Origin of the sequence: Dysgonomonas hofstadii (assembly GCF_014196915.1) — a bacterium.
In the GTDB taxonomy this organism is placed as follows: Bacteria; Bacteroidota; Bacteroidia; order Bacteroidales; family Dysgonomonadaceae; genus Dysgonomonas; species Dysgonomonas hofstadii.
In genome coordinates, this window is sequence record NZ_JACIEP010000005.1 from 57,672 (window position 1) to 115,342 (window position 57,671).

Annotated in this window: 52 protein-coding genes and 1 riboswitch (2 of these 53 cut by a window edge); of the genes, 23 read left to right on the plus strand and 29 right to left on the minus strand. The window is 40.2% G+C overall.

Annotated elements, in window-relative coordinates; translation table 11 throughout:
- The 3 genes from GGR21_RS07700 to dgt all read left to right on the plus strand — a co-directional run.
- A protein-coding gene (locus GGR21_RS07700) for a hypothetical protein (RefSeq protein ID WP_183306632.1) crosses the window boundary here: on the plus strand, window positions 1-133 show its end. The gene continues 182 nt to the left of window position 1, outside the view; only the last 133 of its 315 coding nucleotides appear in the window; its start codon lies off the left edge, out of view; the stop codon is at window positions 131-133.
- 727 nt (window positions 134-860) lie between these two features.
- A complete protein-coding gene (locus GGR21_RS07705) occupies window positions 861-1,505 on the plus strand; it encodes a phBC6A51 family helix-turn-helix protein (protein ID WP_183306633.1) in 645 nt (214 codons plus the stop codon).
- A gap of 272 nt (window positions 1,506-1,777) precedes the next feature.
- Window positions 1,778-3,106: a dGTP triphosphohydrolase gene (dgt, locus tag GGR21_RS07710; protein ID WP_183306887.1), complete on the plus strand. Its 1,329-nt coding sequence runs from the start codon at window positions 1,778-1,780 to the stop codon at window positions 3,104-3,106.
- Window positions 3,107-3,169: 63 nt separating this feature from the next.
- On the opposite strand, the gene rpiB is transcribed toward dgt, so the two are convergent.
- From rpiB to GGR21_RS07725, 3 genes are all read right to left on the minus strand, one after another.
- Complete coding sequence (gene rpiB / locus GGR21_RS07715; protein WP_183306634.1) at window positions 3,170-3,622, minus strand: ribose 5-phosphate isomerase B; 453 nt, start codon at window positions 3,620-3,622, stop codon at window positions 3,170-3,172.
- Window positions 3,623-3,689: 67 nt separating this feature from the next.
- Window positions 3,690-5,717, minus strand: a complete 2,028-nt coding sequence (locus tag GGR21_RS07720; RefSeq protein ID WP_183306635.1) for a transketolase family protein — start codon at window positions 5,715-5,717, stop codon at window positions 3,690-3,692.
- A 238-nt stretch (window positions 5,718-5,955) separates the two neighbouring features.
- Entirely contained in the window at window positions 5,956-7,146 is a 1,191-nt protein-coding gene (locus tag GGR21_RS07725) for an L-serine ammonia-lyase (protein WP_183306636.1), read from the minus strand.
- A gap of 586 nt (window positions 7,147-7,732) precedes the next feature.
- Between GGR21_RS07725 and GGR21_RS07730 the strand changes: the two genes are divergently transcribed.
- The 5 genes from GGR21_RS07730 to GGR21_RS07750 all read left to right on the plus strand — a co-directional run bounded on the left by GGR21_RS07730 (window position 7,733) and on the right by GGR21_RS07750 (window position 14,191).
- Window positions 7,733-9,046, plus strand: coding sequence for an MFS transporter (locus tag GGR21_RS07730; RefSeq protein WP_183306637.1), 1,314 nt, complete (start codon window positions 7,733-7,735; stop codon window positions 9,044-9,046).
- A gap of 103 nt (window positions 9,047-9,149) precedes the next feature.
- The gene (locus GGR21_RS07735) at window positions 9,150-10,721 is read left to right on the plus strand and encodes an NAD(P)/FAD-dependent oxidoreductase (protein WP_183306638.1); all 1,572 of its coding nucleotides are present in this window, start codon (window positions 9,150-9,152) and stop codon (window positions 10,719-10,721) included.
- A gap of 75 nt (window positions 10,722-10,796) precedes the next feature.
- Complete coding sequence (locus GGR21_RS07740) at window positions 10,797-11,474, plus strand: RluA family pseudouridine synthase (RefSeq protein WP_183306639.1); 678 nt, start codon at window positions 10,797-10,799, stop codon at window positions 11,472-11,474.
- A 141-nt stretch (window positions 11,475-11,615) separates the two neighbouring features.
- A complete protein-coding gene (locus GGR21_RS07745) occupies window positions 11,616-11,993 on the plus strand; it encodes a GxxExxY protein (RefSeq protein ID WP_183306640.1) in 378 nt (125 codons plus the stop codon).
- Between the two features lie 74 nt (window positions 11,994-12,067).
- On the plus strand, window positions 12,068-14,191 hold the full coding sequence (locus GGR21_RS07750) for a Tex family protein (protein WP_183306641.1): 2,124 nt from the start codon (window positions 12,068-12,070) through the stop codon (window positions 14,189-14,191).
- A 44-nt stretch (window positions 14,192-14,235) separates the two neighbouring features.
- Here GGR21_RS07750 and GGR21_RS07755 read toward each other — a convergent pair whose 3' ends face one another.
- A complete protein-coding gene (locus GGR21_RS07755) occupies window positions 14,236-15,090 on the minus strand; it encodes an energy transducer TonB (RefSeq protein ID WP_183306642.1) in 855 nt (284 codons plus the stop codon).
- A gap of 226 nt (window positions 15,091-15,316) precedes the next feature.
- On the opposite strand from GGR21_RS07755, the gene GGR21_RS07760 reads away from it, so the two are divergent.
- From GGR21_RS07760 to mnmD, 5 genes are all read left to right on the plus strand, one after another.
- On the plus strand, window positions 15,317-16,051 hold the full coding sequence (locus GGR21_RS07760) for a polyprenol monophosphomannose synthase (protein WP_183306643.1): 735 nt from the start codon (window positions 15,317-15,319) through the stop codon (window positions 16,049-16,051).
- 86 nt (window positions 16,052-16,137) lie between these two features.
- The gene (locus tag GGR21_RS07765; RefSeq protein ID WP_183306644.1) at window positions 16,138-16,764 is read left to right on the plus strand and encodes a fumarylacetoacetate hydrolase family protein; all 627 of its coding nucleotides are present in this window, start codon (window positions 16,138-16,140) and stop codon (window positions 16,762-16,764) included.
- Window positions 16,765-16,895: 131 nt separating this feature from the next.
- Window positions 16,896-18,065 (plus strand): type IX secretion system outer membrane channel protein PorV, encoded by a 1,170-nt coding sequence (gene porV, locus GGR21_RS07770; protein ID WP_183306645.1) that lies wholly within the window; start codon window positions 16,896-16,898, stop codon window positions 18,063-18,065.
- 21 nt (window positions 18,066-18,086) lie between these two features.
- On the plus strand, window positions 18,087-18,566 hold the full coding sequence (gene ispF / locus GGR21_RS07775) for a 2-C-methyl-D-erythritol 2,4-cyclodiphosphate synthase (RefSeq protein ID WP_183306646.1): 480 nt from the start codon (window positions 18,087-18,089) through the stop codon (window positions 18,564-18,566).
- Between the two features lie 19 nt (window positions 18,567-18,585).
- Window positions 18,586-19,263, plus strand: a complete 678-nt coding sequence (gene mnmD / locus GGR21_RS07780) for a tRNA (5-methylaminomethyl-2-thiouridine)(34)-methyltransferase MnmD (RefSeq protein ID WP_183306647.1) — start codon at window positions 18,586-18,588, stop codon at window positions 19,261-19,263.
- Window positions 19,264-19,287: 24 nt separating this feature from the next.
- Here the strand turns inward: mnmD and GGR21_RS07785 are convergent, their stop codons facing one another.
- The gene (locus GGR21_RS07785) at window positions 19,288-20,655 is read right to left on the minus strand and encodes a DUF4932 domain-containing protein (RefSeq protein WP_183306648.1); all 1,368 of its coding nucleotides are present in this window, start codon (window positions 20,653-20,655) and stop codon (window positions 19,288-19,290) included.
- 152 nt (window positions 20,656-20,807) lie between these two features.
- Here GGR21_RS07785 and dusB point away from each other — a divergent pair, with 152 nt between their 5' ends.
- The 7 genes from dusB to GGR21_RS07820 all read left to right on the plus strand — a co-directional run bounded on the left by dusB (window position 20,808) and on the right by GGR21_RS07820 (window position 28,213).
- Window positions 20,808-21,791, plus strand: coding sequence for a tRNA dihydrouridine synthase DusB (dusB, locus tag GGR21_RS07790; protein WP_183306649.1), 984 nt, complete (start codon window positions 20,808-20,810; stop codon window positions 21,789-21,791).
- A 41-nt stretch (window positions 21,792-21,832) separates the two neighbouring features.
- Complete coding sequence (cysS, locus tag GGR21_RS07795; RefSeq protein WP_183306650.1) at window positions 21,833-23,311, plus strand: cysteine--tRNA ligase; 1,479 nt, start codon at window positions 21,833-21,835, stop codon at window positions 23,309-23,311.
- A 584-nt stretch (window positions 23,312-23,895) separates the two neighbouring features.
- Window positions 23,896-25,080, plus strand: a complete 1,185-nt coding sequence (locus GGR21_RS07800; protein ID WP_183306651.1) for a glycerophosphodiester phosphodiesterase — start codon at window positions 23,896-23,898, stop codon at window positions 25,078-25,080.
- Between the two features lie 31 nt (window positions 25,081-25,111).
- Window positions 25,112-25,810, plus strand: coding sequence for a DNA alkylation repair protein (locus tag GGR21_RS07805; RefSeq protein ID WP_183306652.1), 699 nt, complete (start codon window positions 25,112-25,114; stop codon window positions 25,808-25,810).
- A complete protein-coding gene (locus GGR21_RS07810) occupies window positions 25,811-27,028 on the plus strand; it encodes a M16 family metallopeptidase (RefSeq protein WP_183306653.1) in 1,218 nt (405 codons plus the stop codon).
- Window positions 27,029-27,060: 32 nt separating this feature from the next.
- The gene (locus GGR21_RS07815) at window positions 27,061-27,780 is read left to right on the plus strand and encodes a porin family protein (RefSeq protein WP_183306654.1); all 720 of its coding nucleotides are present in this window, start codon (window positions 27,061-27,063) and stop codon (window positions 27,778-27,780) included.
- Between the two features lie 127 nt (window positions 27,781-27,907).
- Window positions 27,908-28,213, plus strand: coding sequence for a hypothetical protein (locus tag GGR21_RS07820; RefSeq protein WP_183306655.1), 306 nt, complete (start codon window positions 27,908-27,910; stop codon window positions 28,211-28,213).
- Between the two features lie 6 nt (window positions 28,214-28,219).
- Here GGR21_RS07820 and GGR21_RS07825 read toward each other — a convergent pair whose 3' ends face one another.
- The 6 genes from GGR21_RS07825 to GGR21_RS07850 form a co-directional block, all read right to left on the minus strand.
- Window positions 28,220-30,007 (minus strand): L,D-transpeptidase family protein, encoded by a 1,788-nt coding sequence (locus GGR21_RS07825; protein WP_183306656.1) that lies wholly within the window; start codon window positions 30,005-30,007, stop codon window positions 28,220-28,222.
- Between the two features lie 348 nt (window positions 30,008-30,355).
- Entirely contained in the window at window positions 30,356-30,925 is a 570-nt protein-coding gene (locus tag GGR21_RS07830; RefSeq protein ID WP_183306657.1) for a bacteriophage terminase small subunit, read from the minus strand.
- A gap of 439 nt (window positions 30,926-31,364) precedes the next feature.
- On the minus strand, window positions 31,365-31,886 hold the full coding sequence (locus GGR21_RS07835) for a DUF3192 domain-containing protein (RefSeq protein ID WP_183306658.1): 522 nt from the start codon (window positions 31,884-31,886) through the stop codon (window positions 31,365-31,367).
- A gap of 193 nt (window positions 31,887-32,079) precedes the next feature.
- Window positions 32,080-32,508 (minus strand): RNA-binding S4 domain-containing protein, encoded by a 429-nt coding sequence (locus tag GGR21_RS07840; protein ID WP_183306659.1) that lies wholly within the window; start codon window positions 32,506-32,508, stop codon window positions 32,080-32,082.
- Window positions 32,509-32,627: 119 nt separating this feature from the next.
- A complete protein-coding gene (gene pth, locus GGR21_RS07845) occupies window positions 32,628-33,188 on the minus strand; it encodes an aminoacyl-tRNA hydrolase (protein WP_183306660.1) in 561 nt (186 codons plus the stop codon).
- 20 nt (window positions 33,189-33,208) lie between these two features.
- Window positions 33,209-33,787: a 50S ribosomal protein L25/general stress protein Ctc gene (locus GGR21_RS07850; protein WP_183306661.1), complete on the minus strand. Its 579-nt coding sequence runs from the start codon at window positions 33,785-33,787 to the stop codon at window positions 33,209-33,211.
- Window positions 33,788-34,145: 358 nt separating this feature from the next.
- Here GGR21_RS07850 and GGR21_RS20785 point away from each other — a divergent pair, with 358 nt between their 5' ends.
- Window positions 34,146-34,430 carry a hypothetical protein gene (locus GGR21_RS20785; protein ID WP_221232964.1) on the plus strand — a complete coding sequence of 95 codons (285 nt, stop codon included), beginning with the start codon at window positions 34,146-34,148 and terminating at the stop codon, window positions 34,428-34,430.
- 178 nt (window positions 34,431-34,608) lie between these two features.
- Here the strand turns inward: GGR21_RS20785 and GGR21_RS07860 are convergent, their stop codons facing one another.
- From GGR21_RS07860 to GGR21_RS07880, 5 genes are all read right to left on the minus strand, one after another.
- The gene (locus GGR21_RS07860; protein WP_183306663.1) at window positions 34,609-35,238 is read right to left on the minus strand and encodes a YiiX/YebB-like N1pC/P60 family cysteine hydrolase; all 630 of its coding nucleotides are present in this window, start codon (window positions 35,236-35,238) and stop codon (window positions 34,609-34,611) included.
- A 228-nt stretch (window positions 35,239-35,466) separates the two neighbouring features.
- Window positions 35,467-37,494, minus strand: a complete 2,028-nt coding sequence (locus GGR21_RS07865; protein WP_183306664.1) for a TonB-dependent receptor plug domain-containing protein — start codon at window positions 37,492-37,494, stop codon at window positions 35,467-35,469.
- 126 nt (window positions 37,495-37,620) lie between these two features.
- Complete coding sequence (locus tag GGR21_RS07870) at window positions 37,621-38,259, minus strand: hypothetical protein (RefSeq protein WP_183306665.1); 639 nt, start codon at window positions 38,257-38,259, stop codon at window positions 37,621-37,623.
- 91 nt (window positions 38,260-38,350) lie between these two features.
- The gene (locus tag GGR21_RS07875; protein ID WP_183306666.1) at window positions 38,351-40,801 is read right to left on the minus strand and encodes a TonB-dependent receptor; all 2,451 of its coding nucleotides are present in this window, start codon (window positions 40,799-40,801) and stop codon (window positions 38,351-38,353) included.
- A 35-nt stretch (window positions 40,802-40,836) separates the two neighbouring features.
- Window positions 40,837-41,238: a Fur family transcriptional regulator gene (locus GGR21_RS07880; RefSeq protein WP_183306667.1), complete on the minus strand. Its 402-nt coding sequence runs from the start codon at window positions 41,236-41,238 to the stop codon at window positions 40,837-40,839.
- Between the two features lie 259 nt (window positions 41,239-41,497).
- Between GGR21_RS07880 and mgtE the strand changes: the two genes are divergently transcribed.
- On the plus strand, window positions 41,498-42,886 hold the full coding sequence (gene mgtE, locus GGR21_RS07885; protein ID WP_183306668.1) for a magnesium transporter: 1,389 nt from the start codon (window positions 41,498-41,500) through the stop codon (window positions 42,884-42,886).
- A 164-nt stretch (window positions 42,887-43,050) separates the two neighbouring features.
- Window positions 43,051-43,255: riboswitch (cobalamin riboswitch) on the plus strand.
- A gap of 145 nt (window positions 43,256-43,400) precedes the next feature.
- Window positions 43,401-44,978, plus strand: coding sequence for a BACON domain-containing protein (locus tag GGR21_RS07890; protein WP_183306669.1), 1,578 nt, complete (start codon window positions 43,401-43,403; stop codon window positions 44,976-44,978).
- 73 nt (window positions 44,979-45,051) lie between these two features.
- Here the strand turns inward: GGR21_RS07890 and gpmA are convergent, their stop codons facing one another.
- From gpmA to GGR21_RS07955, 13 genes are all read right to left on the minus strand, one after another.
- Complete coding sequence (gene gpmA, locus GGR21_RS07895) at window positions 45,052-45,798, minus strand: 2,3-diphosphoglycerate-dependent phosphoglycerate mutase (protein WP_183306670.1); 747 nt, start codon at window positions 45,796-45,798, stop codon at window positions 45,052-45,054.
- A 134-nt stretch (window positions 45,799-45,932) separates the two neighbouring features.
- The gene (gene yaaA, locus GGR21_RS07900) at window positions 45,933-46,694 is read right to left on the minus strand and encodes a peroxide stress protein YaaA (RefSeq protein WP_183306671.1); all 762 of its coding nucleotides are present in this window, start codon (window positions 46,692-46,694) and stop codon (window positions 45,933-45,935) included.
- 18 nt (window positions 46,695-46,712) lie between these two features.
- Window positions 46,713-47,612: a DUF3592 domain-containing protein gene (locus tag GGR21_RS07905; RefSeq protein ID WP_183306672.1), complete on the minus strand. Its 900-nt coding sequence runs from the start codon at window positions 47,610-47,612 to the stop codon at window positions 46,713-46,715.
- A gap of 34 nt (window positions 47,613-47,646) precedes the next feature.
- A complete protein-coding gene (locus GGR21_RS07910) occupies window positions 47,647-48,423 on the minus strand; it encodes a DUF268 domain-containing protein (protein WP_183306673.1) in 777 nt (258 codons plus the stop codon).
- 7 nt (window positions 48,424-48,430) lie between these two features.
- Window positions 48,431-49,327 (minus strand): glycosyltransferase family 2 protein, encoded by an 897-nt coding sequence (locus tag GGR21_RS07915; protein WP_183306674.1) that lies wholly within the window; start codon window positions 49,325-49,327, stop codon window positions 48,431-48,433.
- The gene (locus GGR21_RS07920; protein WP_183306675.1) at window positions 49,324-50,775 is read right to left on the minus strand and encodes a lipopolysaccharide biosynthesis protein; all 1,452 of its coding nucleotides are present in this window, start codon (window positions 50,773-50,775) and stop codon (window positions 49,324-49,326) included. Before GGR21_RS07920 ends, GGR21_RS07915 begins: the two co-directional genes overlap by 4 nt.
- A 65-nt stretch (window positions 50,776-50,840) precedes the next feature.
- Window positions 50,841-51,623 (minus strand): hypothetical protein, encoded by a 783-nt coding sequence (locus GGR21_RS07925; protein ID WP_183306676.1) that lies wholly within the window; start codon window positions 51,621-51,623, stop codon window positions 50,841-50,843.
- An 88-nt stretch (window positions 51,624-51,711) separates the two neighbouring features.
- Complete coding sequence (locus GGR21_RS07930) at window positions 51,712-53,259, minus strand: ADP-ribosylglycohydrolase family protein (protein ID WP_183306677.1); 1,548 nt, start codon at window positions 53,257-53,259, stop codon at window positions 51,712-51,714.
- 136 nt (window positions 53,260-53,395) lie between these two features.
- Window positions 53,396-54,220: a translation elongation factor Ts gene (gene tsf, locus GGR21_RS07935; RefSeq protein WP_183306678.1), complete on the minus strand. Its 825-nt coding sequence runs from the start codon at window positions 54,218-54,220 to the stop codon at window positions 53,396-53,398.
- 214 nt (window positions 54,221-54,434) lie between these two features.
- Complete coding sequence (rpsB, locus tag GGR21_RS07940) at window positions 54,435-55,286, minus strand: 30S ribosomal protein S2 (RefSeq protein WP_183306679.1); 852 nt, start codon at window positions 55,284-55,286, stop codon at window positions 54,435-54,437.
- Between the two features lie 193 nt (window positions 55,287-55,479).
- On the minus strand, window positions 55,480-55,866 hold the full coding sequence (gene rpsI / locus GGR21_RS07945; protein WP_183306680.1) for a 30S ribosomal protein S9: 387 nt from the start codon (window positions 55,864-55,866) through the stop codon (window positions 55,480-55,482).
- 6 nt (window positions 55,867-55,872) lie between these two features.
- Complete coding sequence (gene rplM / locus GGR21_RS07950; RefSeq protein ID WP_183306681.1) at window positions 55,873-56,328, minus strand: 50S ribosomal protein L13; 456 nt, start codon at window positions 56,326-56,328, stop codon at window positions 55,873-55,875.
- 181 nt (window positions 56,329-56,509) lie between these two features.
- On the minus strand, window positions 56,510-57,671 hold the 3' portion of the coding sequence (locus GGR21_RS07955) for an LIC_10190 family membrane protein (RefSeq protein ID WP_183306682.1). 569 nt of this gene lie beyond the right edge of the window; only the last 1,162 of its 1,731 coding nucleotides appear in the window; its start codon lies beyond the right edge, outside the window; the stop codon is at window positions 56,510-56,512.

Here is a 57,671-nt window from a genome sequence, read left to right on the forward strand (position 1 = left end):
GGCATACAAACATGAAAATGATCAACTGGAAAATCAGAACGATGAGCTGGAAAAAGCCATAAACCGGTTAAAGGAAACCCCGGCCGGATACTACAAAAAGAACACAGTACATGAAAAAGAACACAGCACATAACAAAAAATATTTTACATATATCTAAAAGGCTTATTATATTGCCCTTACAGGGCGTAACCTCTTGGGTTATCAGTACCCGGGGCGTTGCCCCGGGCTAGAATATATCAGGCTTTCAGCCTATTTCCTTTCCGGATGGCCTGAAAGAGGCTGTCCCAAAAGTAATTTTTGATTTCTTTCTGTCATCCTGAACGGAGTGAAGGATCTCCTTTTGAGAGTTGAGATTCTTCGTTACACTCAGAATGACAAAGGAAAGTAACACTTTGATAGTGTAATCTTACTTTTGACACACCCTCAATGGCAACGCCTTGGGTCGGGAAACATAAACCTTAAAAGGACGCCCTGTAAGGGCAGTATAGGTTTATATTCTATTTTTTGTCATGTACTTATAAAAAGAACCCGGATAAGGATTTTTAACTTAAAAATATTATTGATCTGCTTTGCCGGTTATCTATAGCGGAGAACAGGCCTCCTAACCCCCTTGGGGTAGGGCTGTTAAGTTCTCTGCTTTGTTCTGTTATTTTCTGCTGTCATCCTGAGTGAAACGAAGGATCTCTTATCTTACAAGAGATGTTTGCCTCGCCTTCGCTTCGGCGATTTGCAATTCACTCCGTTCAACATGACAAAGAGGGTATAAACTTCAGAACTTAACAGCCCTGCCCCAAGGGGAGAAACAACGTTCGCCAAAGCGAAGGCGGAGGCAATGGAGGGGCCAAAAACTTAAACAATTATGTCAAAGTATAACGAAACATTAGCAAAGAAGATCACTGCGCTCATCGCAGACGAATTATGCAGCGTGTCGGATATCTGCAAAGCGATCGGTATCAGCAGGAACACGTTTTATAAATGGAAGCGTGAAAACCCCGCTTTCAACGAAGAGATAGAAGACGCGATGGAATATCGTGGCGAAGTATTGTTGTCGATGGCCTATTCTTCTATCAAAGAGCGGCTTAAGCGACATACGGTCACCGAAGAAAAAGACACATATGTTCCCGAAGAAACGGACCCGGGTAAACTGAAATTCAAATCGCGGGTGGTGTGCAGGAAAGAGCGCCTTCCCGACCTTAGAACCATAAAAATGATACTGGACAGGGCGGATCATAAATTAAAAATGAAGAATGAAAAATTAAAAATGAAGAATGACGGACAGGAGGAAAATCGTAAAATTGTCGAAGCCAAAACCGAAGCGCCGGAAATTCCTGAAAAAAGCATGAATGACACTGACCGGGAGCAAGCGGTAGCGGATAATAAGATTCCGGCCGATACGAAAAATACGTCAGTAAAGAATATTAAAAACAGTATAAAGATACTGAGTGATAAAGGATATTGTAAAAGTCACAGGAAGCGAAAATACAGCATAAAAGAAACAACGTGAAAAAAGGTGTAAAAGTGTAACTTTTGTAACTTTTTGTTTTATAACTCATCCTGTTTTTTACTTTCGTTTCATCGGATCTTCGTTTCATCGGATTACAAATCCGAAAGGACGAAGGAAGCAAAAAGATCGTTCGAGGAGGCACAGACAAGATGTCTGCGCCAGCGAGATGGTTGATAAAACAGGTCTTAACCTTTATATTAAATTGATAGCTAGAGATAAAGTCCGGAATTTATTAAAAAGCCTTATCTTTGATGTTCAAAATAAGAAATACAATGAACTGGCAACAACTTCTTTCGGCAAAGCGCTTCGGTATGGAAGAGTACCACGATGACAAGCATCATGACCGTACCGATTTTCAGCGCGATTATGACAGGCTTATCTTTTCATCACCATTCCGCCGCCTGCAAAACAAAACCCAGGTATTCCCGCTTCCGGGTAGTATCTTTGTGCATAACAGATTGACACATAGTATAGAAGTGTCGTCTGTGGGGCGGTCGATGGGTGTCGTTATAGGCAGGGAATTACGCGAAAAACATCCTGACTCTTTGGCCGACTTCGAAGAAATAAGCTCTATTGTCGCCGCCGGATGCCTTGCTCATGATCTGGGAAATCCTCCGTTCGGGCATTCGGGTGAAAGGGCTATCACCAGCTATTTTAAAGACGGGAAAGGGAGGCAACTGGAACAGCAGATTAGAGAAGAGGGCGGACGCTGGGAAGATTTTGTAAATTTCGAAGGGAACGCCAATTCTATCCGTATGCTTATCCATCAGTTTAATGGTCGCCGCAGAGGCGGTTTTGTAATGACCTATTCCATGCTGGCCTCTATTGCCAAATATCCTTATTCGTCTCTGGCCGATAAGGGGAAGGGTAAGTTTGGCTTCTTTCAGCCAGAGGAACAGGGTTTCAAAAAAATAGCCGATTCGCTGGGTATGCGTTGCGTAGAGGAATCCCCGTTAGAGTATAGCCGTCACCCATTAGTGTATCTTGTGGAAGCGGCCGACGATATCTGCTATAAAGTGATGGATATGGAGGATGCTCATAAGCTTGGCTTATTGTCTACCGAACAAACTATCAGCTTGTTTATGAACTTCTTCTCTGATGAACGTCAGGCTAAGATGCGCAAAACAATGCAGGTAGTCAGTGATACTAACGAACAGATCGCCTATTTGCGTTCTTCTGTTATCGGTTTGTTGGTTGATGAATGCGCAAAGGTTTTTATGGATAATGAAGATCTTATTTTACAGGGCGATTTCGAAGGGTCTCTTATAAAACATATATCGGAAATACCGAACAAGGCTAATAAGGAAGCTACCCAGGTGAGTGTTTGCAAAATATATAAATCGAAAGATGTAGTGGATATTGAACTGGCCGGACACCGTATTATCGGATTCCTGTTAGATACATTTATCACCGCTATGCAGACTCCCGGTTCCGAATATTCGAAACTTATATTGAGCCGCATACCCGAGCAGTTTCAGGCGGACTCGGATTTGATTTATGACAAACTTATGGCCATACTCGATTTTGTATCGGGGATGACCGATGTATTTGCGCTGGATCTTTACCGTAAGATAACGGGGATGAGTTTACCCACAGTATAAATAAGAAAAAGCTGCCCGTTTTTATTTTTCAGGCAGCCTCTTTCCTTTATATTATATCGTTCTTCAACAAGGTATCTTATCAATCCGTTTTTGATGCCTTCCTCCCTCAAAAGGAGTGTTGAAGAAGGTTTTCACCATGTCGTAAGCATCCCTTTGCGTGATCATCCTGCCGGGCATAGTTAGCACATTTGCATTGTTGTGCGCCCTTACCAGCCGTGCTATTTCGGTATTCCAACAGAGTGCGCTTCTTACACTTTTGTGTCTGTTCAAAGCCATATTGATGCCGTTTCCGGTACCGCATACAGCGATTCCAAAGTCGCATTCCCCGTTATCGATAGCTGTTCCCAGCTTGTGCCCAAAATCGGGATAATCGACACTTTCGGTTCCGTAAGTACCGAAGTCAATGTATCTGATGCCTTCGGATTCGAAAAGGTCTACAATATATTTTTTGATCTCGTACCCTGCATGGTCGCTTGCCAGCCCGATAGGTTTATCTCCTTGTTCAAATAAACTCATGTCTAAATTTATATTGTTAATTACAGGTTATTGTATTTACAACAACCTGTAATTGAGTTTTGTTTTATTATTTGATGAATTCCTTTACCTGATTATATACATTCTCGGCCGTGAATCCCAGTTTTTCGTCGAGGACTTTATATGGGGCAGAGAATCCGAATGATTCCATTCCCCAGACCTTACCATTGTCTCCGACCAGTCCTTGCAGCGTTACAGAAAGTCCGGCTGTAAGGCCGAATTTTTTCTTATCCTTAGGCAGGATATTTTCCTGATATGCTTGTGTCTGCGTGCGGAATAAGCCTTCGGATGGAACAGATACGATACGTGATTTAATACCATCTTCTTTCAACAACTTGGCTCCGTCAACCAGTGTGGATACTTCCGAACCAGAGGCTAACAGGATCACATCATAATCGTCTTCATCCTGTACGATGTATGCGCCTTTTTCCGCTTGCAGCGCTTCTGTATAGCGTGTCGTTTTAGCAGGCAGGTCATTGATGTTCTGCCTTGAAAAGATAAGTCCTGTAGGGCTGGAAGTATTTTCCATCGCCATCTTCCATGCTACAGTAGCTTCCGTTACGTCGGCAGGGCGCAGGACAAGCATCGAGTTGTGTCCGTGATGGTTCTGTAGCTTTTCCAATAAACGGATTTGGGCTTCCTGTTCCACCGGCTCGTGTGTAGGCCCGTCTTCACCTACACGGAACGCATCGTGTGTCCAGATGAATTTAACAGGTATTTCCATCAATGCAGCCAGACGGATTGCCGGCTTCATGTAATCGGAGAATACGAAGAATGTGCCACATGCTGAGATAACCCCTCCGTGAAGCATCATACCTATACATAAGGCTGCCATCGTAAGCTCTGATACTCCTGGTTGAAGAAATGCTCCCGAAAAGTCACCTTTCTTAAATATGGATGTTTTTTTGAGGAATCCGTCGGTTTTATCAGAGTTGGAAAGGTCGGCCGAGGTCACGATCATATTTTCCACCTGTTGCGCCAATATACCCAGTACGGTAGCCGATGCCGCACGTGTCGCCTGATTAGGTTTCTGTTCGATGCCTGCCCAGTCGATAGGAGGTATATATCCGCTAAACCATTTTTGCATTTTATCAGCCAGTTCTGGGTTTTGTTTTGCCCAGGCCTGTTTTTGTGCATATCTTTCGGCTACTATTTTTTTTAGTTCGGCTTTACGCTTGTTATACAATTCCTGTACTTCAGGGAAAATATGGAATGGATTATTGGGATCTCCGCCAAGATTCTCTATTGTCTTTTCGAAAGAAGCTCCTGCCGCGCTTAACGGTTGTCCGTGCGTTTCTGTTTCGTTTTCGAAAGAAGAACCGTCTTCTTTGACAGCGCCTTTTCCCATAATGGTATGTCCAATGATCAGGGTAGGGCGTTCTTTTTCGAGTTTGGCTTCGGTGAGTGCCGCGCGTATTTCCGTCGCATCATTTCCTTTTATAGAGATCACACGCCAGCCCCATGCCTGGTATTTGGCTGCTACATCTTCTTCTGTTACGTCTTTTGTTTTGGATGACAATTGTATGCCATTCGAATCGTAGAACATGATCAGATTATCCAGTCCCAAATGTCCGGCAGTACGACCTGCTCCTTGCGAAATCTCTTCCTGTACACCACCATCGGAGATAAACGCGTAGATCGTCTGATCCATACATTGGCCGAAACGCTGTTTCAGGAATTTAGCAGCGATAGCAGCTCCCACAGCAAAAGTATGCCCTTGTCCTAACGGACCGGAAGTATTCTCAACACCGCGGGCTATATCTCTTTCCGGATGTCCGGGTGTTACACTGCCCCATTGGCGGAATTGCTGAAGATCTTCCAGCGAATATTTCCCTGCAAGACAAAGAGTGCTGTAGAGCATCGGAGACATATGTCCGGGATCCATAAAAAAACGGTCGCGACCTTCCCATTGGGGATTTTCAGGATCGTAGACCATAAATTCAGTGAATAGTACATTTATAAAATCGGCCCCACCCATGGCTCCTCCGGGATGCCCGGATTTGGCTTTTTCTACCATTGATGCGGCAAGGATACGGATGTTGTCTGCGCTTCGATTCAGTAACTCTTTTGATTCCATTTTTTTATATTTATATTTTTAGAATTTATTAATAGAGATTGGCATGTGATATTAAGTAACTGGTTTACAAAATTAAGAAATAAGCTAATATCTTGAAAGTAAATATGAGATAAATATTTTATAATTATAAGTTTATCAGATATTTATAATTCGTATGCATACAATAAGATATAGTAGCTGCAGGTATGTGTAATTTATTGTAGATCAGTTTTTTATTTCTTTATTTCTTTTTCACGTTTTATTCGAGATTGACAGCAAGCCCCCCGGTAGAAGTCTCCTTGTAGAGGCTGGGCAGATCGTGCCCGGTCTGTTGCATTGTGCGAACGACTTTATCGAAGTTGATAAGATGTTTGCCATCCGATAACATAGCAAATGAACAGGAATCCAAAGCCCGTGCAGCAGCGAAGGCATTACGCTCGATACATGGTACCTGTACTAATCCGCATATAGGATCGCAAGTTAGCCCGAGATGATGTTCCAACCCCATTTCAGCCGCATATTCAATTTGCTGGGGCGATCCGCCGAATAGCTGGCAGGCTGCCGCAGCCGCCATGGAACAGGCCACGCCAACTTCTCCCTGGCATCCAACCTCCGCACCTGATACTGAAGCGTTGGCTTTTACCAGATTACCTATTAATCCGGCAGTGGCAAGCGCCCTTATTATTTTCTGTTCGCTAAAATCATGATTCATTTTCAGGTGATACAGTACCGATGGTAGTACACCACATGATCCGCATGTGGGAGCCGTTACAATTATATTTCCGCTCGCATTCTCTTCCGATACGGCCAATGCATACGAGTAGATGAGTGCGCGGCTTTTCATCGAACCCTGATAGCCTTTTGCTTTGATGCTGTACATGGAGGCTTTACGTTGTAATCCCAGTCCGCCGGGTAAGAGTCCTTCATTGTCAGCTCCCCGGTGTATGGCGGCTTCCATCGTATTCCATACCACTTGCAGATAATCATATATTTCTTTACCTTCGGTATCTTCCACATATTCCCAGAATGATTTACCTGTTTTCTGGCACCATTCCAGTATGTCTTTCATTGTAGTTTTATCGTATAGTGACTCTTTTTTCGTTTCAGCTGTCCCGTCCGAAAGATCACCGCCTCCAATGCTGTAGACAATCCATTCTTTTATTGGATTCCCGTCTCTAAGGGCTTCGAATTTCATCCCGTTGGTATGGAAAGGAAGGACTATTTCGGGTTTCCATACAATTTCTGTTGGAAAAGGAGATAAGGTGTTTATGATGGCAATATCGGTCATGTGCCCTTTGCCGGTAGCTGCCAGACTCCCGTATAACGTAACCCGGAATGCAGTAGCTTCGGAATTTTCTTTTTTAAACCTTTGTGCTGCTTTCTGAGGTGCCATAGTATGGCTGCTCGAGGGGCCATGTCCGATTTTATATAAATTGCGAATAGATTCCATACTTTTTTTAGTATAACGTTTCTGTTTTTAGTCTGGTTTAGCAGATCATAGTACAAATGTAATCATATTAAATATTGTTAAAGATAAAAATCGTGGTTTTGTGTAAAAATGGATTATTTTTGTCCATTTAGATATAGATTCAAAGAGTTAGCTTTTTGTCATATTTTATTGGATTTTGATAAAAAAATATTTGTGCGGTTTTGTAATCTGCTGATAATCTGCCAAAAGGTTTTTTGACGTTTTTCAGCGAAAAGCAAAACGTTATTCAAACAATTAATTTAAATGACATACTGTTATAAAAAGAAATGATAAAACAGTCTTTTGAAAATATGTTATACAACAGGTTTTTTTTAAATGAGAGCTGAAAATAGATCGTTATTTTTACGTTGTTTTTTGAGAAAACAATCTTCACTTAACCTAAAGACCATGAATTAAGATACAATGAACCGATTGTATCAGGAGAAAGTCAGGGGGTAATTAAGTCGGAATCCGGAATTTAGTTACTCCCTGAATTCTCTGGAAAGAGAAAAGAACATTAATGAATTAATATATAAATTATAAAACAATCTAATGTAAAACATTTATCATGAGTAGTACAGAAAAGAAAAATTATTTGTTGCCGATTATTGCAATGATCTTCCTGTTCGGTATGATCTCCTTTGTGACGAACCTGGCTTCTCCAATGGGGGATATATTGAAATTTCAATTTGGTGTTGCAAACTGGATGGGAACACTTGGTGTGTTCGCAAACTTCATTGCATATGCAGTTATGGGTTATCCTGCCGGTAATCTATTGCAAAAACTTGGTTACAAAAAGACTGCATTGATTGCCATCACCGTAGGTTTTGTAGGTGTTGGTATTCAGACTCTTTCCGGCGTAGTTGGAAGTTTTGGGGTTTATTTGTTGGGTGCCTTTGTAGCAGGTTTTTCCATGTGTTTGCTTAACACAGTTGTTAATCCGATGTTAAATCTGCTGGGAGGTGGAGGAAATAAAGGAAACCAATTGATCCAGTTGGGAGGTTCTTTTAATTCTCTTTGTGGTACAGCGGTTATTATTTTAACAGGTATTTTGATTCCGGAAGGAATTAAAAATGCACAGATCAGCAACGTATTTCCTTTGATGTATGCTGCGTTGGCAATCTTTGCTATTGCATTTGTTGTAATAGGATTGACCAATATCCCTGAAAAGAAAAAAGAAAATGTACAGGTTTCTCTTGAAAAAGATAAATACAGCGCTTTATCATTCCGTCATTTTGTATTGGGTGCTGTTGGTATCTTTGTATATGTAGGGGTTGAAGTAGGCGTTCCTAATGTATTGAACAAATGGCTACAAAATCCTGATCTGGATGTGCTGGGTGTAGGAAGCGGAAATGCCGAGGCTATCGCAGGTTCTGTAACGGCTACTTATTGGTTGCTGATGTTGGTTGGCCGTCTTATAGGTGCCGCTATTGGTAGTAAAGTTTCTGCAAAATCGATGTTAATGGTAGCTTCTGTTGTTGGTTTGGTTCTGACTTTAGCTGCAATGTTCGCTCCATCTGCATCTTTTGTCGATCTGCCTGTATTCAAAAACAGCTCCGATGGTCTGTTCGGGTTGGTACAAGTACCGATTAATGCTGCGTTCTTAGTACTTGTCGGATTGTGTACTTCCGTGATGTGGGGTGGAATATTTAACCTTGCAGTAGAAGGCTTAGGTAAATATACTGAGAAAGCTTCAGGTATCTTTATGGTGCTTGTTTGTGGTGGAGGTATCCTACCGTTACTGCAGAATGGAATAGTAGATATGACTGGCGGTACAGGTTACCTGACCAGTTACTGGGTGATCGTAGTAGGCCTTGCTTACCTGTTATTCTATGCATTGGTAGGTAGCAAAAATGTGAATAAAAACATTTCTGTAGAATAATATACAGAATCATAATATAGAAAGTCGCAATCGGTAAACTCCGGTTGCGATTTTTTTTATTTGAGGGTTCTGTATATCTTTGCCAACTCAAATAAATAATTTCATGCAGAAAGATATTGACTTGCGCATTACGCCAGAGCAGGCGTCTGATATTGAAAAAGTCAAACGTGTTTTTTCTTCCCAGTCAGGAATTCCGCTCAAAGATATTAATTCAGTCAGGATCGTTCGCCGTTCTATCGACGCGCGACAACGTAATATATATATCAACCTGAAAGTCAGGGCATATATAAACGAAGAAGAGAACGATCCGGCATTTACCAGTACTTATTATCCCAATGTAAAGGACTGTACGCAGGCTATAGTAGTAGGAGCAGGACCAGCCGGATTGTTTGCCGCACTACGACTGATAGAGTTGGGAATCCGCCCTATTGTTGTAGAGCGGGGAAAGAATGTGCGTGACCGTAAGCGTGATACAGCCCTGATGAACCGGGAGCATGTAGTAAATCCCGAATCGAATTATTGCTTTGGTGAAGGTGGAGCAGGGGCTTATTCCGATGGAAAGCTATATACCCGAAGCAAGAAACGGGGCAATGTGGAAAAAATACTGAACGTATTTTGCCAGCATGGTGCCGATGCTTCCATCCTTGTGGATGCTCATCCACATATAGGAACAGATAAATTGCCCGGTATAATCGAGAAAATGAGGGTGCAGATCATTCTTTCCGGAGGGGAAGTGCATTTCGAAACCCGGATGGAGAAGCTGATAATCGAGCAGGGCGAAGTCAAAGGAATAGAGACAACCACAGGCAAGGTGTTTAAAGGTCCTGTTATTTTGGCAACCGGCCATTCAGCCCGTGATGTATATTATATGCTGTACGACCAGAAAATAAAAATAGAGGCAAAAGGACTGGCCATTGGTTTCCGTATAGAACATCCGTCTCATCTTATCGATCAGATACAATATCATTGTAAAGAAGGCCGGGGCAAGTATCTCCCTGCAGCAGAATATAGCTTTGTTGTGCAGGCTGGGGGTAGAGGGGTATATTCATTTTGCATGTGTCCGGGAGGAACGATTGTTCCGTCGGCCAGTGGCCCTAAGCAAGTTGTTGTGAATGGTATGTCTCCATCGAACAGAGGTTCACGTTGGTCAAACTCAGGAGTGGTTGTGGAAATTCATCCTGAAGATTTTCCGGAATATGCTAAATATAATGAGCTGGCTTTGTTGAAATTTGTAGAGGATATTGAAGAACTGGCATGGCTACACGGAGGGAAATCGCAAGTAGCTCCGGCTCAGCGGATGTATGATTTTGTAAATGGGAAAAAGAGCGATTCTTTACCCGATACGTCCTATTCACCGGGAGTTATCTCTTCGCCTATGCACGAGTGGATGCCATCTTTTATCTCTACCCGTTTGCAGGAAGCATTCAGGAAAGTAGGGCAAAATTATAACGGGTATCTGACTAATGAAGCCATTCTGTTAGCTGTGGAAAGCCGTACTTCATCTCCGGTCAGGATATTGCGAGACAGGGAAACAATGGAACATATAGAAATTACAGGGCTTTATCCTTGTGGTGAGGGAGCCGGATATGCGGGGGGGATTGTATCTGCCGCTATGGATGGCGAACGCTGTGCAGAAGCCTTAGCGAAGATAATAAAGGAAAAGCCAAAGGAATAACGGTTGTTAAATCGCTTCAAATATAGTATATTTGTTCAAACTTGAAATGTAAATCTGGAATTAAAAATAGACAGAATGACCGTTCTTTATGAAGATAATCATATCATAATAGTCAATAAGACTGTATCTGAGATAGTGCAGGGCGATAAGACCGGAGATAAGCCTCTTTCCGAAATTGTTAAAGAATATCTGAAGGAAAAGTATAATAAACCCGGAAATGTTTTTATCGGTGTTGTCCATCGCCTGGACAGGCCGACAAGCGGAATTGTTGTTTTTGCCCGAACAAGTAAGGCTCTTCCACGCCTAAATGATATGTTTAAAAATAAAGAGGTAAAGAAAACTTATTGGGCTGTAGTTAAGAATTTGCCAAAACAAACAGAGGGGACATTACGGCATTACCTGATAAGGAATGAAAAGCAAAATAAGTCGTATGCTTATGACCGGGAAAAGCCGGATTCGAAACTGGCGATCCTTCATTACAGACTTATTGCGCATTCCGAGAAATATAATTTACTGGAAATAGATCTGGAAACAGGGCGTCATCACCAGATACGTTGCCAATTGGCTAAAATAGGTTGTCCGATAAAAGGTGACCTGAAATATGGAGCAGAAAGGTCTAATCCTGATGGCGGAATTAGTCTGCATGCACGTAAAGTATCGTTTATTCATCCGGTATCAAAGGAATTGATCGAAATAACAGCACCTGTACCTGAAGACAATTTGTGGAAGGCATTGGAGAAAAGTGTTGAATAGAAAAAATATTTCTCGCAAAGGCGCTAAGACACAAAGTTTTTATAAAGAACAGGATTACAAGTATTTTAATATCATATTCTAAATACTATTTCTAATAAACTTTGTGTCTTAGCGCCTTTGCGAGAAATTAAAAACATAACTATGACAGAAAATGAAATATCAAAACATATTGTAGATATTGCATACTGCATTCATTCGGAATTAGGGCCTGGGTTGTTGGAATCTGTATATGAAGAAATTATGTCTTATGAATTGGCAATACAAGGTCTTAAAGTAGAAAGACAAAAAGAGCTTCCTGTTATACGGGATGAATTAAGGATGGATATAGGTTTCCGGGCAGACTTAATAGTTGAAAATAAAGTAATAATAGAATTAAAGTCTGTGGAGAAAATAATGCCTGTTCATCCGAAGCAACTACTTACATATCTGAAAATTTCAGGATTGAAATTGGGCATGTTAGTAAATTTTAATGAGCCTTTAATTAAAAACGGAATAACGCGGATCGTAAATAATTTATAAAATAATTTAAGTAAAGATGAAAATGTTATTGATCTGTAACTTTGCGTCTTTGCACCTTAGCGAGAAATAATATAATGACAATAAAAGACCTCATTTCATCGGCTTTAAATATTAAAGCATCACAAATAGAAAAGACAATCGAACTGCTCGATTCAGGGGCAACCATTCCTTTTATCAGCCGCTACCGTAAAGAAGTAACCGGCGGATTGGATGAAGTTCAGATTGGTGCGATCAAAGAACAAAATGATAAGTTCAATGAATTGATCAAGCGTAAAGAAACCATTTTGAAATCGATTGAAGAACAGGAAAAACTTACACCTGAATTGAAAACCCGTATCGAAAACTGCTGGATATCTTCCGAACTCGAAGATATTTATCTTCCATATAAGCCAAAACGTCAGACTCGTGCCGAGATCGCCCGTAAAAAAGGGTTGGAAGGACTGGCTAAGCTGATTATGGGGCAGCAGAAGATGGACGTGGAGGAAAAGGCTTTTCCGTATGTAAAAGGAGAGGTGAAAGATGTAAAAGACGCTATTGCCGGAGCTTGTGACATTATAGCCGAATGGATCAACGAAGACGAATATGCCCGTAACTCTATCCGTAATCTGTTTGAGAGGGAAGCTGTAATAACAGCTAAAGTGGTAAAAGGAAAAGAGGAAGAAGGAGATAAATACCGCGATTATTTCGACTTCTCCGAGAAGTTGAGTAAAGCTTCATCACATCGTATTCTCGCACTGCGGAGAGGCGAATCCGAAGGATTTCTCAGGGTTAATATTGCTCCTGACGAAGACCATGCATTAGAGCGCCTCGATAAACGCTTTCTGAAAGGCGATAACGATAACGAAGCTACTAATTATGTAGCCGATGCTATCGAAGATTCTTATAAACGACTATTAAAACCTTCGATAGAAACGGAATTTGCGTCATTGTCCAAAGAAAAAGCCGATGAAGAAGCTATCCGCGTCTTTATTGAGAACCTGCGGCAATTATTGCTGGCGGCTCCATTAGGGCAGAAGCGTGTTTTAGGTATCGATCCGGGATATCGTACCGGGTGCAAGCTTGTGTGTCTCGATGCGGAAGGAAATCTGATTCATAATGAGACAATTTATCCGCATCCACCGCAAAATGAGACTTCGAAAGCAGGAAATAAGGTCGTGAAATTGGTTTCCACTTACAATATAGATGCTATCGCTATAGGTAATGGTACGGCGAGTCGCGAAACAGAACGGTTTATCACAAACCTGCGTTACGAAAAAGAAGTGAAAGTCTTTGTGGTAAGCGAAAACGGAGCGTCTATTTATTCTGCTTCGAAAATTGCCCGGGAAGAATTTCCCGATTATGATGTAACTGTCAGAGGGGCTGTATCTATCGGGCGCCGTTTGATGGACCCATTGGCTGAATTAGTAAAGATCGATCCTAAATCGATTGGAGTAGGGCAATATCAGCATGATGTAGATCAGGTTAAATTAAAGAAATCACTCGATCTTACCGTTGAAAGTTGTGTGAACCTTGTGGGAGTGAACGTAAATACGGCAAGTAAACATTTGCTGACATATGTTTCCGGTTTAGGGCCCGTACTTGCACAAAACATAGTAGACTACAGGGCAGAGCATGGTGCATTTAAAACCCGGAAAGAACTGATGAAAGTCGCCCGTATGGGGGAAAAAGCCTTTGAACAATGTGCCGGATTCCTTCGTATAGCGGGAGCTGAAAATCCGTTGGATAATTCGGCCGTGCATCCCGAAAGTTACTATATCGTTCAACAAATGGCTAAGGATTTGAAAACGACAGTGAAAGAACTGATCGAGAACAAAGAACTGAAAAAATCTTTAGATCTTAATAAATATACAACAGATACGGTCGGATTACCCACTTTGACTGATATCATCGAAGAATTGGACAAGCCGGGGCGCGATCCGCGCAAGGGTATCAAAATGTTCGAATTCGATCCGAATATACGTACAATAGATGACCTGCGAGAGGGGATGATTTTGCCGGGTATTGTCACCAATATAACCAATTTCGGCTGTTTCGTTGATGTAGGCATAAAAGAAAACGGGCTTGTTCATATATCGGAGATCGCCGACCGTTTTGTGTCCGATCCTACCGAAGTGGTTTCTTTGCATCAGCATGTGGAAGTTAAAGTATTATCCATCGATTCGGGGCGTAAAAGAGTACAGTTGTCGATGAAGAAATAAAAAAAGCCGTTTAAAACGGCTTTTTTTATTTCTCTTTATATCGTTTATCTATTATTTAGTTTGAATACTACAGGTAATGTAAAGTATACAGCTACCGGATTTCCGTTTTGCTTACCGGGTATCCATCTTGGCATGCTCTTTATTACCCGCATAGCTTCTTTATCGCAGGTCGGACTGATACCTTTCAATAATTTAAGATCGGTGACCTCACCTGTTTTTGAAACTACGAACCTTATAGTTACCCGGCCTTGTGTTCCCATTTCCTGATCGACGATAGGGTATTTCAGATTTTCAGCGATGAACCTGTACATTTCGTCGTTTCCACCAGGGAATTGAGGCGGGATTTCCGCAAATACAACTGGTTCGTCTTTCTTTGCTGCGCCAGAACCGGTACCATCGCCAACAACAGCCTCTTCAAATTCTTTACGTTTTGCAGTCTCGGATGTCGAACCCTCATCTACTTGGAATTTGCCGATTGCAGTGTTTGGGTCTTCCAGTAATTCTCCCATCCCTTTCATTACCTCGTCTTCATTAACTTTGTCATCAGTTGTAATTGTTGGAGGTACGAATTTATCCATTTTAATATATTCCTGCTTTGGAGGTTCTGGCATATCCGGTTTTTCTATATCTAAAGGAGGTTCTTCCGGTTTATTTATATCTACAACAATGTGAGTCTCATCATATCCTCCATTATATACATTTGCTGTGGCAGCATTGATCGTGCTGATTATCATTGGCAGGAATGAGATAAAAATAACACCCACTAATATAATACCAAAAGCTATAATGTGCCTTTTCCATGATGTCTGGCGTAGTTCAAATGCTCCGTATGATTTGTTCTTTCCTTCGAAGATAACATCACACCATTCTGTCGAGTTTAAGTTAACTGAATTTTTCATGACTTTAGTTTTTTAATTGTTATGTAATCTTCCCCTTTTTTACCTTATAGATATCATATTGGTGAAAATTCCATAAACAGATATTAAATTTTTTAAATGAAATATCAAAAAGCCAGATTGGGAGTTAGTCTAACAAATGCTTTTTTATATTTTTAGACATTATTTTTTAATAGTCATATCTTAAAATGCTACATTTGTTGCTTAAATATAAAACTAGTTAATATTTATGTCCGATTCGATAGTTATTATACCCACCTATAATGAAAAGGAGAATATCGAAGCTATAATCAGAACAGTATTCGATCTGCCTAAAGCATTTGATATCCTTGTTATCGATGATGGTTCTCCCGATGGAACAGCTTCTATTGTAAAGAATCTCCAGACGGAATATAACGGTCGCTTATTTCTGATTGAGCGTTCAGGTAAGTTGGGATTAGGAACAGCATATATCGCTGGATTTAAGTGGGTGCTGGAGCGTGATTACGGATTCATATTTGAGATGGATGCCGATTTTTCACATAATCCGAACGATTTACTAAGGCTTTATGCAGCCTGTCTTAGCGATGGGGCCGATCTGGCTGTCGGATCACGTTATCTGACGGGAGTAAATGTGGTGAACTGGCCGATGGGACGTGTGCTGATGTCTTATTTTGCGTCAAAATATGTTCGTATGATTACAGGTATGAAAGTAAAGGATGCCACAGCCGGATTTGTTTGTTATAAACGAAATGTACTGGAGACCATTGATCTCGATAACATCCGCTTCAAGGGATATGCCTTTCAGGTAGAGATGAAACACACTGCATTTTGTCTGGGTTTTAATATAAAAGAGATATCCATTGTCTTTGTAAACCGGATGCTGGGAACATCTAAAATGAATTCGGGTATATTTGCCGAAGGAGTTTTCGGGGTAATAACTATGCGATTCAGGCAACTATTCGGAAAAATTAAGAAAAAATAGTAAGACTTTATATTTTTCACTTTTCATTTTTCGTTCTTCATTTATTATGTATCTTTGCTACGTGAATTAATTTTTATGTACTACTTATGAAGATTATTTGCGTAGGTCTTAATTATCAATCACATAACAAGGAAATGAATAGGGCACCATCAAGTAAGGATGATGATCCTGTTTTGTTTATGAAACCTGATACAGCTTTACTTGTCGCTGATAAACATGACTTTTATATTCCCGATTTTTCATCCGATATACATTATGAGGCTGAAATTGTGGTACGTATCGATAAAATGGGGAAAAATATTGCGGAACGTTTCGCTCATCGCTATTATAATGAGATAACCATCGGGATCGATTTTACTGCCCGGGATATTCAGTCTGAATTAAAAAAGAAAAGCCTGCCTTGGGAGATATCAAAGGCTTTTGATAATTCGGCGGCGGTAGGAATATTTGTCTCAAAAGATCATTTTGGAAAAAACATAAATGAACTGGATTTTCATTTAGATATAGATGCGAAGACTGTACAAACAGGAAATACATCGGATATGATTCATCCGGTAGATAAGATCATCGCATACGCAAGCCGTTTTTTTACGTTGAAAACTGGTGATCTCATTTTTACAGGTACTCCGGCCGGAGTGGGAAAAGTTGTTATAGGAAATCATCTGACAGGATATATTGAGGGGAATAAACATTTAGACCTGAATATTTGTTAGAATTTAGATGTTAAATTTTGAATTAATATAATAAATACTTTAAAATATAGTTATCTATATGAATAGAGGTGTTTGTGCTATTAAGAGACCTTAACCAAATTGAATTAATTACGAAAATTAAACAGGAATAAATGAAGAATATTTTTAAGAAAGTCTTGTTAGTAAATATTTTTGCTCTGACTACATTTAGTGTTTTTGCGCAATCGGAAGATCTGAATCCGATTTCTACAGCCATGCCATCTTTATCTATCGCACCTGATGCGCGGGGTGGAGGTATGGGGGATGCCGGAGTGGCTACTGCTCCCGACGCATATTCACAGCACTGGAATCCTGCAAAATATGCTTTTGCGATAAGTAAAGCCGGTTTTGGGTTATCATATACCCCATGGTTGAGAAAGATCGTTAACGATGTAGCCCTTGTCTATGGAGTAGGATATTACAAGCTCGGTACCGAGAATAATCAGGCATTGAGTGCATCTATCCGTTATTTTTCTATTGGCGATATTAGTGTAACTAACCAGTATGGACATTTCCTGAATAGTGTAGCTCCATACGAAATGGCTTTTGATATAGGTTATTCCCGTAAGTTGACATCAACTTTTTCGGGTGCGATCACATTGCGTTATATCCGTACAGATTATTCAGGAGCTGACGAAGAAATTTCGGCAGGAAATGCTTTTGCCGCTGACGTTGCCGGCTATAATGAGTCTTATATAAATATCGGTAACTCTGAAAGTTTGTTGAGTTTCGGATTCAATATCTCCAATATTGGTACCAAGATGTCGACAACAGGTGGAACAAGGAAAGATTTTCTTCCTACAAACCTGCGTCTGGGTGCTTCCCTTATGTATCCATTGAATGATGTAAGTACAATTTCTGTAAGTGCCGATATCAATAAATTACTGGTGCCAACAAAGCCTTTGGCAGAAGAGGGAGAAAGCCAGCAGGATTATAATACCCGTCTGGAGGATGATTATTATAGCATGAGCCCTATCAAAGGGATATTTAAATCATTCGGCGATGCTCCGGGCGGATTTTCGGAAGAAATGAAGGAAATAGCATTGTCTATTGGTGCGGAGTACGATTATGATGATAAATTCCGTATCCGTGCAGGATATTTCCATGAGAACAAGATGAAAGGTAACCGTCGGTATGCTACATTCGGAGCAGGATTTAAGCTGACAGCTTTTCAACTGGATGTTGCATATCTGCTAGCTACGGCTAACCAGAACCCGCTAGACCAGACATTGCGTTTCTCACTGGCGTTCGATATAGACGGAATGAAGAACTTGTTCAAATAAGAATAGATAATAAATCAGGGGATGAAAATTCGTGTAGGCTTTGGTTATGATGTACACCGTCTGGCAGACAACCGTGAATTGTGGCTTGGCGGGGTAAAGATAGATCATACACAAGGGCTTTTAGGACACTCCGATGCTGATGTGCTAATCCATGCGGTTTGCGATGCCTTGCTAGGTGCGGCGAATCTTAGGGACATAGGCTTTCATTTTCCGGATACAGCAGGAGAATATAAGGATATAGACAGCAAAATCTTATTGAAAAGAACACTTGACGTGATTACTGAAAAGGGCTATAAGATAGGTAATATAGATGCCACTATATGCGCCGAACGCCCTAAGATTAATCCACATATCCCTAAAATGCAGGAAATAATGGCCGGCATATTGAATATTCCGGTTGACGATATTTCTATTAAAGCTACAACGTCTGAGAAGATGGGGTTTGTTGGGCGTGAGGAAGGTTTCGCCGCATATGCCGTAGCTTTGATAGGAAGAGAGTGATAATTAAACACAGTGCAGAATGAGTGTGAACCCTGAAATAGAATTAACTGCGGATGGGTCTCACACTCTTTTTATTCCCGAGCTGGATGAACATTATCATTCTGTGAACGGGGCTATACAGGAATCTACTCATGTGTTTATCCGGACAGGACTACATACTATATCCAAACAAAAAATAATTGTATTTGAAGTCGGGTTCGGGACCGGATTGAATGCATTCCTTACTTTGCTGGATGCTCAATCATCAGGAAAGGAAATACATTATATAACACTGGAAGCTTATCCTTTATCTGCAGCCATAACAAATAGGCTTAATTATGCCGATAATTATACGGAGGAAGAAAAATCTTTATTTATAGGATTACACAAGGCAGAATGGGGTAGAGAAACGGAAGTTACCCCGTCTTTTTACCTGACCAAGCTGGAAGTTGATTTTACAACTTTCGATTTTTCTTTGATAAAAGATCTGGTCGATCTTATTTATTTTGACGCCTTTGCACCGGATAAACAGCCCGATATGTGGTCACAACGCATATTTGACCAACTATATGCAATAACTGCCCCTAACGGTATTCTTGTAACCTATTGCGCCAAAGGTGCAGTCCGTCGTATGATGCAACAGGCAGGATATACCGTTGAACGACTACCCGGCCCTCCGGGGAAAAGAGAGATGCTAAGGGCTACAAGAACAATTTAAGGTATCTGTTCCGTCAAATTAAATTTATTCGCTGATGAATTCCAAAGGATAGTTTTCTATAACAGGTAAACCTTCAATATCAGCATATCTACGTAAGTATAATTGTATCGAATACATTTTTCCTGGTTCCAGATCCAATGTTAATTTTATTGTTTCGTCATCAATCCACTCCACCTTTTCAATCTTAGGGAAATTATCTTTGCCACCTTTGCCATAGTTAAATCCATATCCTCTTTTCGTATCCATTGGTTTGCTGAATGTAAAGATAAGCTCTTTGGTTGTATGGGGTACCTTGCTGTTGTTTTCTATGGAAGAGGATATTATTCTAGGAAAAAGTCCGGTGTCATAGAAAGATATTATCCGGGGCATAAAATCATCTAAAGTTGCATATTTATCTCTGTTCTCTTCATATTCTTGCATAAGCGTGTATAAATCAGCCATCCAGAAAAAGCCTCTGTGTATTTCGCCGTTTATTATATCTTTTACTTTCATATTTGTTATGGTATCCTGGTTTGCGTAGCATATTGTTGCTACTCTGACCAAAGACTCATACATTACAGTACTCCAATTGCCATAGGCCTGAGATTGCATTTTCTTTGAAATATGAGGAAATATTACTTTTTCCGACTTTGTGAATTTTTCTTTGTGTTTGTTAACCAGCGGATTGACATATGAATGGCTGATTTCATGCACAAGAAGATATACGGCATTTGCAGGTGCAAATTTGGGGTTGCTGTTGTTGTCCGAATCGACTCCTATTATAGGGCATATTTCTTCATTTTTGTCTTTATGTATTATTTTCATACCATAATTTGAAGAGCCATTTGTCAGACTTACAAATATATTATAATCACCACCTTTCACCCCATAGAATCTATCGAACCAACTGAAATTCATTTTTGATACGAGTATATCATTCATTGCCTCTTCGGCCCTTGAGTATATTTCAGAATGAGATTCGAAGAATTTACGAAAATTACTCTTTATATAAAAGTCGGAGATTTTTTCGGTAAAATTATCCAGCATCTCTTTATTCCATCTGCTATCCAGATTGTTGTAAATGTCATCATTCAGGCTAATAGATGAACCTTGTACATCGAGATGTATAGCCAATGACATTACAGCATCGTAGCCGATACCATTATTGCGGTATTCCTTTGCCAGAAGTACAGCTTCATGATTTTTGAAATCAGCGAAATATTTATCTGTATCATCGTTATATGATTTGATCGCTCCCTGTGAATATTCACGGGCTCCCGACAGGCGGTATATGATACCTAATAACTCAATTCTTTCGTCTACTTTTGATTTGAGTACTTCTTGCGGAAACAGGTTTGCAAAATGAAGCAAACCGAATAATACAGCTAGTTTGCAATAGGATAGTGTTCTCATGATAATGAAATATTAGAGTTTATAGGATATTTTCATAAAGATATACTATTATTCATATTTAATATTGATTGATTTGAAATTTATTAATACCGAAAATTCATTGACTCATACGATAAAAGATACTTATCTTTGCATCTCGAAACAGAATAGAAATGAAAATAAGCAATATAGAATTTGGTGAAAATCCTGTGTTCCTCGCTCCGATGGAGGATGTAACGGATATGGGTTTTCGCCTCGAATGTAAGCGTTTCGGTGCGGATATGGTTTATACCGAATTTGTGTCGAGTGATGCACTGATACGCCATGTGAATAAAACACAGGCAAAACTAACTATTAGCGAGGAAGAACGTCCTGTGGCTATACAAATATATGGGCGGGAAGTGGAAGCTATGGCCGAAGCTGCTAAGATAAGCGAAGAAGCGAATCCTGATGTACTGGATATAAACTTCGGTTGCCCGGTAAAGAAAGTGGCTGGCAAGGGTGCCGGTTCGGGTATGATGAAGACACCCGATCTGATGGTGGAAATAACAGAAGCGGTAGTGAAAGCCGTAAATATACCTGTAACAGTGAAAACCCGTCTGGGATGGGACAATGACTCGAAAATAATAGTAGAACTTGCTGAGCGTTTACAGGATGTGGGAATACAAGCTTTGACCATTCATGGTCGCACCCGTGCGCAAATGTATACAGGGGAAGCCGACTGGACACTGATCGGCGAAGTGAAAAATAATCCCCGTATGCATATACCGATTATAGGCAATGGTGATGTAACCACTCCTGAAATATGTAAGAAACGCTTTGATGAAACAGGAGTAGACGCCGTAATGATAGGGCGGGGTAGTATTGGTTGTCCATGGATATTTGAAGAAGTAAAACATTATTTGAAAACAGGAGAACTTTTACATAAAAAGGATTTTCTCTGGTATCTCGATATACTGAAAGATATGGTGAATAAAAATATAAGCCATTCGGGCGAGCGGGGAGGTATTCTTCATAGCCGTCGTCATCTGGCTGCCAGTCCTTTGTTTAAAGGAATCCCTGATTTTAAGAAAACCCGTGTGGCGATGCTGAGAGCTGAATCGGTTGAAGAACTGTTTTCAATAATGGATGCTATACCAGAACAATTTGATATATAAATTTTCGTACCTTTGTATTCCTAAAATTTTTATCCTCGATTATGGAACAAAAACTATCTGTTTATAACACTTTAACCCGGACAAAAGAAGTTTTCGAACCGCTGCATGCACCTCATGTGGGAATGTATGTCTGCGGGCCTACTGTATATAGCGATGCCCATCTGGGGCATGCCCGTCACGGGGTTACATTTGACTTGTTATTCCGTTATCTGCAACACATAGGATATAAGGTAAGATATGTAAGGAACATTACCGATGTCGGCCATCTGGAGAACGAAGAGGGGAGCGGGGAAGACCGTATTGCGAAAAAAGCACGCCTTGAGCAGTTGGAGCCGATGGAAGTGGTTCAGTATTACAGCAACAGGTATCACAAGGTGATGGACGACCTAAACACTTTACCTCCATCTATCGAACCTCATGCATCAGGGCATATTATCGAACAGATAGAATCGATAAAGGAGATATTGAAAAACGGATATGCTTATGAAAGCAATGGCTCAGTATATTTCGATGTGGAGAAATACAATAAAGACTATGATTATGGCATTCTTTCGCACCGTAATATAGAGGAAATGCTGAATACTACCCGCAGTCTTGACGGACAGGAAGAAAAACGCAGCAAAGTGGATTTTGCTCTTTGGAAAAAAGCTTCACCCGAACATATTATGCGCTGGCCATCGCCGTGGAGTGACGGTTTTCCGGGATGGCATCTCGAATGTTCCACTATGAGTATTAAGTATCTTGGAAAAGAATTCGATATACATGGCGGCGGGCTCGACCTGATGTTCCCGCACCACGAATGTGAAATAGCCCAGAATACAGCAATGGAAAAGCATCAGGTGGTAAAATACTGGATGCATAACAATATGATAACGATCGGCGGACAAAAGATGGCACGTTCGTTAGGTAATTTTATAACGTTGGAACAGCTTTTTGCAGGAGATCATCCGCTTTTGGAAAAAGCATACAGCCCGATGGTTGTCCGTTTCTTTATACTACAGGCGCATTATCGTAGTACGGTAGATTTTAGCAACGAGTCTTTACAGGCCGCTGAAAAATCATTAGAACGCCTGATCGATTCTTATAACCGTATTGAGAAAATTCAGGAATCGGATATTTCCTGCGATATAGATATAAAAGGTTTGCGTCAGAAATGTTATGACGCAATGAACGATGATATAAATTCTGCGGTTGTCATTGCGCATCTTTGCGAAGCCAGTACAGCCATAAACTCAGCTTGTGCAGGAAATATTACTTTGACAAAAGAGGATAAGGATGAATTGAAAGGCATATTCGATACATTCCTGTTTGGTGTATTGGGAATCCGTAACGATTCGGTAGTTGGGAATAATACCAATACCGAAGCCTTTGGCAAGGCTGTGGATATGCTGCTTGAAATCCGTCAGAAAGCGAAAGAGAATAAAGACTGGGCGACATCTGATCACATTCGTAACGAACTGGCAAAGGCCGGATTTGAAATTAAGGATGGCAAAGATGGTGCTGAGTGGAAACTGAAATAGAAGCATCTGTTATTAATTTCTGAAAGATTTATCTATACTTAAAGTTTCAGGGACGAAGCTTTAAGCATGAGCAATTTTGGAAATAAAAAATAAGAAATAAAAATCTGTCAGGTTTGCCTTGCCTTCGCTTCGGCGATTTTCAATTGTCAGATTTTGTTTTCTGTCATGCTAGAGCGAAGCGAAGCATCTAATGAAAGGAGATCCTTCGTTCCTCACGATGACAAAATGGAAGATGAAAAATCTGTCAGAAGTGTCAGGTTTTAGTTAGTGTACTAGAAAAAAGTATACTAGTTTACTATAAAAAATATTAATAAATAGAACTAGCAGGCTGGTAAACTTAAAACTGATAAACTAAGAACGTGTCAGGTTTTGGTTGAAAATGCTGCAAAAGTGTAACATTTGCCTCGCCTTCTCTTGGGTGATCGTTGATTGTAACTTTTTTGAAACACAGAATAAAATAAGTAACAGGAGTTCTTTGTTGGCTGTCATCATTGGCACATTGGCATATTTACTAATTAGCACATTGAACGGAGCGTAGCGAAGTGTCAGGTTTGTCAGGTTTTTATAATTAATTTGAATATATAATGAAAAAAATAATTTCCATTCTTCTACTTTCTTTGATTGCATTTTCCTGCTATTTTGAAAACAGGATGCCAATAGAGCCCAAAAAAGATTTACCCGATATTGTCATGCACCGGGGATTGCATCTGTTTGGCAAATTGGCTCCGGAAAATAGTTTGGATGCAATTTCTCTGACATCGAGAGTAGGGGCGAAATTTATCGAAATAGATTTGAACGTGACAAAAGATCACGAAATTATATTATTTCACGATTCCGAAATTAATAAGGCATTGAATAATGCTTCAGATTATTCTTCTGTGGAAGGTGAATATATTTATTGCAATACTCTCACATTAGCGGAACTTAGGCAGAACTATGTTCTGAAAGCAGAAGATCCGGCTATGCGGCGTCCAGTACCTACATTGGAAGAAGCATTGATCATCTGCAAAACAGAGGGATTGTATCCTTATATTGAAATAAAAGAAGGTTTTTTCACTAAACAGGATGTCAGGAAAACATATGACACCGCTATCCGTATCATGGGAAAGGGTAATTTTGCAATTACCAGTTTTAGCGCATGGATAATAGAGTTTCTGAGAAGTCTGGACCGTGAGTTGAGCTTATACAGGGATATGATTGAAGATGTGGAATATCTGAAAAAATACAGGATAAATTATTATCCTCATTACGAACCTTCCTGGTATGGTTATATTCCCGATTATGAGGAGAATATAAAATCTATGCATAGGGAGGGGCTTTTAGCTTCGGCGTGGACAGTACCCAAGGAAGCATATGATACGATTTTGGTGAAGGGATATGATGGCATTCTGTCGGACGATGTGGCTCCTATGTTTAATAAGGCGTTTGCGATATATAATGACCGGACAGACGGTATGTTTTCCTCATATATTACTTCCGGGACAATTGTGGATAATGTGTTGAACCTAAAGGCCGGGCAGGAATTAGAACTGAAAGAAACTGTAGCTGACAGCCTGTATCTGGGTGGATTATATTTTAATATAGAAGCTAAAGGAAAATTTGCTATAGAAGCAAATGGGTTCTATGTGGAGCGGGAAAATTCCCTGGATGATTATGTTACCTATAAGTTTCAGTATCTTTTCCATAAAGAACGTCCTTATTTCAAGATAAAAGCTCTGGATGATAAAGTCAGAATAAAATCGGTTTGGCTTGCTATATGTGACTTTTAATGATTATTACCGGGGAATTTTATATAATAATATGACGGCAAAAAATATTAAGGAAGAATTAGACGTTTTATCCACTCCCGAAAAGAAGGAATTCTTACCCTATTTCTTTAAAACAGGTAAAGGGCAATATGGAGAGGGTGATCTGTTTATTGGCGTTGTGGTTCCCGATACCCGGAAAGTGGCAAAAAAATATAAGGACATGTCATATGAAGAGGTGACGAAACTACTCGACAGTCCTTATCACGAGTGTCGTCTTTGCGGTTTACTTATTCTGGTAGAACGATTAAAAAAATCGAAGGAGTCTGAACGTAAGGAGATATATGAATTTTACCTGTCAAAAACTTCCCGGATAAACAACTGGGATCTGGTAGACCTCTCGGCCAGGGATATTGTTGGAGAATATCTTGTCGATAAAGATCGTTCGATACTTTACACGCTGGCTGACAGTAGCTTGTTATGGGATCAACGTATAGCCATTCTTGCAACATTTGCGTTTATACGGAAGAACGACCATAAAGATATACTGGCTTTATCGGAAAAGCTTCTTGATCATAAACACGACCTGATGCATAAGGCTATAGGGTGGATGCTCAGGGAGGCTGGTAAAAGGGATAAAGCAGTATTGACAGCCTTTCTTGATAAGCATTATAAGATGATGCCACGCACAATGTTACGCTATTCGATAGAAAAACTGACACAGGAAGAACGCGCTTATTATATGAAGAAATAAATGGAATATTATAGTCATACATTACCCAACGGGCTTCGTATCGTACATAAACCTGCAATGGGAAATGTATCTTATTGCGGCTTCTTTATCAATGCGGGAACGCGCGACGAAAATGAAGATGAGCATGGTATGGCTCATTTTGTAGAGCATATGTTGTTTAAAGGGACACATAAACGGCGTTCACATCATATTATTAACAGGATGGAGCTTGTCGGTGGAGAACTAAATGCTTATACCAATAAAGAAGAAACGGTTATTTATTCGATATTCCTCGAGCAACATTTCGAACGCTCTTTAGAGTTGCTTACAGACATAACTTTCCATTCGGTATTTCCTCGGCATGAGATAGAAAAGGAAATAGATGTCATTATAGACGAAATTCATTCTTATGAAGACAGTCCGTCTGAGTTAATCTTTGACGAGTTCGAGAATCTATTGTTTCGTAAGTCGGGCATTGGTCATAATATATTGGGTACCCCGGAGTCGATACAGGATTTTGATACAGTAAAAATATTATCCTTTTTCGGTAAACATTATGTCCCGTCTAACATGGTCTTTTTCTCATATGGGAAAACCGACTTTAAGAAGATAGTCCGTTTGGCAGAAAAGTATATAACCGCGGTCTCCTCCGATTGTGTTAATGTACGTATTATTCCTCCGATAATACCATCAGAGAGAGTAAAGGAAGAAAAGAGCACCTCTCAGGCACATGCGCTGATTGGTTGTAGAGCTTATTCTCTTTTCGATCCAAAGCGAAGAGTTCTTCAGCTATTGAGTAATCTGTTAGGTGGTCCGGGTATGAATAGTCGTCTGAATCTATCATTGCGGGAAAAACGGGGATTGGTTTATAATGTCGAGTCTTCTTATACGCCTTATACCGATACGGGATTATTGTCCATTTATTTTGGCTGCGATAAAAAACACACTGAAAAATGTATAGCTTTGGTTGATAAGGAAATACAACGGTTAAAGAACGAGAGGTTGTCAACTAGCCAATTATCAGCAGTAAAAAAGCAATTTTTCGGGCAAATCGGAGTTATGAGTGATAATAATGAAAATGTAGCTTTAGCCTTAGGTAAGAATTTTATGCATTACAACCATTTTAATTCATTAGAAGAAGTCTTTAATGATATAGAGGCAATTACATCAGATCAAATACAGGATATTGCAAATGAAATTTTTGAGGAAAACAGGCTCTTTAGTTTATTATATTATTAATTATTATAACTTTGCACTAACATATTAACTTTATGAGTACATTTCTTAAAATATTTCTTACAAGTTGTATACTGATTATTCTTTCGTCTGGAATAGAAGTTAAAGCTCAACGGAAATTTATTACATCAGATTTCTTTGTTGGGATGAACTTCGCCGAAATGGATATACAGAATGCCAACAGGAACAAAGAGCCAAAATTAGGTATGCTGATCGGTTTTAATCTAAATTTTAAACTGAAGAATAACTTCCAGATACAAACCGGTCTCTATGTTACCAAGAAAGGACTTCGTCAGAAAGTGCATGATGAAACGACTGATGAAGCTGCGAGCCTTATTACGATTTCTGATACATTGAGAAATTGGGTTGGGAATTATATTCAGGTGCCGCTATGTATCGGTTACGAATACTATATAACTAAGAGTTTAGCAGTGAACTTAAATATCGGTGTTTATGCAGCATATGGTTATAAAGGGGATTTCAATCAGGAATATTCATCTTCGTATATTTATAACGGAATAAGGCAAAACGGAGCTGTTACAGTAGATGGAGAACGTAATCTATATATGCAGAATGGCTGGAAAAGATTCGATTATGGGACAATAGCCCGGGTTGGCCTGATATACGATATATTTACTATCAACCTGTCCTATGAATATGGGTTGTATAATGTAAATAATAACGATGTTATTTTTAAAAATAATCCATCAATGAAGAACCGGAATATGGCATTGGCTTTAGGCTTTAGATTTTAATAAACTAAATTACTCATCGATATATATAAGAGAACTTCCCATAGGTTCTCTTTTTTATTCGTATAATAAACATAAACTTTTCTCATTTAATTTTGTTTTCTATATATAATCCCAATACATTACTACAATGGAAAATCTGATAAATAAACTTCAATCCGAGGCCGGTTTGACACAAGACCAGGCCATAAAAGCCATTGCTGTTGTAAAAGACTACATGGATAAAGAAGGCCTTGATATAGACTGGGAAAAATTCTTTAAAGGCAAGTCTGAAGACTTTATCGCAAAGGCCAAAGAATTATTCCAGAATGTATCTAAACAAACACAAAGCTATACAGATAAGATAGCCGATAAAGTAGATGACTTCGCTGACAAAGCCCGCAAAAGCGCTCACGATTTAAGCCAGAAAGCCGCCGACTTCTTCGATGATAAATGATAGGGACTATTTGCTAATCTTACCTAAGTCTTCTCCCTGATAAGGGGATAAGCCTTTTAATATGAGATCATCGTATCCATAGATATCATCAGCATAGTATACTATATCGTCATCGGGATACATATACGTCGTATAATAATCTATGAATAAGGAAATCTTATTCTCAGCTTTCAGATTGATTATATCAGGTAACTTTTTCAACTTGTCGTCTTTCAGGAGCTTCTTGCCGGCCATAGATACAGGATTCATTTGGGCGGTATAAAGAAGCTGGTCTTTATACACATCTGTAACCGGTGACAGACAGAAGAATGCCAGATCGAACGGCTTCTGTACCCTTACACAGCCATGGCTGACAGCCCTGTTCTTTCTGGTGAATGCCAGTTTACTGGGTGTGTCATGCAAGTAAACGGAATGATTATTATTGAACATGAACTTAATCAGCCCCAACGAATTGCCATGGCCCGGTTCTTGCCTCACTATATAATAGAAAGTGCCTGGGTTCACTTTTTTCCAATCGATGGAAGATGGATCCACTTCCTTACCTCCTTTATACAATTTCATATTCTTGCGACGGATATAACTGGAATCTCTTTTCTGCAATACTGCGACCTCACCTTGTGCAATACTTTTAGGCACGTTCCAGTAAGGATTTAGGTTCAGATAACCTATATCACTTTGCAGCAGGGGTGTTTTGTTCGATACGGTTCCTACACATACTCTCATGTATATGGGCAGGCTGTCGGTTTGGGTAGCGACGAGGGATGCCGCGGCCACATTCACTTCTATATGTTTGCTATGTGTTACTTTGGTGCGTCTCCAGCGATAACGCTCCATATTAGCCCTGATTTTGTCCTTATAATATGAAACCGGCCTGTTTAGCGCATCTATGGTGAGTTTTCCCACTTCATTCTCTTCGGGATAGGAGTTCTTCTTTCGGAACAGGTTGATAGCGGCGAGCAGGTTTTTGTCCAATTTGCTATAAGTGCTGTCTTCACTGATCGAATCGGGCTTGTATTCACCTGTGATGATAAGTCTTTCGGCTATTTCTGCTATATGCCTGTTCTTATCTCCCGCTTTAAAGGTCGCATTCCCTGAGTTTATTTTAGGAAAGGGAGACGATTCTTCTAATTCTGACAATGCTTTGTATTCGTCTTGCAACTTGATATACCTGCTATCGGTCGGATGTGAATTTAAGATGGCTGCAATTGGATCTTCTTTTAATTCTTTGTGTAACGTAACTTGATAAGCAGAATCGGATTTTGCGACAACAATATCATAATTCTTATTGCCATAGACAGACTGAGGGGTAATAAACCCGTATCTCATGCCTGTTATATATTTTATTGCAGATCTGGTCGCTTCTTGCTCCACAAGGCTGACTTTTGAGTATAATGTTTCCATATCGCCCGTAAACAGGCCCGAATCTATAGAGTCGATCAGTGTTCCTATTTCTGATATGGAAAATATTTCAGAGGACAAGCCATGAATTTCTACATTATTGACTATCTCAAGGAAACTGTATAAAGATTTTGTATCCAGAGTATCGTGCAACCAGATGGTTGTTTGCTCTTTATTGGTATAAAAAGGCTGCAATACAGAATCATTTTGTATCTCCTTGTATAAAAGATTTTTAAGGGAATCGGGATTAAACGCCGGATAATTCCTTGCAAATTTTGATACTACCACCTCTTTTTTACTGGAGTGACTCAGATCTGTCGATTGCCCTTTCTTTTTACACGATATAGCTAATAGGGAAATAATTAAAAAAAGAATAACTAAAAGGAAGTGTTTCATCGAGAATTGTTGTGTATTGTATTTTATTAGTTTGTTTAAGTTGGTTCCCTATCTATTCTGCCACAAAAATAGTAAAAGTTTATATATAACCAAGAGAGATAATCTGCGAAGTTTATATTTCCTTGAATAAAAATATTCGCCAGACTCTATTCTCTTTATTATCTTAGTTAAAACCTGACAAACCTGACACGTTCTTAGGTTATCAGTTTTAAGTTTACCAGCCTGCTAGTTCTATTTATATAATATTCTTTATAGTAAACTAGTATACTTTTTTCTAGTACACTAACTAAAACCTGACAAACCTGACAGATTCAGTAAATAGTAATCAGTTAACAACGACTTCATTTTTCATTTTTCATTTATTCTCATTCTTTCATCATTCTCAATTCTCTCCCTCTCCTCTTCGGTCGCCATCCTGATGACCTGGCTATCCTCCCCGTTCAGGTGCTTATCCAGTTTAATAAACAAGTCGGCCTCATGTTGGTTATTTACATAAATAATTTGCTGCCGTAGTTTCGGCTTTTCTGCCGCTTCTTTCTCTTTGCGTTTTTCTTCCTGTTCCAGCACATACTTGATTGCCGCTAAGTTCGGCGGATATTGTTTCTTCTTTACTACCCGTGATTTTTCGATCTGTACATGCGGATTGCTTTTGGCGGGTTCATATACCACTTTTTCTTCTTCCAGTGTATAACCTTCCAGTTTCTTGCGAAGCGAAGCACGGGCAATGGACACCAGCATCTCGTCCCGTTGGCGCATGGCTTCATCAACCGCTTTCTTAAATTCGGGTTTGGTGTCGAGCCACTGGTAGTAGGTTTCGCGGGAGATACGCGCCACCATGCATAGTTCTTTTACTGTGTAAATGTCGGATTCGATCAATGAGATGATTTCCGATACTAGTTCTTCTGTGTACTTAGCCATAGTCTTAATTTTTAGTAGTTAAAGGAGTCAGAGCAGTTAAAGGAGTTAAAGGAGTTAAAGGAGTTAAAGCATAGTAATATTCTACCTGACTACTTTAACACCTTTGATTACTCTGACTTCCGAGCTTTCAGTATAGATAAACATCTTTAGTTTTGATGAAAGGTTATTGGTAAAGGGTTAATATTAGTTTTGCCGTTGTGTGTAATTATTCTTTCTTGATATAAAAGTTACAAAAGATCAGGGCTGTAGTTCCTTACAAAACAAATTCACCATCGGGAGAAAATGACGTGAAACGGAGTGTGTGTGCGGGTTAAAGGTGAGGCCGGACTGTTTGGCTATCAGGTCTGTAATAGTTCGTACGGTGAACAAACCGATAATTCTCTGTTCAACAAAAAAGAGGCTACATATCGCATGTAACCTCTTTCAAGAATAGTGTTATTTATCTGGCTAAATTGGATCTATTAATTGCATTATCTGAATTACTAGAGCCAGAATTACTGCTATAGGCAGGTCTTGATGACGCGCCTACTCCATTAGTAGGTCTGGTCATGCTCGGCCTGCTTATTTCTGGTCGGCTCGGAGAATTTGGCCTACTCGGCCTGTTAGGACGGTTTGGCCTTTCCGGTATTATATATATCGGTCTGCCATAGTCCGGCCATATTACAGGCGGAGCCATTGGTGCTACATAGGTAACATCGTCGTACAAAAATTCGTAACCTGTAAGATAGTTGTTCCAGAACTCGAGGGCATACACTTCATCTCTTGATGTCCTGTATTCCAGTACTTCCTGGCGTCCTTCTTCTTTGTCGTTAATGGCGAGTACCCTGTCGGGTTCGCCCATCATATCCTTTACTTGTTCTTTAGTCATACCCGTAGCCAGCTTATTCAGGTCAAGTGACTTATATGTTACGCATGAAGCAAAAACTACGGCTATCATCATAGCAAATATTATTCTCTTCATAATCGTTTAAATTTTAGTTTCCATTTAATTCTCACATAGGATAGTGCAATCGGTGTGCCACATAGTTTTAATTGATGTAAAAATGAATGAATAAATATATATTTTATATCTTATGTGGTTGATTATAAGTGAAAAGGGTTGTTTATTAAGAAATAAACAACCCTTTTGTATGAATTTAAGTTAATAGATTCTGTCAATCTTCATCATTGAAGTCCCAATCGTCGAAAAATGAGTAGTCTTCGCTAAATTGCTCCAGTTCGCGACGGTCTTTTTTTGTAGGGCGGCCCGTACCTCTGGCACGGTCTACAAATCCGCTCATTTTGGATAGTTCCAGTATCTCCAGTTGCGAAGGAGATGTTACATCTTTCATAAATTCGGGAACCAGTTTTGCTCCCATTCTGTTCTCCGTAAGATTCAATACTTCGAATGAATAGGTAATAGGCGGACGGCGTACTTCTATAACGTCGCCAATCCTTATCATCCGCGAGGGTTTTACCGTTACTCCTTTTACGGAGATCCGTCCTTTCTTTATGGCTTCTATTGAAATGGATCTCGTTTTGAAGAGGCGTACCGCCCACAGCCATTTGTCGATGCGGACTTCGTTTTTAGGTTCTTTAGCCATGCTTAAGGGAGTTAGAGTAGTCGTCGCTTTCGGCTCATAGTTAAAGAAGTTATCGCCTGCAGGCAGTAGTTAGCTTGTTTAGATACTCTGACTGATTTTAACTTCTTCGACTCCTCTGACTACTTATTATTATATTGGTTCATTGTATTTTGTATTCCGGCCAGACAAAAGCTTTTTATAATTTCCCCGCAGGTTTCCAGTTTTGGCAGAAGTGCTTTTTCTTCTTCTTCCGAAAAATTATCCAGCACATAATCAACTTGTCTTCCTCTGGGGAATTCGTTTCCTATACCAAAACGGAGACGGGCATATTCCTGCCCGATCAGGGATTGTATATGTTTCAATCCGTTATGTCCTGCATCGCTACCTTTACCTTTCAGTCGTAATGTTCCGAATGGCAGCGCGAGATCATCAACAACGACGAGCATGTTTTCTGTTGGGATTTTCTCCTGATTGAGCCAGTAACGGACAGCATTTCCGCTCAGGTTCATATATGTAGATGGTTTCAACAGTATAAGGGTACGGCCTTTCACTTTAAGTTCGGCAACAAACCCGTAGCGCCTGTCTGTAAAAACAATATTGGACGCTTCTGCTAAAGCGTCCAATACTCTGAATCCTATGTTGTGGCGGGTATATTCGTATTCTCTTCCGATATTGCCCAAGCCGACAATCAAATATTTCATTTGCTATTTTATTGTTATCATTAACCGTTTTTAGCAGCAAGACCTCTTGCGGCACGAGTCAATTGAACGCGGCAAACAACAGCATTTTTTGCATTTAACAGTTCCAGTCCGTCGAAGTTAAGTTCGCCAACCTGTATAGATTTTCCTAAGGTAAGAGCTGTAACATCGATGTGTACTTTTTCAGGAACTTTGTTGTATAGCGCTTTTACTTTTAGTTTGCGCAGGTCAAGAGATAATTTACCCCCGGCTTTCACACCTTCGGCAAGTCCGTCAAGAACTACCGGAACATCGATCACGATAGGTTTGTTTTCGAATACGTGAAGGAAATCAAGGTGCAGAATGGCATCTGTTACCGGATGTACCTGAATATCTTTCAGTATTGCTTTATAGTTATCTTTTCCGATAGTAAGGTCTACAAGGAAAATTTCGGGAGTGTAGATAAGCTTTCTTACATCACTGTTTGTAACAGTAAAGTGTATTGCTTCAGCTTTTTCTCCTCCATAAATAACAGCAGGGATTTTGTCTTCTTTGCGGAATGCTTTCGAAGGCTTTTTACCTACTGCTTCTCTTACTTCACCTGTTAGTTCAAATGTTTTCATTTTTTTAATTTAAAATTGTGTTACTCAAATTAAGGATTTGCTTCCTCATTCCCATCACACGTACGGGCTTACAAAAAGCGGTGCAAAGATAGGTGTTTTTAATTAAAAATGAAAAGATTAAGGATTAAAAATGCTAGGGGTTAAAGTAGTAAATAGCAATCAAAGTCGTCATTATTCGTTTCACTTATTAGTAGTCAGGGAGTTATGAATAGAAAATATTATTCTCTACTTAACTACTAAGTTGCTAAGCAACTGATAACTACTTGACTCCTTTGACTGCTACCTAATTAATAATGCGAATCAGTAGTTAGATTTAATTGTTCTATTTTCTTTAGCTACGCGCAATCGAAGATTGCTTGTGTTCCTTTTGCCCAAAGCCGCAAAAGGAACCAAAAACGCTTTGGTGGCTCGTCCTTCGTGCGACCCGTTACAGGCTCAGGAGCTAAATGGAAAGATTGTCCTGTGGACGCTTCCCATTTCACGCCCCTCTCGCCTGACGGGTGCCCCGCACTACGGACAAATGCCACCGGGCAAAGCCTCGACAAGGCAGGGTAATTCCCTATCGTGCGCCAGCTTTCCGTGCATAGGTTCCTACGACGGGCACCTGTTCGGTGAAGACGGCGTGAAACCAAATACTGTTTGAGCCGTAGGCGAGTTTATTTGGTTTAGCCGGCAAACCGTTGACAGGTCGGCGGGGAACGAAGCTCTAGCCTTTTGTTTCGTTTTGGGCAATGCCAAAATGAAAAACAAGCCCGAAGGGTGCGTTAGGTAAATAGAACGATTATTTTTTACAATCATAATAATTCAACTACTGATTCACATTAATAATAATGTATTATATCAATAACCTCTGACCGTGACATAGCTCCGGGGTTAATTCCTAACTCACCTTCCGGTACATGAAGCCCGTATTTAGCGAAATACTCTGTCCAGCCTTTGGTTATTTCTCCTGTTTCCGGCGATTTAAAAGTCATCACATTCAATGGAAACACGGCTTTGCCCTTATTTGCTTTCAGTAGAATATCATAGATAAGTTCCGAACAATAATATTTGTCATTGTCGAGGATAAAACCATCGTCATAGTCTTTTCCAACAAGCTTCATCGCTTCGTCGATAGCAACCGGAATCAGGCTTTGATATTCATTTTTCAATCGTCCAACAACGGAGCGGGGGAAACATTCCCTGCTATCTTTCGGATACAAATATTCATTTAACAGAGTCACAGCCACTTTTGGGCGGGTAGCTTCAATCACATACGTTTCTCCTTTTTCATCGATATAGACTATCCCGACATGGATGAAACGATAGTCACCTATGCTGGAAGTCACTTCCTTAATTGTATTATCTGTTTTTGCAGAACAATCTTCCTGAAAAATGAGGTCTCCATTTTGCAGCTTAAACTCACTGTTAGCCGGAGAGACTAACGATAAAATCAATAATATTAGTTTCATAATCTTGTAGTTAAATTAACCTGACCTTGTGGCTGAAATTGCCCCAAAAGTAATTTTTAAATATTCTGTCATCCTGACCGAAGAGAAGGAGCTCTTTTTAATAATTGAGATTCTTCGTTACACTCAGAAACAACGTTCGACAGAGCGAAGCGGAGTCAATGACAGACAAGAATATCTATTTGCTAGTGCAACTTTACTTTTGGGGCATTCAGCATTTTAGATCAGATGTTACTTCAATGTATAACTTATTCCTCCCATTAGCCAGAACCCTGCCTGCGGAATATTACCCTTGTCGAAATAATGTGTGTCGTACAGATTGTTCAGGCTAAGATTGAATGTCATATCCTTATGCTGGTAATTCAGTTTCAGGTCGAGCGTGGAGAATGCAGGAAAAGGCTTCCATATTGTATTTTTAGGTCCAAGGTATTCCTCGTAAAGCCCCATCCGTTTCTGAAAACGCAGATACCATCCTGCCGACAAGCCCTTGTATATCCGGTGATTAAATTTCGCCGTGAATTTATCTCTCAGGTAATTCAGTGAATACATAGAGATCATATCGCCCGTATCGCTGTTCTGATGCATGCGTGTATAATCCAGCGCCAAAGTCGATTGCTCACCGAAGATGGGCAAAACACGACCGATATAAAAATTCACACCCATTTCAATGCCCTTCGTATCTATCTTGCTCATATTCCAGGCTGTATACGCCTCGTCTTCCGGCTTTTCCTTTACCCAGTCGATAACATCCCTGCCCCAAAGCAGGAATCCGGTCAGATAGGCACTGAATAAGTCGTCCTTGTACTTCAATCCTAATTCGAGTGATTCTGATTTCTCGGGCTTCAGGTCGTTACGCCCTATATGGGTAGGCGCTTTGTAATAAAGATCGGTGAAAGTAGGCATACGGGTGGACTTACTCCACGATGAAGAAATCGAGAACTTGTCTATAGGGCGGTAAGTAGCACTTACCGAAGGGTAAAATTTATATTCCCCGTCCAGCAGTGTATTGTGGTTCATCAATACGCCGGCAGACAATACTACTTTATCGAGATTGACGGTATGCTCTAGTGATACGCTGGCATTGGTACGGTCTTCATATTTTGTGTATTTCCTGTGAGGTTTTGCCATATTCAGTCCCAGGTTGGTGCTCATAATATCTTCCCGGCGCAATTCCCCGCCAAGACTGGTAGTTCCCAGTTTCGACCTGTAGGAAAAGATCAGGTTCGCTCCATAAGTGTCGTTCCGGTGGTAATTGCGCCCGTATTCATCGTCTTTTATCAGGTCATACTGGTCGTGATGGCGGTTCCAGTATAAGATAGGTATTATTTTTAGCTTCGAGCCGAACTCTCCTTTCAGCGATCCCATATAGGTGCTGGTTCGTTCATACTGGTTAGGGTAAGCAGGAGAATAGAAGGTGTTGGCTCCGTATTTTTTATCATTGTAGCCTAACTGAAGGTCTACTTTCGATTCATTGGGCAATCTGAACCGTGTCTGCCACAATATGTTGTAAAGATCATAATCGCTGTTGGCAATATAACCGTCCGAAGCGTTATGTCCTACCGACAGTGTATGTGTGGCTATACCTGTCTGCGCCGTGCCCCGCACTTCTACTCCCCGAAGTTTATGCATGCCGGCTTCCACATTGGCATAAAGTCTGTAATCGGTATTTTTCTTTGTAATAATGTTGATTCCCCCCGAGAATGCGCTTGAACCATATATAAGGGCTGCTGGTCCGTGGATGATCTCGATACGTTCGATGTCGGAAAGATTGATGGGAATGTCGAAACTGTAGTGTCCTGTCTGGGCATTGGTCAGGTTTACACCATTGAGAAGTACTGCGTTTTGGTCGAATGATCCGCCCCGGATCGAAATGTCGGCTTGTACACCGTGTCCGCCTCTTTGAATTACGTCTATGTTAGCGGCGTATACTAACAGATCCTGAATACTTTGGACGGGCGCCTGCTCAATCTGTTCTTTGGTGATGATGGTAACAAGCTTGGCCACCTGATTGACCGGGGTTTCTACCCGGGAGGCTGTCACCATTACTTCGTCGAGCTCTTTTTCCATTACTTTTTGCTGTTCTTCGGCATTGGCCGATTTTTGGGCTGTAACGGGAGATGCGGGCAGAAATGCAAGGGCGCAGCCTGTAACCACCCCGATGTTCACCACCCTGTGCATACTGTTGAATGCACTGTAAGCCTTTCGCACAAATCGTTTGAAGCGGTAGACTTTCTGTTCTTTGAAATGTTTTTGTTTCATTTTAATTATTAAGTTAAAAATTATCGCTGCAAAAGTAGGTATTATCATTAACCTATGCCACAGATAAGGAAATAAAAAAGCATGAACCTGTGTAAGATTCATGCTCTCTGATATTTATAATGTATTTTATTTTCCTTTGAGTTCTCTTAGTTCTTTTCTGGTAAGAAATTTTATCTGGCGTATATCTTTTGTTGAATCGCTGACATTGCCGAATCGATCCATTAGCACAGTCATCAATTTATAAGGTTCTTCTTTATAAAGATATAGCGTATCCACTACAGTCCGCCATTCATTATTGAGAAATAATTTGCGATTATTATCTATTATAGTATCAGGTATTTGCAATAGCCTGTTGCGATATACCGTAGAGTCTGTTTTATCACTGAATATTCCTTGTCCGGAACGGATAATCTCGTATATGGAATCCGGATAATTTTTTATACTCTTACTCTTATAGGTAAGGTTTCCTCTGACTATGAAAGTCGATAGTTTCCCGTCAGCATGGAGGTCTGCTGAAATGTATACCCATTTTCCCGGAATCAATGTATCTGTTTTCCGGTATTCAAGAGCATATACGCTATCATTAAACCGGATCGATCTCTTAATATTGCTATCATCGGTATATACTATCGTGTCGCTTTCATTGAAACGGATATTCGATATAGTCGGCTGTGCCACATTATTATCTTCTACTTTGGCACACGACGAAAAGTATATGACGGGCAATAATATGACAGCAATAACAGCAAAACAGAAATTTTTCATTCTATAACATTATCGGTTTACAACTGCGAAAATACGATAAAGTTGCGAGTTACCTCATTATGAGCTATACTTTTTTAGATAATTAAAGCTTTCAACTCTTAAACAGGATGCGGATAAACAACTGAAAATTCCGTCCCTGTTCAGGAATATTCAACCGTCTGTACAGGCTTAGGTGGTTCATATATCGTGTATCGAATATATTCCGCACCTGCATATTCACATCAACAGCGAGTTTTGAATTGAATTTGTATACGATACCTGCACCCAGGTCGAACAGGTTTGTGCCTTTTGTATCTTCTTCACCTACGCCCACCCTGTTCTGGTCGGCATACCAGCGGTGCGACACGCTGATTTGATAATGATCTATCTTTTTACTGCGTATATCATCATTACGGAATTTTACTTCGTTTGTCATTGTAAAGGGAGGTGTGAATGGCAATGGTTCTTTATTATCCAGATTCTTATTCAATACCAGACTACCTTGTGTAGACAGTGCCAGTTTTTTGATCACAGGCCACACCACTTTGTATTCTCCTCCTCCGTAAATCGCTTTTGCCTGGGTATACTGATAAGGTTGCTGCTCGTAAAGTTCTACAGCCTGCTCGTCTATAGCCTGTAAATAAATATAATTGGAGTAATAATACACAAACGGATTGAAATATATCTCCAGCGTATGGTAGCGCCCGTCAAGTCCGGTCACATTCCTGAGCTTATATTCTGTGTCCAGATTAAAAATATAACCATGCTCGGGATCGAGGTCCGGATTCCCTATCTCGTAACGGTAAGCGGCATGGTGCAGTCCGTTTGCCGCCAGTTCATTAGCCGATGGCATGCGGTAACTTTTACCTATGTTTAGCTTTAACGTAAAATCATCGGCGGCTCTGTATCTTATTCCGATATTTCCCGATATTCCCCCGAAATTGCGATCGACGTCATAAGCCCGTTGCGCATATTGCTGTACAATTCCGGCATTATATCCTTCTTCAGTAAGATGTGCGGCAAGCGCATCATCGTAAAAGCCTGTTACATCCATATGGCCAATATCATATCTTACAGCGCCCTCTAAGAGCCATTTGTTTGATATCTCATAACTGGAAACGTAGGCCAACCCTCCCGATACCTGATTATATCGTGGCAGGAAATATTCAAAGCCGCCGATCCTGTTCTGGCGGTATTCTGTACTTATACTGAAGCTGTTGCGCCATTTTTCCTGTATTCCCAGATGAAGCCTCGCATTGACAGAATATGTATGTAATTTGAAATCCACAGCAAGATCATCATCTGTGACGGGCGCCTGCTGGCCTTCGTAGTGTTCATGGAAATGCTCGAATTCTTTGCGGTGATTACTTTGATAAGCTGTATTCACTACAAGTTTGGTATTGTTGCCCTTTTGCCATTCAGTATTGTTTGTTATCATAAAATGGTTGGATGTGGCATAAGGCAGGCCGATATTCCGGTGCGAGGTGTCTTCTGTGGCATCATGGTCGTCATCATGGTCATGTTCACCTTCCCCGTGCTCGTGGTCATGCTCATCGTGGTCATGCTCCAGTTCAAATAAGCCATTCTTTTGGTAGTTGTTGCTTACATTAAAATAGGTGGTCACATTTCTTTCTCTAAATCCGACTGTGGCGGATATACTCTGTTCTTTTCCTGCTGTATTCGGCACCCGTTTATCGGGTAGGGCAGTCTCTTCGCTCTCATATACAAAGCTTTTGGCCGGAACCCTGTAGTCGGCGTAATCACGGTAGCTGAACGATCCCCGGGCATACCATTTATTCTTTTGCCATTCGGCTGTCAATGCTCCGCCTATTTCATCGTTATTAGTAGCTCCCCACAGAGTAGCCTCGCCACTAAAGAAATCTTTGGTATTCTTAAACTTATATGGTTCTATCTCAATCGTTGTTGTGGTCGACGAACCCAGTAATAGTGCGTTCGGGCCTTTATAGACTGTAGCCGAGAGCATATCGAACTGGTTGATTTCCAGTCCGTGATCGGCTCCCCATTGCTGGTTCTGCTGCATGATTCCTCTGTTGATAACGGATACCCTGTCGAACGAGAGTCCCCTTATAACAGGTTTCGATACACCGGCCCCTATATTCATCGTTGCCGTTTCCGGTAAGGTGTTCAGTAGTTGTCCGAAAGAGGTAACCGGATCGGGACGTGTTACAACAACCTGGGTACGAACGGGATCCTTTGTGGTGAACACCACTTCTTTCAGGGCTATATCCTGTGGCTTCAGGCGGATATCGAGACGGGTTACCAGTTCATCCAATTCTATGCTGATAGTGTCCTTTTCATAACCGATATGGTCGATGACTAATGTATATTTATCAGGCTTGATATGGCAAAAATTGAAATACCCCGCGCTATTAGTAAATGCGCCTATAGTCGAGCCTTGCAGTGTAATTGAAGTCCCCTCCAGTGCTTTGCCCGTTACTTTGTCTATTACTATGCCCGACAGATTACATTCTGTCTGAGCTATAATCGGAGTTATATACAAGAGGGGCAATAAAAGGAAGGTAAGTAATATATTTCTTAGCATTTTCTTTTACAAATATGTGGTTATAAATAAGGATATTATTCTTTACAATTCGGACAGGTGCCTTCCAGCAAGACTTCTACCGATTCTACCGAAAAGCCCTCAGGCAGATGGGGCGTCTCGGGCAATTGGGTCTCGATACAGGTTACACTGTCGCATCTTATACAGTGGAAATGGGCATGATCTCCTTTAGGAAGTACTTCTTTATTCAGAGCATATTTCACAGTAGAGTCCTGCAATACGACCCGGTGAATAATATTATTCTCTTCCAGCGTTTTCAGTGACCGGTAAAAAGTAACCCTGTCGAAAAGGTCTGGCATGGCCTGCTTTATTTCATTTTCGGACAAGGCTGAATCGATATTCAGTAATTCGTTGATTATAAACTTGCGGCAACCTGTATTCTTCAGGTCATGATGTTTTAATATTTGTTCGGCATTCATTGCAATGATATTTCAAATGAAACGATGTTGCAAATGTAATATAATTTCAGTACAAACAATAATATCAAGGGAAAAAAATTGACTGTTGTTTTCTTTTTTTCGATATTAAAGGCCTATCTTTGCACCCGCATTTTACAAGCGGATATTGCGGCATTGTTGATAATATCGGATATCCGTAAATTTTAAATGCTAGTTCATTCCAAAAATAATCTCACACAGATCGTTTTTGTATTGTTCCACCTTAAAAATATTCTTATGGATGAAGGAGAGAATCGAACGACTAGCAGAAGAAACACAACTTCTGATTGACGCCGGAGACATCAGTATGCTCCGCGTTTTCCTCGACGACCTGAACATTTCCGATGTCGAGGACCTTATAGATGAATTTCCGGATTATGCGCCTCTATTTATCAGTACCCTCAGTCTTAACAGGGCTGTAAATGTTTTCCGCATACTGGATGCGCCTACGCAAGAGCGTATAGTAAAGAAACTTTCGGCAGACAAGATTTTCGGCATCGTTAACGGACTACCTCCCGATGACCGGACGGCCTTTTTGGGTGAACTCAGGGATCAGGAATTACAACACCGCTTAATTTCCCTGCTTAGCCCCGAGGACAGGAAAGAAGTATTCACATTGCTTTCGTATCCCGAAGACAGCATCGGGCGTATGATGACTCCCGACTTTCTGGCTTTGCCCAAAGATTATACAGTGGAGGAAGCTTTATTGTATATCCGCAGGAATGGAAAAAATTCGGAAACCATCGATGTAATATATATTCTCGATGAAAAAGGAATCCTTATTGATGACCTCAGGATACGGGAATTGCTGATCAATGACCCGAAGAAAAAGATATCGGAACTGATGGACGGACGCCTTATCTACCTGAAGGTACAGGACCCGGTGGAAGAGGGTATCAAGATATTCAAGATGAATAACAGGGTTGCTCTTCCTGTGATAGACACAAACGGGTTATTACTTGGTATTGTAACCATCGACGATATCCTGTGGGCTGCCGACGAAGAGTATTCTGAAGATATGCAGCGCATGGGGGGTACATCGGCCTTAGATGAACCATACCTCGACCTTCCTGTCTACAAGCTGATATGGAAACGTGCCGGATGGCTGATTGTCCTGTTTATAGGAGAATTGCTGACTGCGTCGGTCATGCAGCATTACGAAGAGCAGTTGGCTCAGATGATAGTACTGGCGCTTTTTCTACCACTGATGATATCCAGTGGAGGTAATAGCGGCTCGCAGGCATCCACCCTTGTTATACAGGCAATGGCAACCGGCGAGGTAAGGTTAAGGCACTGGTGGCAGGTCTTTCGCCGCGAAATCATATCCGGATTTAGCCTGGGAGTAATACTGGGCGGTATCGGATTTTTCCGAATCTATATCTGGCATCTGATATTTCCCAACCTTTATGGAGAACACTGGATCATGGTGGGTTCGACCGTGTCGCTGGCACTGATCGGCATCGTGTTGTGGGGCTCGCTAATCGGTTCCATGTTACCTTTTATATTGAAAAGGCTGGGAGCAGATCCGGCGACATCATCCGCGCCATTTGTGGCAACGATCGTCGATGTGACGGGGCTGATCATATACCTGACTGTTGCAAGCTGGATATTCGGTCCTTTGATGAATTAAAAATCTCACAGTACAGAGAAAGAACTGTTTTAATCTTTTACTGGCACGGATTTACAATCCGTGTTTTTTTTTTGATAGTACGCATGAGGGCGCGCACTAAGGCTTGAAAAATTGAGAATAAAAATATTTAATATAGTTTTTTTATTCTTATCTCTAAAAAATGATTAATTTTGTCGGCGCATTGGTACGGCTACGCCATCCGGTTGTAGTTGTAAAAGGGAATCAGGTGAAAATCCTGAACAGGCCCCGCTGCTGTAAGCATCAATGAAGTCTTCGGGCAATACTCAAAAACCACTGTTCAGAAAAGAATGGGAAGGGCGTTCCGAAGATGATGTAAGTCAGAAGACCTGCCATGCGGAAAATATTTCAAGCTTTCGAGGAATAAAAGCTTTGAAACCAAATGGCATTTATAGAATTTTCTGTTCTTACATTTGATTTCTACTTCTCGTATTTGAAATGTTTAGTTTTAATCCGGATAAGTAATTTATTGTATAATATTAAAACTACATTTAAAATGAAAAAGATTTTTGTGATACTTGCATTAGCGGTTTTCACATTTGCATGTGCTGATGACGATTACGTTGCGGACATTAAAGTAGATTCGTCCGAGTTATATTTCCTGAATGAAGGAGGAACCAAGACATTGGATATCGCATCCAATACGTCGTGGAGCGTAACATCGGACCAATCGTGGGTAAAAGTATCGGAAAGCCAGGGAGTAAATAGTAACAGCCTTCTGATAGAAGTAGAGCCTAATAGTGCCGGAGGTGAACGGAATGCAGTCATTACTATAAAGAACATTTTTGGACAGGAGGTAAAAAAAGCAATAAAAGTAATACAAGGTAATACCGGAGCAAGTGCAACGCAACTTAGCTATAGTTATCAGGCTTCTACTCAGGGGTTTACTGTTAATATAGATGGAAACTGGACACTAGAGAAAACAGGAGACTGGTTCGTCCTTTCTGCAGAATCGGGTAAAGGAAATACGATAGTAGATGTGACTGTGAAGCCAAATAACGGCGAAGGTACAAGATCCGGTAAAATAGTTCTTAAAGGCGAGGGTGTTAATGATATAGAGATAAATGTGCAGCAGGCTAAGTTGCCCGAATTGGTTGGTTTGTATATTTTAAGCGAAGGTAATTGGAATAGTAGCCAGTCTGATCTGGCATATTATGATTATACTACGGGGACAACGACAAAGAAATTTTACAAAGCTCAGAATGGCGCAACATTAGGCGACTTGGGCAATGACCTTGCCATATACGGAGGTAAGATGTATTGTATTGTTTCGGGAGCAAGCGTTGCTGCCGGGGGAGGACGTATCGAAATAATAGATATTGAAACCGGGAAATCGCAGGAAAAAATCCCATTTAAAGATGCTCTTGGCGGAGCAGATATGCCGAGAAAAATGGCATTTTATAAAGACAAGGTATATATTACAGGCTATTCGGGTATAATTGCCCGGCTCGACACAGCTTCTCTGGCCATAGATGGCATAGTCTCCCTTAGCGGTACATATACTGAAGGCATCGCTCAATATGGAGGTAAATTATATGCATGTAATTCGGGCTATGGCAGTGGTAATACCATATCGGTAGTTGATATTGCTTCCTTTAAAGAAACAAAGGTGATCAGTGTTCCTCAAAATCCTTATGCTATAAAAGCATCGTCCACCGGAAATATTTATTTCAATACCGCCGATTTGTCATGGTCGACAGGTGCTCCTGCAAATTTACATTTACTGGATGCTAAAACAGAGACCGTTACAAAAACTTTTGATATAGAAACTGTAGATTTTGCAGTGAATGATAGTTATATATACTCTGTTTTTAATTATACCGATTGGAGTACTTTCGAAACCATCGATTATAGTTATAAAATAAATCAGTCTTCAAATGAAGTGGCTGAATTTACAACTCAGATACCATCTTATTTTATGGTATATAAAGTAAATGTAAATCCATATAACGGAGATGTATATATGGGAGGCCAGGGAAATGATGTTGCTGTATTTGGAGCAGATGGTTCCCTGAAAACAAAGATAAGTTCCGGAACAGGTTATACAAGCACGATTGTGCCTGTCTATAGATAATAAATTAATATATAGGTTAAAGAAAAAGAGCTGTCGTGATGACAGCTCTTTTTTTATTACAGGATACGATTTTTTATTTTTTCTTTCCCTGGTTAGCTACAGCTTCCATCAGTTTCTTGATTTCTTCAGGATCGCCCAGGAAATAATCTTTTACAAGATTCAGGTCGTCGTCGAATTCAAATACATAAGGAACTGCAGTAGGCAGGTTCAGGCTTACGATATCTTCGTCAGATATACCTTTGAGGTATTTGATGATACCGCGAAGGCTGTTTCCGTGAGCGGCAACGATAATTTCATCGTGGCACATCATAGACGGATAGATCACTTCCTGCCAGTAAGGAAGTATACGTTCAACAGTTTCTTTCAATGCCTCTGTTTCAGGGATATATGCTTTTGGCACATCAGCATAGCGAGGATCTTGCGAAGCCGAACGCGGATCGCTTGGATCTAGTGGTGCAGGCGGAACGTCGTAGCTGCGTCTCCATACAAGAACCTGTTCGTCTCCGTATTTTTCAGCAGTTTCAGCTTTATTCAGGCCCTGAAGCATACCATAATGCTTTTCGTTCAGGCGCCATGTTTTTTCAACAGGAATCCAGTCCAGATCCATCTGGTCGAGGATATTGTTCAATGTTTTAACAGCCCTTTTCAGGTATGAAGTATAAGCCAGGGTAAATTTAAAGCCTTCTTCTTTCAACAGTTTTCCTGCTTTAGTAGCTTCTTCTACTCCTTTTTCCGACAAATCTACATTCGTCCATCCTGTAAAGCGGTTTTCCTTGTTCCAAACGCTTTCTCCGTGGCGGATTAATACAACCTTTTTCATTCTTTATTTACTATTTAAATTTGTGATTTTTCTCGCAACGCAAAGGTAATAAGAAGTTTCAAGATTACAAATTTCAATATTTCAAGATTTTCGTGAAATTTTCAAATCTTGAAACATGAAATTTTGAAATTGCTTTAGCGGATATATACCCATTCTTTATCATTCGATAACTGTTCCGAAAAAGCATATCCTTCCGTGTCGAATGCTTTCAGATGTTCTACATCTTTCAATTGATGTTTTATAATAAAACGGCTCATCATTCCCCTTGCTTTTTTCGCATAAACAACAATTTGTTTATATCCCTTATCGGTATGTTGTTTAAAGATTGGAGTGATGATACGGTGTCCTTTAGGTAACAGTTTCTTGTCTACAGCTTTGGCATATTCTTTCGATGCCAGATTGATAAGGATATTATCGTCGGCTTTCATTTCTTTTGCCAGATATTTACTGATTCTTTCTGTCCAGAACGCATACAGGTCTTTTCCTTTGTCATTTACAATAGGGATTTGCATTTCCAGCCTGTAAGGTTTTATCAGGTCGAGAGGGCGGAGTACACCATACAATCCTGATATATGTACCAGATGCTTTTGAGCAAAATCCATATCTTTTTTTGTGAATGATGCGGCATCCAGTCCCTTGTAGGCAATACCGTTGTATGCGAAGGCTGCCTGTTTCTGGGGCGTTTTGCTCAGATTGAATGCGTGGATGTACTGATATACATCGTGTGCAATCGGGGGATTTACATTCATCAGCGAAGCAATTTCTCCGGCAGTGATGCCTTCCATCGACTTGTACAACTCCTTGGCATCCTTAGCATAGAGTGGGGTGGTGGCTTCTTTCGTTGGTGCGGTTGTCTCAAAGTCCTGCAATTTGGCAGGAGACATGATTATGATCATATTCTGTCGTATTTTATGTTAGCGTTTTTTCTTATTTTGTTTTCGGTTTGCTCTGCCTATTTTAACGAATTTACCCGTGTTATTGTTCTCATCAAAGTTTTCTTCTTTGCCACTATCTTCATTATCCCAGTCGCCAGACCAGGAAGCGGCCGATGTACGTTTCCATTTCAACGGGCCTTTCTTTATGGCCATGCTTATATATCCCCAGATAGCCAGCGAGAGTACAAGAATGAAAAAGCTTAATATTATGACAACAAAGGTTGGGTGCTCTTTGTGTAATAAGCCATATACAAGTAAGGCGTCAAAGGCGATCATAATAAATGGGATGAATAAAGAAGCCAGGTTCCTGCATGCTTTCCAGTATCCATCCATTTTAGCCCCAAAGGCAAAAAGTACTAGTCCGGTGAAAGCAAAAAGAAGTATAGTACCCATAATTATCATTCCCACAAACATAATCACCACCATCGCTTCCCATACAAACAAGGTATTGTTCTTCGCGTCGTAGTAAATTGTATATGTCTCACCCATTACCGGCATTCCGGTCGATGAAAATGCCTTTGGTCTGGTTACCTCATATCCTTCCTTTGTGGTAAATGTGACATAGGAAGTATAATAAGTCTGCGTATCACCTTCGTCGTCTTCTTTATCTTCGCTGGTGTAACTGGTTACTGTGGCAGTATATTGCTCACCGTTGATAAATGAGCTGACGTCATTCTTCACAGAAGAAAACAACATGAAGAAGACTGCAAAACAAAGAATAGTCACACAAAAGATAACCAAAGCGACATATCCTGTGGTCATGCAGCCTTTCATCTTCATCCGGTTTTTAACCAGGAATGCGCATACAACACTGAATATGATAAGGGTAATGATTCCATATCCGGCTGGTTGTAAGCTAAGTATAGGTGTTAAGGTCATCTTGTCGTTTCAGAAGTTCATGATAGTGGAGATATTATACTTTTCTCAGGACAAAGATACCGCATCCATATTTACAGTTGAAATTACTTAATGCAGAATCTTCTGTCAATATCATGTTCCGATGGATGTCTCCTTTGTCATCCACAAAAGAAAAAGACTCTATTTCATATTTTCCCCTGAAATATTCGAGAAGATAACTTACCGAGAATACCCGGTGGGCATTGAATTCTATCCGTTGAGGCCCTATTGGAACTGAGAAATAGAATATACCGTTTGCCTGTAACATATTGTATATATTATTCAGTCCTTTTAAATGCCCGTTTACATCGATAGGATCGCCGTAACGGCCTAAGCCGAAATGCTCGATAGCATGTAACGATGATACTGAATCGCAATAGTTTGTATAATTATCCATACTTTGTCCCATACAATCAGCCTGAACGAACTTTATATTGGGGAGTGTGTCGCTTAACGGCCTGATGTCCATGACTTCAATCTCTCTGAAGGATGCTACATGAGTAATAAAACCGTCTATGCGTGATCCTATATCCACGTGTTTCTTTGGTTGCTTTTTGTAAAGTTCTTGTGCAATAAATAAATCCTGGTGGAAATAGTGACCCGATGCAGACCCGCTATCGTCGTACCTGTCTTGTAGGCATGGAAAGTTCTTAGCCAGAGGGAAAGCAGTGTCATTATTTTTCATTTGTTTCAGAAAATCTCTTCGTGTACGGTTGTACCAGGGGATAGATTTGATGTTTTTTATAATTCTCCGGGGATAAAAGCCGAAGATTATCTGGGTAGTTTTTAGCATGGTGTCTTTAATTTTTTATTTCATGTTTGCATAATAAGCCAATGTTTCTTTTTACATAATAAAAATATATCCAGAATATGTCTGATAAGGAAAGGTGAAAGTCGGAATCGGGCATTTCTTCCTTTAACCGGACATTATTGAAAATCTTGCCTCTGCCCAGTAGCCTTAATAACGATCGCCGGTATTTATGGGATTTATCTTTCAGGTTATACTGGTTGAATAAAAGCATTCTTTCTTTCAGGCGGATATTGTAGGAAGCCAGATCTGATTGTGTGATCTGGTGTTCGCTTATTCCGATATTAACCAGAAGTTCTGGTGAATAGATGAATTTTCCATTCTCAGCTATTACCCTGATATAAAAATCAGTATCAACAAGCCAGATGAGATGGGGATTGAAGAGGTAATTCCTGCGATTTCGAAACACACACACACTGGGCGCACCCAGCTGATTGCCTCTGTAAACGGTTTCGGGCTCTTTTCCCAGTTTTTTCAGGAAAGACGAGCTTGCAGTATGTATTTTCTTATCTCCATTTTCTTTTACATCGCAGCATCCCGAGAATGCAATGTTCACATCGGGATTGTTATCGAACATGGCCACATACTTTTTCAGGCTTTGAGGAGATGCCAGCCAATCGTCATGATGGAGTATCTTTATATATTCACCCTGTGCTTTCCTTATAGCTTCGTTCCAGTTGCGGGGAGAACCCAGAGGCTTTTCGTTTTTGTAATACCGGATGCGGTCATCGTTATATGTCGCAGACACTAATTTTTGCAGGGTGTTGTCGGGCGAATCATCGGTAATAACGATCTCATAATCGGAAAAATCCTGTTCAAGAACCGAGTCGAGGCATCGTTTCAGAAAATGCGGATGCTTATATGCCGGAATACAGATGCTTACCTTCATTTCTTTTTCACTTTTCGTTTAGTGATGTATTCCACTGCCTCTATGAGAACTACCGATCCCGAAAAGTATAGTATCCCGAAATAAAGCAGGCCAACAAATACGATCTGGCATACCATCAATACAATAGGATTAGGTATGATGAAGCTTAAAAGATAACCACATCCTGTACAAAAAAGAGATATGGCAAAGTATGGAAGCAGGTCTTTTATCAGTTCGCTGATTTTATACCCTATCAGCTTTTGTGAAATTATACTCGATACTATATAGCGGATAAAATAGGTAACTACAATTGCTGCGATATAATATAAGTGACCGAGCTTAAGAATAACCGGGATACCTATTGCAGCCAGTATCATTACAGCCTGAAAAATAGTGAGGTATAGGATGATGCCTGATTTCCCTTTTATGCGTAATATGTCTCCATTTGCTGTTTCCAGCCCTAATAATATACCACTGATTGCCAGTAATTGCAGGATTGGAGCGGCATCGAGCCATTGTTCGCCCAATAGGTGCATAAATGATCCGGCAACAAGTATGATTCCCATAAACATAGGGAATATAATAAGAGCCTTGATGCGTATAAATCTCCGGAATACCCTCTTCAGCCTGTGCTCTTCATCTACCGAAGCAAGGATAGGAAAAGAGACATTGTAGACTGAACCTGTAAGCAGGTCATTTGCAGCATTATAGTTTTTTTGTGCCTGATTATACAATCCTCCGATACCTAAGGAATAATGCTTGACCAGTATATTCTGAGGTAGGTTTGCCATGGCTGAATTTATAAAACTGCCCAGAAGAAGTTTTGAGCTGAAAGCAAAAAGTTCTTTGAAAGACTCCTTGCTGAAAGAACCCGATGGCCTCCATTTGCTGAAAAGCCAGAAACAGACCATTTTAAGGAATGGCCATACTACAGATAAAGATGCCAGAGCCCATACACTATATCCGAGGTAGGCAAGCAGTAAGGCTATAGAGTATGTTGTAAAAACAGAAAAAGTATTGATCTTGGTTATTAACTTATAATTGATCTCTTTTATCAGTTTCGCATTCTGCACAACAGCGAAAGAATTGAATACGAATGAAAGGAACATGAACCGTGCGAGTGGCGTCAGGATAGGTTCTTCATACACAGAACTTATCGTAGGCGCCAGAAAAAAAAGGATAAGGTATAAAATAATTCCGATAGATATATTTGTATAGAATACCGTAATATAATCGGACTGTGTGATATTTTTCTTTCTGATGATGGCGCTTGTGAATCCGCTTTCCTGTAATACATTGGCCAGGCCGACAAAAATCATCAATACACCCGTCAGTCCATAATTGTCCCTGTCTATTATACGGGCGAGAAGTATTCCGCAAACCAGCACAAAGCCATTCTGGAATAACTTGTCCAGTACGCTCCAGCTAAGTCCCGATGCCGTTTTATCTTTTAATGATTTTTCTTCCATCTGATTTTTTACTCAGATACAAAGCTAGTAAAAATTTATTTATTTGGTCAGCTTTCCTTTATGGCTTAATTACTGAAGAAATTTTTCCACATATCTTCATATTTCCGACCTGTGTAAGGAACTTCTATTTTTAAGATTAAAGTATCTTTATCCAAAGTTGGATTCTCATAATATCTGAAAATACGGTCATCTTTGCTGATGTCAGAATCTGCCAGCTCCAGTTCTATATGCTTTATCCTGATCAGTTTATTATTATGCCATTGATAAAGAGTTTTGGTGGGAGTCATATACCAGCTACCTTCATATGTCTCTTCTACTGTTTTATTATCTTTTCTTATTTCATAATCTGTAGAAAAGTTTCCTGCATATTCAATAGAATCATTGTCTGCTGAATAGCGAAATACATCTTGCCATGTGTTTCCATTCATATTTGGAGGTGTACGAACAATTATCTCATTTTTCGTGTCGTTGTCCATATCGATAAACCCGACTAAAAATGTCATACTATCTTCGATAGCTCTGTAAGAACCCACTCTTTTCCATTTGTTCTGCTCGAAGCGGTAGAAATTGATAAGTGTATCTGTGGGAGCATAATCTAATGCGAATATCTGAGTGCCGTCGATGAATTTCCCTACAATATGAGTTAAAGGATCATCCTCATAATGAGATATCGGCTTGCTTTTATTTCCGTTCCAGACAAATATTGTAGACGTATCTTTCGCAAAAGCATCCATAAGAGGGATGATGCCGTCCAGATAAGATGTGTTATCTGTCTCTGCTATATCCTTATTTTTTGATGTGCAACAAATGAAGAAAAACAAGATAATAAATATGGATATATTTTTCATCGTTACAATATTATAGATGGTTTACAAAAATAGGGATAATACCAGAATAAAAAAGCGCAATCTGTTTAGGTTACACTTTTTATATTTATTATTCAGGATGTATAGTAGCGGGCGGAATATCGGAATATACTATATAATCCCACGATCTTAGCAGATACTTATCACTTGGGGTGTTTACTTCTACTTTGACGGTGTGTTTTCCTTTTGGTAATTGGTATTTCCAGAATAACTCGTGTTTACGATATCTTGCACTTGTAGAAATATTGGAAGTTTCCATTTTTTCTCCATCTATATACAGGGTTGCAGTTAGAGTTCCGTGAGGAATATTTTCCTGTCTTTTAGCAGCGCCGCCACGCAAAACAAAGCCAGTACCCTCAAAATCGAAGGTCAGTATCTGAATATCTGGATTATGGCAATTCACTTTTTTTACAGGAAACATATTCACAAAGCTTTGTTCAAGCAACACAGCTTCTGGTTTTTGTACTTTGATCGTTATGTTTTCACCATCTATCATACCGTCATTTCTTACGATCATTTCCAAAGCATGCTTGTTGCTTATTTCATATACTTTGTTCAGAGACATCGTCGTATATTTAAAATCTATGTCCTCGGCACCCTTTAGTCCTGCCATCCAATATTCCGGAATATTGCTGTAACCAAGCATCGTCCCTAATATCCCTCCTGCCGAGGATGGATTGCAATCTGAATCCTGTCCGGCACGTGTCGATATTTCCATTGTCCGGGTAAAATTCCCCTGACCATAGAGTAATCCGAGTACGATATATGCTGCGTTTAATTTTGCATCTATATTTAGCGGTGCGAATACTCCATCGGGACAGCCTATGTCTTCCGAATGGTTACGTTGTATTTCGAACCATGTCCGGTGCCAGTCGTCAGGATATTGTTTGTGCCATTTGATCACATCTGCTATACATTGATGGAATTTACTTTCCTGGGGAATGGTTTTTAATGCTTCGGTCACGATAAATTCAATATTATCTGAAACGAAAGCCAGACTATACATTGCGCCGACATATACTCCTCCATACCAGCCATCGCCATAAGTTATGAGATGGCCTATCCTGTCGCTTATCTGTGATGCAGTATTGGGCATTCCTGGGGTCATTAATCCTGCAAAGTCGGCCTCGATCTGGTAATCAATGTCATCTGCATGAGGATTATTGAGCCAGTGTCCCGGGTTCTCAATTCCGTTAAGAATATTATATCTGGCCATTTGATTTGCGTGCCATAAATCGTATTCTGCATGGGCGAAGGCATAAGCGAAAGAATCTGTTGGGGCATCCATACCAATGCGCTCAAATACCTCTACGAATGTCAGATCCATATATATGTCATCGTACAATCCCGGCCATGCTTCCATCGTTTCTTTGACATACCCTTCGTGCCATGGGATAGGCTGGTAGTCTTGTATATAAGTACCATTATACAGAAATTCCGTGTAACTGCCGAATGTCACACCTATGGTTTGACCGGCCCATCCACCTTTTATCTTATCTAATAGTTTGTATTTTGTTATTGTCAGTTTATCAGGTAGCTCATAAGATTTCTTATTACTCGAAGAGCAAGCTGTCAAGAGTATACTTATTGCGACAAATAAAAATTTCGTGATTTTCATAGGGTAGATATTATTAGATTATTTAATTTAAATATTTAATAAATCGAGTTAAATATATAAAATTATTTAATAATATCCAAATAAAAAAGTGCAACCCATATAGATTGCACTTTTCTGATTTATTTTGATTGTCTGATTATTCAGCGTTCAAAGTAAAGCGTTTGAATCCGACAACAGCCAGTTCCTTGTCATGTCCTGAAACATATTGGGCGACTGTCAGTTTAGGATTCTTGATAAATTCCTGTTGAAGAAGTGTAAAGTCTTTGTAGAATTTCTGCAAAGCTCCTTCAGCGATTTTATCAAGCAGATTCTCAGGTTTTCCTGCTTCTTTAGCTTTTTCTCTTGCTATGTTCATCTCTCTTTCTTTGATTTCAGCGGAAACTTCTTCCGGAACCAAAGCGGCAGGGTTCATAGCGGCAACCTGCATTGCAACGTCTTTTGCCACTTGCTCGTCCACGTTTGCTTTGTTGAAGCCAACGATAGCAGCAAGCTTGTTGCCGGGATGAACATAAGCTACTACTGTAGGAGCAGTGATTTGTTCATAAACATTCAACTCCATTTTTTCGCCTGTAACACCCATTCTGTCAGTTACAAGTTCAGCTACTGTACGGTCTCCCACTTTCAACGCTTTCAGTGTGTCCATATCAGCGGGCTTGTTAGCTACAGCAGCATCAAGGATAGATTTTGTCATCCCTACGAAATCGCCGTTCATAGCCACAAAGTCTGTTTCGCAGTTTACAGCAACAATTGCAGCGAAATCACCACTGGTTGCAGCTAATACACAACCTTCGGTAGCGTCGCGGTCTTCACGTTTTGCAGCGAAAGCCTGTCCTTTTTTACGAATTATTTCGATTGCTTTATCAAAATCTCCTTCTGCTTCTGTCAAAGCATTCTTGCAGTCCATCATACCTGCGCCTGTCATTTTGCGCAAGTGTTGGATGTCAGCCATAGATATTGCCATAGTGTTTTCTCCTTTTATTTTGGTTTATAATTATTTTTTCGGTTGACAAGTAAACAAGATACGAGGTACGAGATAAGTTGTAAAAGAACTAGTCTAATTATTATTAACTTGTTTACTTGTATTTTGTCAACTCGTTTACTTTTAATAAAAAAAGACCAAGAAATAGTCTCCAAGAAGATTCTCAGAGGCTAATTCTTAGTCTTATATACTTTAATTATTCTTCGTCCTCTTTAGCAAACTTGCTTGCAACAGCAGCATTGATTGCATCCTGATCTTCTTTTGTCACAGCTTTTTTAGCACCTGCTTTAGCTTTACGCTCTCTTCTTGGTGCATCGCCTTCTTCCTGAGCTTCGGCAGCCGCTGAATCAGCTTTTTCAACTTTTCTTTCCTCCAGTCCTTCTTTGATAGCATCGCAAAGGCTTCCAAGAATAAGTTCGATTGATTTTGCCGCATCGTCATTAGCCGGGATCACAAAGTCTATATCGTGAGGATCAGAGTTTGTGTCCACCATTCCGAATACAGGTATACCAAGGCGGTTAGCTTCTTTTACTGCAATGTTTTCTTTCATTACGTCTACTACAAAAATAGCTGACGGCAGACGGGTAAGATCCTGGATAGAACCTAAGTTCTTTTCAAGTTTAGCACGTTGGCGTGTAACCTGAAGTCTTTCTCTTTTAGAAAGGGTTTCAAATGTACCGTCTTTTATCATTTTGTCGATAGTCGCCATTTTCTTCACAGCCTTACGGATGGTAGGGAAGTTAGTCAACATACCACCTGGCCAGCGTTCTGCCACGTATGGCATATTCACTGATTGTGCAAGGTCTGCAACAACTTGTTTCGCTTGTTTTTTAGTAGCTACAAACAATATTTTTTTACCGGATTTAGCCATTTGCTTCATAGCAGCAGCAGCTTCTTCTGTCTTAGCTATTGTTTTGTAAAGGTCAATGATGTGAATACCATTGCGCTCCATAAAGATATAAGGAGCCATTGCCGGATTCCATTTTCTTTTAAGGTGTCCGAAATGTACACCGGCATCGAGTAACTGGTCGAATTCTAATTTTGCCATTTTAAATTTTGTTGTTTCGTTTACTTTCTTTTTCTGTTAGCGAATTGTCGGGTAGCTCATTGTAAGAAGTCCCGGCAATTTAGATACTAAACGTCATTTCGTGCGATGAGGCCGACTCATCATATATTAACCAACTTATAACTTTTATGCGGCCAAAGCCGGCAAAGCGTGATTGGGTAAGATAATATCCAAATTAACGTTTTGAGAATTGAAATCTTTTTCTTGCTTTCGGTTGTCCCGGTTTTTTACGTTCTACAACACGAGGGTCGCGAGTCATAAATCCTTCAGCTCTAAGCGCAGCTTTATCTTCAGCGTTGATCTTCACCAAAGCGCGGGCGATACCAAGGCGTGCAGCTTCTGCCTGTCCTTTATATCCTCCACCGTTCAGGTTGATCTTGATGTCGTATTTTTCGGCAGCGCCAAGTGTATTTAGCGGTTGCTTCACAACATACTGAAGAATAGTTGAAGGGAAGTAATTGTCGAGTTCACGTTTGTTGATAACGATTTTTCCGGTTCCTTCGCTTACGAATACGCGGGCCACAGCGGCTTTGCGTCTTCCTATTGCATTTACTACTTCCATTAATTATTATTTAAGAGCGTTAATATCTATTGATTTTGGTTGTTGAGCTTCGTGAGAGTGCTCTGCGCCTGCATATACATGAAGGTTTTTCAAAAGAGCAGCACCAAGACGGTTTTTAGGTAGCATACCTTTTACTACTTTCAGAACCAGGCGGTCTGCACCTTTTTCCATCAAACGTGCAGGAGTCATTTCCCGTTGTCCTCCCGGATAGCCTGTATATCTCAAATATACACGGTCATTCCATTTGTTACCTGTAAGCACAACTTTGTCTGCGTTGATAATGATTACATTATCGCCACAGTCTACGTGCGGGGTAAAACTTGGTTTGTACTTCCCTCTCAGAAGTTTAGCCACTTTAGACGCCATACGTCCCAGTGTCTGTCCTGTAGCGTCAACTACAACCCATTCTTTCTGTGCGGTTGCTTTGTTGGCTGAAATGGTCTTATAACTTAAAGTATCCACTTACTTAAAAATTAATTTGGTTAATTACTTTTTTTGATCCGCACAACTCTTATCCGCTTATCGAGCTAAGATATAATAAGCGATAATTGTTTGCTAATCAATTTTTTACGTTTTATTTCGTAATAATCGGCTCGCAAAATTACAAAATATCAGTGAATTAGCAAAAATAATGATAGGTTTTTTATTTATTATCTGCATTCGTTTTTGCCCTGAACCCTTCCTGAATTGTATATCCCCGTGCTTCGATGCATTCTATGGGCAGGAATTTTGCATAATGGCTGTGCATGGTCGCGGGTAATGCAATATCGTATGGGGGATAGTAGCTGGCTTTGATAGAAAGATTGTTATTGATGGGATAAGCATAAAATTTACTATCCAGGTCGAACCCTTTTGCCAGTTGCTGATCCCTTACAGTGTATGGTTTTTCCAGTAGATGCAGAACCAGGTGGGTTTCTTGTCCTTTTGTCTGAGATGAAAAATCGTAATATCTGCTGAAAGTCCAGAAAAATATGCTAATGATGAATGCTGCAGCAAGGAAATTGCTGAATTTCTTTGCGCTTATTCGCTTATTGCCAAATAACAAGACTGCTCCTATAAATATACTGCCACATAATATGCCAGACAGGAAGCGTATGTCAGGTCCTCCTATTGCCCATACAATGATGGATAATAATATTACTGCATATATCAGACGTATATGGTTGTCTGTGCTTTTCTTCCTCTTTATAAACAGATATCCAAAAACAGCTAAAGACGCAAATGTGAATAAATATATTATATCGGTCAGGATGTTGATCCATAATGGATCTCTGACGCTCATCCATGGGTATTTCAGCGCAATTCGGAAAAAGTAGTATCCGACGTCGAAGATGTAATCTTTTTCTTTTATCGCAACTTCTTTAGGTACTTTCCAGTCGAAATTGAATAAGTCTATTTCGTGAAGGGGATAGATCAGATAACCTGATATAATTACATTGCGTATCAGCCACAGGATAATAATTAAAAGGCTGATGGTGACGGCGAATAACAGAGCATTGTATTCCTTTCTTTTGATAAGATGAAAAAGTGAATACAGGCTTATTATACCCAGAGGGAAAAACGAAAGCTTTATTGTGACCAGAAAAACAGGTAGTATAATTCCTATGAGGTAATTCTTTTTTAACAACTCCGGATATAATATAATACGTGCCAGGATATAAAACGCTATAAAGTTAGGTATTATATCTGTCGAAGTATTTCCCAGGAAATATATCGAAATCCAGAATAACAATATATAGGCGATAAGAATAAAAAACCGTTTACTTTCATACCGTGATTTGAATAATTCATATAATACCCAGCAT

Excerpts from the sequence above, each read along its gene's own strand:
- GGR21_RS07880 (WP_183306667.1), bottom strand. The coding sequence starts at position 41,238 with ATGAATGCCGAACAAATATTAAAACATCATGACCTGAAGAATACAGGT.
- GGR21_RS07765 (WP_183306644.1), top strand. The coding sequence starts at position 16,138 with ATGAAGATTATTTGCGTAGGTCTTAATTATCAATCACATAACAAGGAA.
- GGR21_RS07835 (WP_183306658.1), bottom strand. The coding sequence starts at position 31,886 with ATGAAGAGAATAATATTTGCTATGATGATAGCCGTAGTTTTTGCTTCA.
- GGR21_RS07875 (WP_183306666.1), bottom strand. The coding sequence starts at position 40,801 with ATGCTAAGAAATATATTACTTACCTTCCTTTTATTGCCCCTCTTGTAT.
- GGR21_RS07910 (WP_183306673.1), bottom strand. The coding sequence starts at position 48,423 with ATGCTAAAAACTACCCAGATAATCTTCGGCTTTTATCCCCGGAGAATT.
- GGR21_RS07760 (WP_183306643.1), top strand. The coding sequence starts at position 15,317 with ATGTCCGATTCGATAGTTATTATACCCACCTATAATGAAAAGGAGAAT.
- porV (WP_183306645.1), top strand. The coding sequence starts at position 16,896 with ATGAAGAATATTTTTAAGAAAGTCTTGTTAGTAAATATTTTTGCTCTG.
- GGR21_RS07860 (WP_183306663.1), bottom strand. The coding sequence starts at position 35,238 with ATGAAACTAATATTATTGATTTTATCGTTAGTCTCTCCGGCTAACAGT.
- GGR21_RS07930 (WP_183306677.1), bottom strand. The coding sequence starts at position 53,259 with ATGAAAATCACGAAATTTTTATTTGTCGCAATAAGTATACTCTTGACA.
- GGR21_RS07905 (WP_183306672.1), bottom strand. The coding sequence starts at position 47,612 with ATGACCTTAACACCTATACTTAGCTTACAACCAGCCGGATATGGAATC.
- GGR21_RS07735 (WP_183306638.1), top strand. The coding sequence starts at position 9,150 with ATGCAGAAAGATATTGACTTGCGCATTACGCCAGAGCAGGCGTCTGAT.
- GGR21_RS07820 (WP_183306655.1), top strand. The coding sequence starts at position 27,908 with ATGGAAAATCTGATAAATAAACTTCAATCCGAGGCCGGTTTGACACAA.
- GGR21_RS07725 (WP_183306636.1), bottom strand. The coding sequence starts at position 7,146 with ATGGAATCTATTCGCAATTTATATAAAATCGGACATGGCCCCTCGAGC.
- yaaA (WP_183306671.1), bottom strand. The coding sequence starts at position 46,694 with ATGATCATAATCATGTCTCCTGCCAAATTGCAGGACTTTGAGACAACC.
- GGR21_RS07755 (WP_183306642.1), bottom strand. The coding sequence starts at position 15,090 with ATGAAAAATTCAGTTAACTTAAACTCGACAGAATGGTGTGATGTTATC.
- GGR21_RS07920 (WP_183306675.1), bottom strand. The coding sequence starts at position 50,775 with ATGGAAGAAAAATCATTAAAAGATAAAACGGCATCGGGACTTAGCTGG.
- ispF (WP_183306646.1), top strand. The coding sequence starts at position 18,087 with ATGAAAATTCGTGTAGGCTTTGGTTATGATGTACACCGTCTGGCAGAC.
- GGR21_RS07805 (WP_183306652.1), top strand. The coding sequence starts at position 25,112 with ATGACGGCAAAAAATATTAAGGAAGAATTAGACGTTTTATCCACTCCC.
- GGR21_RS07740 (WP_183306639.1), top strand. The coding sequence starts at position 10,797 with ATGACCGTTCTTTATGAAGATAATCATATCATAATAGTCAATAAGACT.
- GGR21_RS07720 (WP_183306635.1), bottom strand. The coding sequence starts at position 5,717 with ATGGAATCAAAAGAGTTACTGAATCGAAGCGCAGACAACATCCGTATC.
- rpiB (WP_183306634.1), bottom strand. The coding sequence starts at position 3,622 with ATGAGTTTATTTGAACAAGGAGATAAACCTATCGGGCTGGCAAGCGAC.
- mgtE (WP_183306668.1), top strand. The coding sequence starts at position 41,498 with ATGAAGGAGAGAATCGAACGACTAGCAGAAGAAACACAACTTCTGATT.
- rpsB (WP_183306679.1), bottom strand. The coding sequence starts at position 55,286 with ATGGCAAAATTAGAATTCGACCAGTTACTCGATGCCGGTGTACATTTC.
- GGR21_RS07800 (WP_183306651.1), top strand. The coding sequence starts at position 23,896 with ATGAAAAAAATAATTTCCATTCTTCTACTTTCTTTGATTGCATTTTCC.
- GGR21_RS07925 (WP_183306676.1), bottom strand. The coding sequence starts at position 51,623 with ATGAAAAATATATCCATATTTATTATCTTGTTTTTCTTCATTTGTTGC.
- GGR21_RS07915 (WP_183306674.1), bottom strand. The coding sequence starts at position 49,327 with ATGAAGGTAAGCATCTGTATTCCGGCATATAAGCATCCGCATTTTCTG.
- GGR21_RS07785 (WP_183306648.1), bottom strand. The coding sequence starts at position 20,655 with ATGAGAACACTATCCTATTGCAAACTAGCTGTATTATTCGGTTTGCTT.
- GGR21_RS07815 (WP_183306654.1), top strand. The coding sequence starts at position 27,061 with ATGAGTACATTTCTTAAAATATTTCTTACAAGTTGTATACTGATTATT.
- tsf (WP_183306678.1), bottom strand. The coding sequence starts at position 54,220 with ATGGCAATATCTATGGCTGACATCCAACACTTGCGCAAAATGACAGGC.
- GGR21_RS07750 (WP_183306641.1), top strand. The coding sequence starts at position 12,068 with ATGACAATAAAAGACCTCATTTCATCGGCTTTAAATATTAAAGCATCA.
- rpsI (WP_183306680.1), bottom strand. The coding sequence starts at position 55,866 with ATGGAAGTAGTAAATGCAATAGGAAGACGCAAAGCCGCTGTGGCCCGC.
- pth (WP_183306660.1), bottom strand. The coding sequence starts at position 33,188 with ATGAAATATTTGATTGTCGGCTTGGGCAATATCGGAAGAGAATACGAA.
- dusB (WP_183306649.1), top strand. The coding sequence starts at position 20,808 with ATGAAAATAAGCAATATAGAATTTGGTGAAAATCCTGTGTTCCTCGCT.
- mnmD (WP_183306647.1), top strand. The coding sequence starts at position 18,586 with ATGAGTGTGAACCCTGAAATAGAATTAACTGCGGATGGGTCTCACACT.
- GGR21_RS07705 (WP_183306633.1), top strand. The coding sequence starts at position 861 with ATGTCAAAGTATAACGAAACATTAGCAAAGAAGATCACTGCGCTCATC.
- dgt (WP_183306887.1), top strand. The coding sequence starts at position 1,778 with ATGAACTGGCAACAACTTCTTTCGGCAAAGCGCTTCGGTATGGAAGAG.
- gpmA (WP_183306670.1), bottom strand. The coding sequence starts at position 45,798 with ATGAAAAAGGTTGTATTAATCCGCCACGGAGAAAGCGTTTGGAACAAG.
- GGR21_RS07745 (WP_183306640.1), top strand. The coding sequence starts at position 11,616 with ATGACAGAAAATGAAATATCAAAACATATTGTAGATATTGCATACTGC.
- GGR21_RS07810 (WP_183306653.1), top strand. The coding sequence starts at position 25,811 with ATGGAATATTATAGTCATACATTACCCAACGGGCTTCGTATCGTACAT.
- GGR21_RS07840 (WP_183306659.1), bottom strand. The coding sequence starts at position 32,508 with ATGGCTAAAGAACCTAAAAACGAAGTCCGCATCGACAAATGGCTGTGG.
- GGR21_RS07890 (WP_183306669.1), top strand. The coding sequence starts at position 43,401 with ATGAAAAAGATTTTTGTGATACTTGCATTAGCGGTTTTCACATTTGCA.
- GGR21_RS07830 (WP_183306657.1), bottom strand. The coding sequence starts at position 30,925 with ATGGCTAAGTACACAGAAGAACTAGTATCGGAAATCATCTCATTGATC.
- GGR21_RS07865 (WP_183306664.1), bottom strand. The coding sequence starts at position 37,494 with ATGAAACAAAAACATTTCAAAGAACAGAAAGTCTACCGCTTCAAACGA.
- GGR21_RS07870 (WP_183306665.1), bottom strand. The coding sequence starts at position 38,259 with ATGAAAAATTTCTGTTTTGCTGTTATTGCTGTCATATTATTGCCCGTC.
- cysS (WP_183306650.1), top strand. The coding sequence starts at position 21,833 with ATGGAACAAAAACTATCTGTTTATAACACTTTAACCCGGACAAAAGAA.
- GGR21_RS07850 (WP_183306661.1), bottom strand. The coding sequence starts at position 33,787 with ATGAAAACATTTGAACTAACAGGTGAAGTAAGAGAAGCAGTAGGTAAA.
- GGR21_RS07825 (WP_183306656.1), bottom strand. The coding sequence starts at position 30,007 with ATGAAACACTTCCTTTTAGTTATTCTTTTTTTAATTATTTCCCTATTA.
- GGR21_RS07730 (WP_183306637.1), top strand. The coding sequence starts at position 7,733 with ATGAGTAGTACAGAAAAGAAAAATTATTTGTTGCCGATTATTGCAATG.